Source organism: Pseudomonas arabinosi (assembly GCF_047758675.1).
GTDB classification, from domain to species: Bacteria; Pseudomonadota; Gammaproteobacteria; order Pseudomonadales; family Pseudomonadaceae; genus Aquipseudomonas; species Aquipseudomonas arabinosi.
Genome location: NZ_CP180480.1, coordinates 6,232,093 through 6,287,698 on the forward strand (window position 1 = coordinate 6,232,093; position 55,606 = coordinate 6,287,698).

Below are 55,606 nucleotides of genomic sequence, written 5' to 3' on the forward strand. Positions count from 1 at the left end.
GGTGCTGGAGGAAGGGCTGGATATCCTCGAGGCCTGCCTGGCGAAGCTTTCCTGAAAAGCAAACTACGATCAGGGACTGACATAGCGAATTATGTTCGCTTGTAGTCCCAGATTTTGCGTCGCAATACTGACCAAATACCCCTTTTACCCAGCGAGATCACTACCACCTACAAGCCTGAGGCATTCATGTATCACGACAATATAATTTATAAAAAAAAGTCCAATGATCCTCAATTCCTGCTTGGCGTAGCCGTGGTGCTGTTTCTCGGCTCCTACCTGATGAACCTGGGTAACAGCGCCCTCAGTCATTTCCTGCATCCACTGTTGGGCAATGCCCCGGACAGCCTGACCGCTCGCAACATCGCCATCGGCCTGGCGATTGCCGCACTGGGCACGCTGAACTTTCACGTGCTCGGACGCTTGAAATTCAAGGTGCAGACCACCGTGGTCTGGATCGAACTGCTGATCCTGTTCCTGGCGTTCTTTGACACATTCGACCTTTCCTACAGCTTCATCCTCGACAAGATCGGCTTCCTGATCATCCAGGGCGCGGCGACCACGCTGTACATCTCCGCCATCGCGATTGTGATTGCTTTCGTGCTGGCGCTGATCGGGGCCGTGGCCAAGTTGTCGAACAACGGCCTGGCCAACGCTATCGCCTCGTTCTACACCTCGTTTTTTCGCGGTGTTCCGCTGCTGATCCAGATCTACCTGATTTACCTCGGACTGCCGCAACTGGGTTATGTGGTGGACGCAGTGCCGGCCGGCATCCTCGCGTTGTCGCTGTGCTACGGCGCTTACATGACCGAGATTTTTCGTGCAGGCATCCAGAGCATTCCGGTCGGTCAGTGGGAAGCCTCACGAGCCCTGGGCATCAGCCCGCTCAAGACCCTGAGCCGGGTGATCATGCCGCAAGCCTTGCGGGTGATCATCCCGCCCACCGGCAACCAGTTCATCGCCATGCTCAAGGACAGTTCGCTGGTGTCGGTGATCGGCGTCTGGGAATTGATGTACCTGGCCAAGACTCAGGGCCGCGCGGACTTCCGCCACCTGGAAATGCTGATCACCGCCGCGATGATTTACTGGGCCCTGTCGTTCATCCTCGAACGGGTGCAGGCGCGGATCGAAAAACGGGTCAACCGATCCATTGCCAGGGGTTGATGCGTGATAACTCGAACCAATACCGCTGAACAACTCAACCTTGCACCTGCTGCGCAACCCTGCCCTTCTATGATTTCCATCACCGACCTGAACAAGTGGTACGGCGATTTTCACGCGTTGCGCGATGTCGACCTGAACGTCGCCACGGGCGAAATCCTGGTGGTGTGCGGGCCGTCAGGCTCGGGCAAGTCGACGATGATTCGTTGCATCAACCATCTGGAGAATTTCCAGAAAGGCCATATCCAGGTCAACGGCATCACCCTCACCAGTGAGGCAGAAAGTGTCAGCGCGGTGCGCCGGGAAATAGGCATGGTGTTCCAGAGCTTCAATCTGTTCCCACATTTAAGCGTGATGGACAACCTGACCCTCGCTCCGCAACTGGTGCAAGGCGTGTCATCTGCCGAGGCGAAAAAGCGCGCTCAGGTCTACCTGGAGCGGGTGCGAATAGCCGAACACGCCGACAAGTACCCTTCGCAACTGTCCGGTGGCCAGCAGCAACGCGTAGCGATTGCCCGGGCGCTGTGCATGAACCCCAAAGTGATGTTGTTCGACGAACCCACCTCGGCCCTCGATCCGGAAATGGTCCACGAAGTGCTGGACGTGATGGGCGAGTTGGCCACCGACGGCATGACCATGATCTGCGTAACCCACGAAATGGGTTTTGCCAGCAAGGTCGCCGACCGCGTGCTGTTCATGGACCAGGGCCAGGTCATCGAACAAGCCACCCCTTCCGAATTTTTCAACAACCCGCAAACCGAACGCGCACAGAAATTCCTGTCACAGATCATTGGTCACTGAGCACCGCTTTGCCCCTTCATAACAATAACGATAAGTGGAGATGGACATGGTCAGCAAAAAACACGTAATCGCAGCCGCAATGTCGCTGGTGTTCGTCGGCGCTGCCAACGCCGGTGCCGTCTTGGACAAAATCCAGAGCAGCAAAACAATGACCGTCGCCACGTCGGCGACCTGGCCACCCCAAGGGTTTATCAACGACAAGAATGAAATCGACGGGTTTGATATCGACGTTTCCAAGGAGATCGCCAAGCGTCTCGGCGTCGAGGTCAAGTTCATTACCCCCGATTGGGACGTGATCACAGCGGGCAAATGGAACGGGCGCTGGGACATGTCCGTGGGCTCGATGACCGCCACCAAAAGTCGTGCGCGAATTCTCGACTTCCCCGCGACCTATTACTACGTGCCCTACGTGTTTGCGGTTCACAACAAATCCACACTCACCGACCACAAAGCCCTCAATGGCAAAACGATCGGCGTCGAAGGCGGCACCACGTCCGAGGATTACCTGAACCAGGCGCTGGCCATCGAAGCGACTGACATGCCGCCCGTGGCCTACGACGTACAGACCAAGAAGATGAAGACCTATGCCGGTTCCCTCGGGCCGTTGGATGACTTGCGACTGGGCGACGGCGTTCGTCTCGACGGCATCCTCACTCAGCGCAGCACGCTGGAAGCGGCCATCAAGAAAAACTACCCGCTGCGGGCCGTCGACAATGGCGTAGTGTTCTACGAACCCCTGGCCATTGCCACCGACAAGGGTGACGCGGAATTGAAGGCCAAGCTCGGTGAAATCATCGGCGCAATGCACAAGGACGGCACACTGACCAAGCTGTCGACCAAGTGGTACGGCGTGGATTACTCAACCGTCAAATAACCACATCGCCCACCTGTGGGAGCGAGCCTGCTCGCGATGAGGCCATAACATTCAGCATCGATGTTGTGTGTTCGACCGTCATCGCGAGCAAGCTCGCTCCCACAAAAAGCAATTTTTCAAGGATTGACCATGTCCTTTCCTATCACCTGGTATTCCCAAACCTCGCTCCCCCGCGCAGCCAGGCCCGAACTGCGCACCGACGAAAGCTGCGACGTCTGCATCATCGGCGCCGGGATCGCGGGCCTTACCGCCGCCCTGGAGCTGACCCGGCGCGGCAAACGCGTGATCATCCTCGAAGCCCAGCAAGTCGCCTGGGGCGCGTCCGGTCGAAATGGCGGCGTGGTTTCGCCGGGCTGGGCTGAAGGGTCGGGAGCGATCCGCAAGAAACTGGGACTGGAACAGGCCAAGGCGCTGTTTCAAATGTCGGTCGAGGGCGTGGAGATTGTCCGCCGCAACATCGCCGAACTGGCACTGACTGGCTGCGATCCATCCGCCGGCACGATTCAGGTCAAGCGTTACGACGACAGTGCGGGCGTGAAAAACCATATCGACACGATGCGCCGGGACTTCGGCTATGAACTCAACTTCCTCGATACCTCTCAAGTCCGCGAGCGGGCTCACACCCTGCGCTATTTCCAGGGCATCGAGGATCCGAAGGCGCTGCACTTTCACCCGCTGAATTATTGCCTGGGGCTGGCCCTCGCCATCGAAGCGGCGGGAGGCCGGATTTTCGAACAATCAAAAATGCTGGCCTGGCGTCGCGAAGGCGCCGATAAAATTGTCCAGACCGCTCACGGCACCGTGTGCTGCCAGGACCTGGTGTTCTGCGCTGGCGGTTACGGCGGCCCGGAGTTGCAAAAACTCAGCCGCGCCTACCTGCCCATCGCAACCTATGTGGTGCTGACCGAGCACCTGGGCGACTCGATCAGAAACGTCCTCGACTCCGGCGCCGCGTTCTCCGACGACCGCCGCGCCTCGGACTATTACCGCGTGGTCGAAGGCGATCGCCTGCTCTGGGGCGGACGCATCACCACCCGCAACGAACAGAACGAAAAAGCCCTCGCCACCATGCTCAAGGCCGACATGGTCTCGGTCTATCCACAACTGGCCCCGGTCAAAATCGAATTGGCCTGGTCCGGCCTGATGGGTTACTCCACCAACAAGATGCCCAACCTGGGATTGCTGGAACCGGGCGTCTGGGCCTGCACCTCGTTTGGTGGCCATGGCTTGAATACCGGCTCGATTGGCGGCAGGGTCATCGCCGAAGCGGTGTGCGGGGAAAGTGCGCGTTATCAGCTGTTCAAACCGTACTTGCTGGACTGGAACGGCGGACCGTTCGGGCGGATTGCCGCCAATGCCATCTATCAATCGTTGAAGGTCATGGACTTTGTCCAGGAGCGGTTTCGTGGTTGACCACAATCCCCTGTGGGAGCGAGCTTGCTCGCGATAGCCATTTATCATTCAACATTGATGTCGACTGATACACCGCTATCGCGAGCAAGCTCGCTCCCACAGGTTTTTTGATCGGCTACTGAATCGTGGGCACAAAAAAACCGGCCGAGGCCGGTTTTTTAGTTTCTACAGAATCAGAATCAAGCGTTCTTCAGATCGTCGAGGTAACGCTCGGCGTCCAGTGCCGCCATGCAGCCGGCGCCGGCCGAGGTGATGGCCTGACGGTAAACGTGGTCAGCCACGTCACCGGCAGCAAAGATGCCTTCGAGGCTGGTGGCAGTGGCGTTGCCGTCACGGCCGCCCTGCACAACCAGGTAGCCGTCTTTCAACGTCAGCTGACCTTCGAACAGCGAAGTGTTCGGGGTGTGGCCGATGGCGATGAACACACCGTCGACTGTCAGCTCGTCGAAGCTGCCGTCGTTGTTCTTCAGGCGGGCACCGGTCACGCCCATGTTGTCGCCCAGGACTTCGTCCAGAGTCGAGTTCAGCTTCAAGACGATCTTGCCTTCGGCAACCCGGGCATTCAGCTTGTCGATCAGGATCTTCTCGGCGCGGAAGGTTTCGCGACGGTGGATCAAGGTCACTTTGCTGGCGATGTTGGCCAGGTACAGCGCCTCTTCAACAGCGGTGTTGCCGCCACCGACCACAGCCACTGGCTTGTTGCGGTAGAAGAAACCGTCGCAGGTCGCGCAGGCCGAAACGCCTTTGCCCATGAACGCTTCTTCCGACGGCAGGCCCAGGTAACGAGCGCTGGCGCCGGTGGCGATGATCAAGGCGTCGCAAGTGTAGGTCGCGCTGTCGCCGGTCAGGGTGTACGGCTTGGCAGCGAAGTCCACGGCATTGATGTGATCGAAGACGATTTCGGTTTCAAAGCGCTCGGCGTGCTCTTTCATGCGGTCCATCAACGCCGGGCCGGTCAGGCCGTGGACGTCGCCAGGCCAGTTGTCGACTTCGGTGGTGGTGGTCAGTTGACCGCCGGCTTGCATGCCGGTGATCAGCAGTGGCTTGAGGTTGGCACGGGCGGCATAGACCGCGGCGCTGTAACCGGCAGGGCCGGAACCGAGAATAATCACTCGCGAATGACGGACTTCAGACATGACCTGCTCCTGTTGACCGGCCCGAAACTTCTGGCGCGGAACGCCGGGTTGCCGGCGGGAATAAAAAAGGACCGTTGAAAGCGCTTGGGGAAGGCTTGAGCTCGACAGTCCTGTAAAAAGTATGGGGTGCAGCGTATCGAGGGGGCGAAGATTAAGGAAATACGGTTTAACAATCCAGCTCATAGGCGGTCTCTATCCCATCACGATGGATACATAGGCGCCTTTGTTACAGTTAATGTCGATGCTGCTACCGCGCTTTCGCCCGTCAGGCAAAGCCGGTAAGGTCGGCGCGTTTCCCCTTTGCTCGGAGCACGTTATGCCCGCCCCCGTTCTGTCCGGCCCGCAATACCTGCGCGAAGGCCTCAAGCTGGTCCTGAGCCCAAGCCTGCGTTTGTTCGTGCTGTTGCCGCTGGTGATCAACCTGGTGCTGTTCGTCGGATTGATCTACCTGGCCAGCCATCAATTCAGCCTGTGGGTCGATACGTTGATGCCGTCCCTGCCCGACTGGCTGAGTTTTCTCAGTTATGTGCTCTGGCCGTTGTTCGTGGTGCTGGTGGTGTTGATGGTGTTCTTCACCTTCACCATGCTGGCCAACATCATCGCCGCGCCCTTTAACGGCTTCCTCGCGGAAAAAGTCGAAGTCGTGGTGCGTGGCACCGACGACTTCCCGTCCTTCAGCTGGGGCGAGCTGATCGAAATGATCCCCCGCACCCTGGCCCGGGAGATGCGCAAACTCGGCTACTTCCTGCCGCGCGCCATCGGGTTGTTCATCCTCTCGTTCATCCCGGTGGTGAACATCATCGCAGCGCCGCTGTGGCTACTGTTCGGGGTGTGGATGATGGCGATCCAGTACATCGACTACCCGGCGGACAACCACAAACTCGGCTGGAACGAGATGCTCGCCTGGCTGCGCGAGAAGCGCTGGCAGAGCATGAGTTTCGGCGGCAGTGTTTATCTGGTGCTGCTGATTCCGGTGGTCAACATCCTGATGATGCCGGCCGCCGTGGCGGGTGCGACCTTGTTCTGGGTGCGCGAACGCGGCGCGGAAAACCTGGTGGTCCAGCGCTGAATCAGTCACAAATTCATCATCCCACCGTCACACTGACGACATGGCCTCAGTCGACACTGAGGTCATGACGACAGCTCTGCATATCACCCTGATCACCGAAACCTTCCCTCCCGAAATCAACGGAGTGGCCAATACCCTCGGCCGCTTGTACGACGGCTTGCGCGCGCGCGGGCATCAAGTGGAGTTGGTGCGACCGCGTCAGGGTTGCGATCAGCAGCTGGGCAGCGACGATGCGTTGTTGCTATGTCGGGGCTGGCCGCTACCGGGATATCCCGGCTTGCAATGGGGTCAGTCGTCGATGCACAAGCTGTTGCGGCGCTGGAAGCGTCATCGGCCGGACGTGTTGTATATCGCCACGGAAGGACCGCTGGGATTGTCCGCGTTACGCGCGGCGCGGCGCTTGGGGATTTCGGTGGTCAGCGGCTTTCACACCAATTTCCAGCAGTACTCCAGTCAGTATGGGCTTGGACTGCTGACGCGATTGCTGACCCACTACCTGCGCTGGTTTCACAATCGCTCGACCTTGACCCTGGTGCCGAGCGTGAGCCAAAGAATGGAATTGGAGCGCCGGCATTTCGAGCGCCTGGCGTTGCTGTCGCGTGGGGTCGACAGCCAGTTGTTTCACCCGACCAAGCGGCTGACGTCGCTACGCGAACAGTGGGGGTTGGCCGAGAGTGACATTGCCGTCATCCATGTAGGTCGCCTGGCACCGGAGAAAAATCTCGGCTTGCTCAAGCGCAGTTTCGAAAGGCTGCGTACGACTTATCCACAGAAAAACCTGAAGTTGATCGTGATCGGCGACGGCCCGCAACGAGCGGTCCTGGAGAAAGAACTGCCCGAGGCGATTTTCTGTGGTTCACAACGCGGCGAAGCCTTGGCCAGTCACTACGCGTCGGGGGATGTGTTTCTGTTTCCAAGCCTGACCGAAACCTTCGGCAATGTCGTGCTTGAGGCACTGGCTTCGGGTTTGGGTGTGGTGGCCTACGATCAAGCGGCGGCGGCTCAGCACATCCGCCATGGCTACAACGGCGTACTGGCGATGCCGGGGGACGAAGAGGCGTTCTGCGATGCGGCGTGTTGGCTGTTGGAGAAGCGCGAAACCTTGCGCTGCGTGCGGCTTAATGCGCGTCAGCATGCGAGTCGCCAGGGGTGGGCAGCGATTATCGAGCAGTTTGAAGGGCAGTTGCGCGGGGCCTGTCAGGCCCCGCTTGCCTCAAGCATTGATCCTCGGCTTAAACCAGGGTCATCAACGCCTCACGGCTGAACGGCAGGATGTCTTCTTCACGGCCGTCACGCACTTTCTGCGCCCAGTCCGGGTCCACCAGCAACGCACGACCGACGGCCACCAGGTCGAACTCATCATTGTTCAAACGCTCCAGCAGTTTTTCCAGGCTGGCCGGCTGCGCGATCTTGTCGGTGTTGACCATGAACTGCAGGAACTCGCCGTCCAGGCCAACGCTGCCCACGGTGATGGTCGGCTTGCCAGTGAGTTTGCGGGTCCAGCCGGCCAGGTTCAGCTCGGAACCGTCGAACTCCGGCTCCCAGAAACGGCGCGTCGAGCAGTGGAAAATATCCACGCCGGCGTCGGACAACGGCTTGAGGAATTCGCCCAACGCTTCCGGGGTTTGCACCAGACGCGCGGTGTAATCCTGCTGCTTCCACTGAGAGAAACGGAAGATGATCGGGAAACCCTCGCCGACTGCTGCACGCACCGCTTGAATCAGCTCGATGGCGAAACGCGAACGGTTAGCCAGGTTGCCGCCATATTCGTCGGTGCGCTGGTTGCTGCCGTCCCAGAAGAACTGGTCCACGAGGTAGCCGTGGGCACCGTGAATTTCCACGCCGTCCATGCCGATGCTCTGGGCATCTTTGGCGGCCTGGGCAAACGCGGCGATCACGTCCTGGATATCTTGTTTGGTCATGCCGTGAACCACGACCTGACCGTCCTTCAATTTCTCCGACGGACCGTAACCCGGCACGCTGGCGTCCGGCTCGGTGCCGATGCGACGCACGCTGCCGACATGCCACAGCTGCGGAACGATCTTGCCGCCTTCAGCGTGAACTGCGTCGACCACTTTTTTCCAGCCGGCCAATGCAGCTTCGCCGTAGAAATGCGGCACGTTCGGGTAACCGTTGGAAGCCTTGTGGCCGACGGTGGTGCCTTCAGTGATGATCAGGCCGACACCTGCGGCAGCGCGACGACGGTAGTACTCGATCACTTTGGAATTGGGAACGCCACCCGGTGAAAACGAACGGGTCATCGGCGCCATGACGACGCGGGTCGGCAATTCAAGGGTGCCGAGGTGGAACGGTTTGAACAGGGCTTTGACGGGCATGGGACGCTCCACGGAAACGGTATCGACGGGACATAGATTTTATGACGGCGATAATATGCTGGGCGACAAGCAATGCACAGCACTATTGATTGTGGTGATAAAGGTTCAAAAGGCAGGCATAAAAAATCGCAGCTCGGTGGCTGCGATTTTTTTGGTTCAGCTCAAGGCTTTTTCAATCGCATTAACGACCGTCGGATCATCCGGCGCCGTTCGCGGCGAGAACCGCGCCAGCACGCGACCATCCTTGCCTAGCAGGAATTTTTCGAAGTTCCAGGTAATGTCACCGGGAAATTCAGCACCCTCACCCGCCAGCAGACGGTACAGCTGATGACGATCGTGACCGTTGACTTCCAGCTTGCTGGACAACGGAAAGGTCACGCCATAGTTGAGGCTGCAGAAATCCTGGATCTCTTGCTCGGAGCCCGGTTCCTGCCCGGCAAACTGGTTGCACGGCAGGCCCAACACGCTGAAGCCCTGGCCCTTGTATTTCTGGTAGAGGTTTTCCAGCGCCGCGTATTGTGGGGTCAAGCCACATTTGGAGGCGACGTTGACCACAAGCACGACATGCCCCTTGAGGGGTGCCAGCGGTAGCTCCTGACCATCCAGGGCTGTCAATTTAAGGTCGTGAAAAGCACTCATGACGAACTCCAGATTCCCGTGTTCTTCTCGAAACAGCCACTTGGCGGTGTCACCAGGGACAGCCGCGGACTAAAAAGGCGCCCCTCGGGCGCCTCTCCAGTACTCGAAAGCTTAGCGCAGAAAATCAGTGGTGATGGCCACCTTCGCCATGGACGTGACCATGAGCGATTTCTTCCTGGCTGGCATCACGGATGTCGATGATCTTGACCTGGAAATTCAGGCGCTGACCGGCCAACGGGTGGTTGCCGTCGACGGTAACATCGTCGCCGTCCAGATCGCGAATGGTGACGATCTGCATCTGGCCGTCCGGAGCGGATGCGTGGAACTGCATGCCCACTTCCAGTTCGTCGACGCCTTCGAACATGCTGCGGCTCAACGTGCTGACCAGTTCGGCAGCGTATTCGCCGTAGGCATCTTCAGGTTCTACGGCTACGGTCAGCTCGTCACCGACTGCTTTGCCTTCCAGAGCCTTTTCCAGGCCCGGAATGATGTTACCTGCGCCTTGCAGGTAGACCAGCGGCGCGCCGCCGGCGGAGCTGTCGATGACCTCACCGGCGTCGTTGGTCAGGGTATAGTCGATGGAGACAGCCTTATTGGCGGCGATCAGCATGGGGCGAGACCTTTTGCATAAGAATGAAGAATGGCCAAGTTTAGCGAAGCAATCGCCCGAAAGCGAACACAACCCGGACAGACGGGTGACGGCGAAAGGCTCGACGGTCACAGGCTTCCATCAGGATGAGGACGGGCATTGGGTGGCCGAGCTTTCCTGCGGTCACACCCAGCACCTGCGCCACCAGCCACCGTGGCAATCGCGCGCCTGGGTCCTGGACCCCGCGCAACGTATTGAAAAAATAGGCCAGCCCTTTGATTGCGGTTGGTGCGCACAAGGCTCGGTTAGCGATAACCTTGGCGACTGAATTTCGGTAAACGGCCAGACATAGGTCGTCACCATTGCCATGCACCTCCAGAGAATCCGCATGCAAACTTTTTTTATCGCGCCCACCGATTTTGGTGTGGGTCTGACCTCCATCAGCCTCGGGCTGGTGCGTACCCTTGAGCGGGCCGGCCTCAAGGTCGGCTTTTTCAAACCGATTGCCCAGCCGCATCCGGGTGACACCGGGCCTGAACGGTCTACCGAACTGGTGGCGCGCACTCACGGTTTGAAACCGCCTCAGCCGCTTGGTCTGGCGCACGTCGAACGCATGCTCGGCGACGGTCAGCTGGATGAGCTGCTCGAAGAAATCATCACCCTCTATCAGCAGGCGGCAGTCGGCAAGGATGTGCTGATCGTCGAAGGCATGGTCCCGACCCGCAGCGCCAGTTACGCCGCGCGGGTCAATCTGCATTTGGCGAAAAGCCTCGACGCTGAAGTGATCCTGGTCTCGGCGCCGGAAAACGAAGTGCTGACCGAACTGTCCGGCCGAGTGGAATTGCAGGCGCAATTGTTCGGCGGTCCGAAAGACCCGAAAGTCCTCGGCGTGATCCTCAACAAGGTCAAAACCGACGAGAGCATGGAGGCTTTCGCTTCGCGTTTGAAGGAACACTCACCGTTGCTGCGCAGTGGCGATTTCCGTCTGCTGGGTTGCATCCCGTTCCAGCCGGAATTGAACGCCCCGCGCACCCGCGACGTCGCCGATCTGATGGGCGCGCAGATTCTCAATGCCGGTGATTACGAAACCCGGCGCATGACCAAAATCATCATCTGCGCCCGCACCATGCGCAACACCGTGGAGCTGCTCAAGCCCGGCGTGCTGGTGGTGACGCCCGGCGATCGCGACGACATCATCCTTGCCGTCAGCCTCGCGGCCATGAACGGCGTGCCGCTGGCCGGCCTGTTGCTGACCAGCGACACCCTGCCCGACCCGCGCATCATGGACCTCTGTCGTGGCGCGCTGCAGGCTGGCCTGCCGGTGTTGTCGGTGAGCACCGGCTCCTACGAAACCGCCAACCAGTTGAACGGTTTGAACAAGGAAATCCCGATCGACGACCGCGAGCGCGCGGAGATCATCACCGATTTCGTCGCCAGCCACCTCGACGCCAAGTGGCTGCACCAACGCTGCGGCACGCCACGGGAAATGCGCCTGTCGCCCGCCGTGTTCCGTTATCAATTGATCCAGCGCGCCCAGGCTGCCAACAAACGCATCGTCCTGCCCGAAGGCAGCGAGCCGTTGACCGTGCAAGCCGCAGCGATCTGTCAGGCGCGCGGCATTGCCCGTTGTGTCTTGCTGGCGAAACCGGCAGACGTCGAAGCCGTCGCCCGCGCCCAAGGTATCGAGTTGCCGCCGGGGCTGGAGATTCTCGACCCGGACTTGATCCGCGAGCGCTACGTCGAGCCGATGGTTGCCCTGCGCAAAACCAAAAGCCTCAACGCGCCGATGGCCGAGCAGCAACTGGAAGACACCGTGGTGATCGGCACCATGATGCTGGCGCTGGATGAGGTCGACGGATTGGTGTCCGGGGTCATTCACTCCACCGCCAACACCATCCGCCCGGCCCTGCAGCTGATTAAAACAGCGCCGGGTTGCACGCTGGTGTCGTCAGTGTTCTTCATGCTGTTTCCCGAAGAGGTTCTGGTCTACGGCGACTGCGTGATGAACCCGCACCCGAGCGCCAGCGAACTGGCCGAAATCGCGCTGCAAAGCGCCGACTCGGCAGCCGCCTTCGGCATCACCCCGCGCGTGGCGATGATCAGCTACTCCAGCGGTGAATCGGCCACCGGTGAAGAAGTCGAGAAGGTCCGCGAAGCGACGTTGCTCGCCCATGAACAACAGAACTCGCTGCTGATCGACGGCCCATTGCAGTACGACGCCGCTGCCAACGAAACCGTTGCCCGGCAACTGGCGCCGAACAGCCAGGTCGCCGGTCGCGCCACAGTGTTCGTGTTCCCCGACCTGAACACCGGCAACACCACCCACAAAGCCGTGCAGCGCAGCGCCGACTGCGTCAGCCTCGGGCCAATGCTGCAAGGCCTGCGCAAACCAGTGAACGACCTGCCGCGCGGCGCGCAAGTTGACGACATCGTCTACACCATCGCGTTGACCGCGATTCAAGCTGCCAACCGACCTTTGGATCTTTAAATGCTGGATTCCCTACCTGCACCGCTGCGAGGCATCATTGCCTCGCTGCTGTTGGCGCTGAACACGATTGCCTGCTGCACACCGCTGTTCATCGTGGCGATCTTCAAACTGCTGCTACCCTTCCCCGCCGCCCAGCGTTTTACCGATTGGCTGATGAGCCACATCCACGAAGCCTGGATCAGCAACAACAAGGCCTGGATGGACCTGCTGGGGCACACGCGCTGGACGCTCAGCGGCCTGGAAGGTCTGGACTATCAGCACTCGTATTTGATCACCAGCAACCACCAGAGCTGGGTCGACATCATGGTGTTGCAGTACGTGCTGAACCGGAAGATTCGCCCGCTGAAGTTCTTCCTCAAACAGGAACTGATCTGGGTCCCGGTAATTGGTCTGGCGTGGTGGGCGCTCGGCTTTCCGTTCATGAAGCGCTACTCCAAGGCCTACCTGGAAAAGCACCCGGAGAAGAAAGGCAAAGACCTGGAAACCACTCGCAAGACCTGCGACAAGTTCCGCCATAACCCGGTGGGGATTTTCAACTTCGTCGAAGGCACGCGTTTCACCGACGGCAAGCATGCCCAGCAGAAATCGCCGTTCAAGCATCTGCTCAAGCCCAAGGCGGGCGGCATTGCGTTTGTGCTGGATGCCATGGGTGAGCAGCTGGAAGCCATCGTCAACGTGACCATTCACTACCCGGCCGGGCGTCCCGGTTACTGGGATTTGCTCTGTGGGAACGTGAAGGATGTGGTGGTGCATTTTCAGGAGCTGAAGATTCCACCGCAGTTCATCGGCAAGAACTACGACCAGGACGGGGAGTATCGATTGCAGTTTCAGGGCTGGATCAACCAGTTGTGGCAGGACAAGGATGCGTTGCTGGGGCAGATGCATCGCGAGTATCCGGGCAAGTCTTGATGTGTCTGGACTGGCCTCATCGCGAGCAAGCTCGCTCCCACACTGGATTTGTGTACGACGCAGAACCACTGTGGGAGCGAGCTTGCTCGCGATGGCGGTTTCAGAGGCACAAAAAAACCCGCCGATGATCACTCATCGACGGGTTTTTTATTAACGGCTAACGCTTAGATCGCGCCACGCTGGCGCAGCAGATCCAGCACTTGCTTGACGCTTTCTTCCAGCGACAGCGACTGTGTGTCGACCACGAGGTCGGCGTCCAGCGGCACGTCGTACGGGAAGGAATCGCCCGGGATGTTATCCCCGGCCGCCGCGTACAGGCCTTGTGGGTCACGCTCGGCACAGACTGTTGGCGAGGCCTGGACGTAGACCGTCAGCAGACGTTCCTTGCCGATCAGCTCCCGGGCCTGTTCACGACCTTCGGCACTCGGCGCAACGAAGGCTGCCAGTGTCAGCAAACCGGCTTCGTTGAACTGACGCGCAACGTGCGCCGCACGACGCCAGTTCTCGGTACGCCCGGCACGATCCTGTGGCAGACCTTTGTTCAGGTCATGACGCAGGTTCTGGCCATCGAGCACAAACACCGCACGGCCCATGTCGAACAGCTTGCGTTCAACGGCGTAAGCCAGGGTGCTTTTGCCGGCGCCCGACAAACCGCTGAACAACACGGTGGCCGGTTGCTGGCCGAAGCGCTGGGCGCGTTCTTCAGTGGCCACATGGGCCAGTTTGCCGTGATGCGTGCTGGTGCCATGGCTCAACGGCTGAGCGATGATCATGCCGGCGGCGACGGTGCCATTGGTCAAACGATCAATGACGATGAACGAACCCGTGGTGCGGTTGCTCGCGTAACCGTCCAGCGCGATGGCCGCGTCGAGGCTGACCTTGACCCGACCGATCTCGTTCAGGTTGAGCGAACTGGCCGGACCTTCTTCCAGGGTGTTCACGTCAACGCGGTTGACGATGCTGGTGATCGAACCCGGCACGTAACTCGTGGCGCGCTTGATGTCGTATTTCTTGCCGGGCAGCATCGGCTCTTCAGCCATCCACACCAGCATGGCGTCGAAGGCGTCAGTCACTTGCGGCTGGTTGTCGGCGTGCACCAGCAAGTCGCCGCGCGAGATGTCGATCTCGTCTTCCATGGTCAGCGTCACCGCTTGACCAGGACCGGCGTGCTCCAGCTCACCTTCGAAGGTGACGATGGATTTCACACGGCTGCTCTTGCCCGACGGCAGCACAACGACTTCGTCGCCCTTGTGCACGACGCCGCTGGCCAGGGTGCCGGCGAAACCACGGAAGTTCAGGTTCGGACGGTTGACGTACTGCACCGGGAAACGCAGGTCGGTGTAGTTGCGGTCGTTGGCGATCTCGACGGTCTCGAGAATTTCCATCAGCGACTGGCCGGTGTACCACGGCGAGCGCTCGGACTTGTTCACCACGTTGTCGCCCTTGAGGGCAGACATCGGTACGAACGCCATGGTGGTCGGCTTGAACGCGATGCCTTCGGCGAACTTCAGGTAATCGGCCTTGATCGACTCGAAGACTGTTTCGTCGAAGCCGTTGAGGTCCATCTTGTTGATGGCGACAACGATGTGTTTGATGCCTAGCAACGAGGCGATGAAGCTGTGGCGACGGGTCTGGGTCTGCACGCCGTAACGGGCGTCGACCAGGATGATCGCCAGGTCACAGGTGGACGCACCGGTGGCCATGTTGCGGGTGTACTGCTCATGGCCAGGGGTGTCGGCGATGATGAATTTACGCTTGGCGGTGGAGAAGTAACGGTAAGCGACATCGATGGTGATGCCCTGCTCACGCTCGGCCTGCAGGCCGTCGACCAGCAATGCCAGGTCGATGTCATCGCCGGTGGTGCCGACTTTTTTCGAGTCGCGGGTAATGGCTTCCAGATGATCTTCGTAGATCATTTTGGAGTCGTGCAGCAGGCGCCCGATCAGGGTGCTCTTGCCGTCGTCGACGTTGCCACAGGTCAGAAAGCGCAGCATTTCCTTGCGTTCGTGCTGGCCCAGGTAGGCGAGGATGTCCTCGCTGATCAAATCAGATGCGTGCGACATGACAACCCCTTAGAAATAACCCTGACGTTTCTTTTCTTCCATCGAGCCTGCGCCATCGTGATCGATGACCCGGCCCTGGCGTTCGGAAGTTCGCGTCAGGAGCATTTCCTGAATGATGTCGGTCAGGCTGGTAGCCTCGGACTCGACCGCACCGGTCAACGGGTAGTCGCCGAGTGTACGGAAGCGGACCTTCTTCTTGACGATGCGCGCCTTGTCTTCATCGCTCAGGTGATTGAGCAGGCGTTCGTCGTCGATCATGATCCAGGTGCCATTCATCTCGATAACGTCGCGCTCGGCGGCGAAATACAGCGGCACGATCGGGATGCCTTCGAGGTAGATGTACTGCCAGATGTCCAGTTCGGTCCAGTTCGACAACGGGAAAACACGGATCGATTCGCCCTTGTTGACCTTGCCGTTGTAGACGTTCCACAACTCGGGACGCTGGTTTTTCGGGTCCCAGCGGTGCTTGGTATCGCGGAAGGAATACACGCGCTCTTTGGCACGGGATTTCTCTTCGTCACGACGGGCACCACCGAAAGCGGCGTCGAAGCCGTACTTGTCGAGGGCTTGTTTCAAGCCTTCGGTTTTCATGATGTCGGTGTGCTTGGCACTGCCGTGGGTCAGCGGGTTGATGCCCTGCGCGACGCCATCGGGATTCACGTGTACCAGCAGGTCAAGGCCGAGTTCTTCGACCATGCGGTCGCGGAACGCGTACATCTCCTTGAACTTCCACCGGGTGTCGACGTGCATCACCGGGAACGGCAGTTTGCCCGGGAAGAATGCCTTACGCGCAAGGTGCAGCATCACGGCGGAGTCTTTACCGACGGAGTACAGCATCACCGGGTTATCGAACTCGGCGGCGACCTCGCGGATGATGTGGATGCTTTCGGCCTCCAGCTGTTTCAGATGCGTCAGTTTGTCGACCATGGCTACTCACGAAAACGATCTTATGGACGGCCAGCGGGCCGTGTTCGAGCGAGGAATCCTAGCACAGCGACCTCTTCTAATCAGGACGTGAGCTAGATCGAAAGGGTATATGAATATACCTGCCCGTTCGGGTGTACTGGGTCCTGTGGGAGTGAGCCTGCTCGCGATAGCGGTGTGCCAGTCACCTCAATGTCGAATGTGACGCAGCCATCGCGAGCAGGCTCACTCCCACAGTGGATAGGGGGTGATTCAGATGGGATTGGGGCAATCGATGAAGATATGTTCGAGGGCAAAGCGCCGTGCCAGATAATCCCCGAGTGCCTGCACGCCATAGCGCTCGGTCGCGTGATGGCCAGCGGCGATGAAGCTGATGTCGTTTTCCCGGGCGCTGTGGAAGGTCTGCTCGGACGCCTCACCGCTGAGGTACAAGTCGACGCCAGCCAGTACGGCCTGATCGATGTAACCCTGACCGCCACCGGTGCACCAGCCAACGCGGCGAATCATCTCGCTGCCTTCGATCAGCAACGGCTCGCGGCCCATGACTTCTTGTACGCGACGGGCAAAATCGCGGGCCGTTACCGGCTCGTTCAATGAACCGACCAGGCCGACCACTTTGAGATTGTCTGGATCCAATGGGCCTTCGACGGTGATATCGAGCTGACGTGCCAGCTGAACGTTATTGCCGACTTCCGGGTGCAGATCCAGCGGCAGATGGTAGGACAACAGGCTGATATCGTGCTTGAGCAGGGTTTTCAACCGACGCTGCTTCATGCCGGTGATGCACGGATTTTCGCCCTTCCAGAAATAGCCGTGATGCACCAGCACCAGGTCGGCGCGGGCTTCCACAGCGGCGTCGAGCAACGCCTGGCTGGCGGTGACGCCACTGACGATGCGCATGACCTGCGGCCGGCCTTCGACCTGCAACCCGTTGGGGCAGTAATCGGCAATCTTTGCACTGTTAAGGTAACGGTCGGCTTCTTCGACCAGGGTGCTCAGGGCGACGGCCATAAAAGACTCCTAAATATCCCGTTCAGAGGCACGCTTCGCCTCGTATAATGCGCGACATTATGGGCGGTCTCATACCGCCTGCAACCTCTCAGGACGTGCTTAATGCTCAAGGCGCTGCGTTTTTCCGGCTGGCCGCTGTTGGCCGGCGTGCTTATTGCTCTGTTAATCATCCAGCGTTACCCGCAGTGGGTCGGGCTCCCGAGCCTCGACGTCAACATGCAGCAAGCCCCGCAAACCACCACCATGCAACAAGGCCCTGTGTCCTATGCTGACGCGGTGACCACGGCCGCGCCGTCGGTGGTCAACCTGTACACCACCAAAGTCATCAACAAACCGAACCATCCGCTGTTCGAGGATCCGCAGTTCCGCCGCTTCTTCGGCGATAACTCGCCCAAACAGAAGCGCATGGAGTCGAGCCTCGGCTCCGGCGTGATCATGAGCCCGGAAGGTTACCTGCTGACCAACAACCATGTGACCAGCGGCGCCGACCAGATCGTGGTGGCGCTCAAGGACGGTCGTGAAACCCTGGCCCGAGTGATCGGCAGCGACCCGGAAACCGACCTCGCGGTCCTGAAGATCGACCTGAAGAATCTTCCATCGATCACTGTCGGGCGTTCCGACAACATCCGCATCGGCGACGTAGCTCTGGCTATCGGCAACCCGTTCGGTGTCGGCCAGACCGTGACCATGGGCATCATCAGCGCCACCGGGCGTAATCAGCTGGGCTTGAACAACTACGAAGACTTCATTCAGACCGACGCGGCGATCAACCCCGGCAACTCCGGCGGCGCGCTGGTGGATGCCAACGGCAACCTGACCGGCATCAACACGGCGATCTTCTCCAAGTCCGGCGGTTCGCAGGGCATCGGTTTCGCAATCCCCGTGAAACTGGCCATGGAAGTGATGAAGTCGATTATCGAACACGGCCAGGTGATTCGCGGCTGGCTCGGCATCGAAGTACAGCCGTTGAGCCAGGAACTGGCGGAATCGTTTGGTCTGTCGGGGCGCCCGGGCATTGTGGTCGCGGGGATTTTCCGTGACGGCCCTGCACAGAAGGCCGGCCTGCAATTGGGTGACGTGATCCTCAGCATCGACGGCGAACCGGCCGGCGATGGTCGTCGTTCGATGAACCAGGTCGCGCGGATCAAACCGACCGACAAGGTCACGATCCAGGTGATGCGCAACGGCAAAGAGCTGAAGCTCACGGCTGAGATCGGTCTGCGTCCACCACCGGCGCCGGTTAAAGAGAAAGAAGAAAACTGACGCCAGCCCGAGGATCTCGGGCTAACAGCAGACATTCTCATTAGACATGTTATATTGTTTCAATAACTCTATTGGAACAACATAACATGTCGTCTCGAACAATGGCTTCCGTGGCAAGTCTTGCCCTCGGCCTGCTGGGGGATCCGGTCTTCGCCGAAGAGCCCGGCCCCCTCGAACTGGACGCCATCAGCGTCACCTCCGACTACGAATCGCCCACCGGCCCGGTCCAGGGCTACCGCGCCACGCGGTCTTCCAGCGCGACCAAAACCGATACCGCGATCCGCGACATCCCGCAATCAATCAGCGTGATTCCCGTCAGTGTGCTCAATGACCTGGGCAGCACCAGCGTCGAACGCGCGCTGGATTTTGCCGGTGGCGTGTCGAAGCAGAACAACTTCGGCGGCCTGACGCTTTACGAATACAGCGTGCGCGGCTTCACCACCTCGGAGTTTTACAAGGACGGTTTCAGCGCCAACCGTGGCTATCCGAGCACGCCGGACGTGGCCAATATCGAACGTATCGAAGTGCTCAAAGGACCGGCCGCCAGCCTCTATGGTCGTGGCGATCCGGGCGGTACGGTGAACATCGTCACCAAGAAACCCCAGCCCGAAGCCTTCACCACACTGCAAACCAGCGCCGGCAGTTGGGATCGCTATCGCACCGCCGTGGACGTCAATACGCCGCTGGATGATGACGGCAACGTTCTGTCCCGGGTCAACCTGGCCGTCGAGGACAACCACAGCTTCCGCGATCATGTCGACAGCCAGCGTGTGTTCGTTGCGCCTTCCTTCAGTTGGCAACTGAACCCGGACACCAGCCTGTTGGTGGAGAGCGAATTCGTTCGCCACAGCTCGACATTCGATCGAGGTATCGTCGCGCCGAACAATAAATGGAGCGGCGTCTCCCGTTCGACCTTCCTTGGCGAACCCAACGACGGCAACATCGACAACCACAACAATCTGCTGCAAGCCGCCCTCGAACATCAGCTTAACGACCGCTGGAAACTGCGCCTCGCCAGCCATTACAAGGAAGGCAAACTCTGGGGCTTCGCCTCAGAAAACCGTCCCTTGAACGCCGACGGCCACACCGTCAACCGTCGCTATCGCGAGCGCGATACCAACTGGCATGACAGCATCACCCAACTCGAATTGCGCGGTTTATTCTACATTGGCAGTTGGCAACACGAACTGCTGATCGGCAGCGAATACGAGAATTTCCGCAAGAACGAACGGGTCACGACCGTTGCCGGTGGCCCGTACGCCATCGATATCTATCGGCCGATATACGGCCAGCCGAAACCCAATGGCGCACGCTCCGGGACCGATCTCTTCGAGCATGTCGAAAGCCAGGCACTGAACCTTCAGGACCAGATCGTTTTCACCGACAAACTGCGCGGCATGATCGGTGCGCGCTTCGAACACTTTGAACAAAGCATCGACGATCACAGCCGCAACGCGACCAGCCGCCAGCGCCACGATGCCCTGACCCAGCGAGCTGGCCTGCTCTACCAATTGACGCCCGAAGTGGGGTTATTCGCCAACGCCTCCACCTCGTTCAAGCCGAACAACGGCCTGGATGCCGCCGGCAAATCCTTCGATCCGGAAGAAGGTGTCGGTTATGAAGTCGGGATCAAGAGCGAGCTGTTCGACGACCGCTTGAGCACCACCCTCGCCGCCTTCCATATCGAAAAGGAAAACGTCCTGGCGCTCGATCCGAGCACCGATTCCAGCCGCGCCATGGGCAAGGCCCGCAGCCAGGGTGTCGACCTGCAAGTCACTGGGCAAGTGACCGACGCCGTGCGAGTGATCGGTGCTTTCGCTTACATCGACGCCGAAGTCACCCAAGGCGACAAAGTCATTCCCGCCGGCAGCCGAATTCTCGGCGTGGCCAAACGCAGCGGCAGTCTGTTGGGCGTTTATGAATTCCAGGACGGCCACTTGCGCGGTTCGGACCTTGGTGCAGCGTTCACCTACGTCGGTGATCGCTCGGGTGAAGCCGGCAGCGATTTCGAACTGCCGGCCTACCACACCGTCGACCTGCTGGCCCATTACAAGGCCAGTGAAAACGTCACTGTCGGCCTGAACCTGAACAACCTTTTCGACGAGAAATACTTCGAGCGCTCCTACAGCAACTACTGGGTCAACCCCGGCGAGCCACGCAATTTCACCGTCAGCCTCACACTCAATCTGTAAAAGGACGTCCACCATGCAACACCTGAAATCCCTGGCGCTACTCAGTCTGCTGTGTGCCAGCCAAGTTTCGGCCCACGGTCTCTGGACCGAAGAGCGTCGCGGCAACATCGAAGTCATCTACGGCCACGGCGCCGAAGATAACGCCTTCAAGGCGCAGAAAATCAGTGGCGCGTGGGCTTATGACGTCGGCGGCAAAATGATCCCGGTGAATGTGCAACGGCTGGCCGACCACGCCCGCCTGCAGCCGTTGAAACCGCCGGCGGTGATGGCCGTGGCGCTGAACAATGGCATGTGGTCACAGACGCCGGATAAAAAATGGATCAACGAAGGACGAAGCAAAGTACCGGGGGCCATTGAGTCGACCCAGACCTTCAAGTACAGCCTGGCGATATACCAGCCGGGGGCGAAACTGCCGAAGCTTGATCAGATGAAATTGCTGATTTTGCCGGAGGTTGATCCGCTGACTGTCGGGCCGGGTAAATCGTTACCGGTTCGAGTGCTATTGGACGGTAAGCCGGCGGCGGGTGTGAAACTGGTGGGCGACTATCGCAGCGCGCCGAATACGTTAAGCACCGAGACGGATGCAGAGGGTCGGGCGCAAGTATTGGTGCGTAATGAAGGGTTGAATGTGATTGCGGCGCAGATGGAGATTTCGCTGAAGGACAACCCGGATGTGGCAACGCGCGGGGTATTCAGCTCACTGACGTTCCTTGGTGAACCGCATCACGAATAACCACAGAACCCTGTGGGAGTGAGCCTGCTCGCGATGAGGCCATAACATTCAGTATCTATGTTGAATGTAAGATCGCCATCGCGAGCAAGCTCGCTCCCACAGGATCGAGTGGTTTAGAGGTCGCCCAGGCCGTCGATCAACGCCTGATTCTGCTCCGGTGTGCCAATCGAGATCCGCAGGAACTGGGCAATCCGCTCCTGCTTGAAGTGCCGAACGATCACGCCTTGTTCACGCAACTTCGCCGCCAGCCCTGCCGCATCGTGTTTCGGATGACGGGCGAAGATGAAGTTCGCCGCCGACGGCAACACTTCAAAGCCCTTCACTTCCAATTGCGTAACGACCCATTCACGATTCTCGATGACCAACCGGCAGGTCTTGTCGAAGTACTCACGATCTTCGAACGCTGCGGCTGCACCGACATTCGCCAGACGATCCAGCGGATAGGAGTTGAAGCTGTTCTTGATCCGCTCCAGCGCCTCGATCAGGTCCGGATGCCCCACCGCCAGCCCCACCCTCAGGCCGGCCAGCGAACGGGACTTGGACAGGGTCTGGGTCACCAGCAGGTTCGGATAACGGTCCACCAGGCTGATCGCCGTCTCACCGCCGAAGTCGATGTAAGCCTCATCCACCACGACCACCGAATCCGGGCTGGCCTTGAGGATTTGCTCCACGGCATCCAGCGCCAACAGGCAGCCAGTCGGTGCGTTCGGATTCGGAAAGATGATCCCGCCGTTCGGTTTGGCGTAGTCCGCCGGGTTGATCTGGAACTGCTCGTCCAGCGGCACCGCGTCGAAGGCGATGCCGTACAACCCGCAGTAAACCGGATAGAAGCTGTAGCTGATGTCCGGGAACAGGACCGGATTATCATGTTGCAGCAAACCGTGAAAGATGTGCGCCAGGACTTCATCGGAACCGTTGCCGAGGAACACTTGGTTGCTTTGCACGCCGTAATACGTGGCCACGGCGTTCTTCAGCAGATCGCTGTTGGGGTCCGGGTACAGACGCAGATTGTCGTTCAGTTCGGTCTGCATCGCCGCCAAGGCTTTTGGCGACGGACCGTACGGGTTTTCGTTGGTGTTGAGCTTCACCAGTTTCGCCAGTTTCGGCTGCTCGCCCGGCACGTAAGGCACCAGATTCTTGACGAAGGGACTCCAGAATTTACTCATGTCAGTTGCCCTTCTTGTCGTCAACGATGCGGTATTCGGCGCTGCGGGCGTGAGCGGTCAGCGACTCGCCACGGGCCAGCACGGAAGCGGTTTTGCCCAGTTCCGACGCCCCCTGCTCGGAGCAGAAGATGATCGACGAGCGCTTCTGGAAGTCGTACACGCCCAGCGGCGAGGAGAAACGCGCGGTGCCGGAGGTTGGCAACACGTGGTTTGGACCGGCGCAGTAGTCGCCCAAGGCTTCGGAGGTGTGACGGCCCATGAAGATCGCGCCAGCGTGGCGAATCTTCGGCAGCCAGGCCTGCGGATCAGCAACGGACAACTCAAGGTGTTCCGGCGCGATGCGGTTGGCCACTTCCATGGCTTGGTCCATGTCGCGGACCTTGATCAACGCACCACGGCCATTGATTGAGGTTTCGATGATCTCGGCGCGTTCCATGGTCGGCAGCAACTTGGCGATGCTGGCGGCGACCTTGTCGAGGAACTCGGCGTCCGGGCTGACCAGAATCGCCTGGGCGTCTTCGTCGTGCTCAGCCTGGGAGAACAGGTCCATGGCGATCCAGTCCGGATCAGTCTGGCCGTCGCAGACCACGAGGATTTCGGATGGGCCGGCGATCATGTCGATGCCGACCTGGCCGAACACGTGGCGCTTGGCGGTGGCAACGTAGATGTTGCCCGGACCGACCACCTTGTCGACCTTCGGCACGCTTTCGGTGCCATAGGCCAGCGCGGCGACCGCTTGAGCGCCGCCGATGGTGAACACGCGGTCGACGCCGGCGATGCAGGCTGCGGCCAGCACCAACTCGTTGATTTCGCCACGCGGCGTTGGCACCACCATGACCACTTCGGTCACACCGGCCACCTTGGCCGGAATCGCGTTCATCAGTACCGAGGACGGGTACGACGCCTTGCCACCCGGCACGTACAGACCGGCGCGATCCAGCGGCGTGACCTTCTGGCCCAGCACGGTGCCGTCGGCTTCGGTGTAGCTCCAGGAATCCTGCTTCTGTTTCTCGTGGTAGCTGCGGACTCGGGTCGCGGCTTTTTCCAGCGCTTCACGCTGAGGCACGGTGATTCGGGTCAGGGCCAGTTCCAGGCGCTCACGAGGCAGGATCAGGTCCGCCATGGACGCGACCTGCAGGCCGTCGAACTTCTGGGTGAATTCCACCAGCGCCGCATCGCCACGCTCGCGCACGGCCTTGATGATGTCCAGCACCCGCTGATTGACCGAGTCGTCAGACACACTTTCCCAGCTCAGCAGATGATCCAGATGATGTGCGAAATCCGGGTCAGCAGCGTTGAGTCGGCGAATTGCAGTCGGTGCGGTCATAGCGAGAGCCTCATAGGAATGGCAAAAAACTCAGGTGCCGTAAACTAGCAGCCGATCCGCTTGGGCACCTGAGAATTCTGGCTATGAGGCGGATAGACGGCGCGACTCAAGGTCGCGCAGGTAAATCAGCCGCGGTGTCGAGACTCCACTGCCTTGCGCAGGGTGTCGATCAACGCCTGGATACGGGCGTGCTGCATTTTCATCGAAGCTTTGTTCACGATCAGCCGGGAGCTGATGTCGGCAATGAAATCCTGGGGTTCCAGGCCATTGGCGCGCAGGGTGTTGCCGGTGTCGACCACGTCGATGATCTTGTCTGCCAGACCGATCAGCGGCGCCAGTTCCATCGAGCCATAGAGCTTGATGATGTCGACCTGACGGCCCTGTTCGGCGTAGTAGCGCTTGGCAACGTTGACGAATTTGGTCGCCACACGCAGGCGGCCCTTGGGCTCGACATCGCCGACACGGCCAGCGGTCATCAGCTTGCAGAGGGCAATTCGCAGGTCCAACGGCTCGTACAAGCCCTGGCCGCCATATTCCATCAGCACATCTTTACCGGCGACGCCCAGGTCAGCGGCACCATGCTCGACGTAAGTCGGCACATCGGTGGCGCGCACGATCAGCAGACGTACATCGGCCTGGGTCGTGGGGATGATCAGCTTGCGGCTCTTGTCCGGATTCTCGGTCGGCACGATGCCCGCTTCAGCCAGAAGCGGCAGGGTGTCGTCAAGGATGCGGCCCTTGGACAGTGCGATGGTCAACATGGGAAACGTCAGTCCTTATCAAGGTACTCATGCCCGGTCGCAAATGGCGCCGGACACACATCGAGCCGGAAACCGGCTCGACTTGAAACGAATTCAACGGGCGCGTCCCTGCGCCCATGCAGCAGAAACTAGCCCGGTACGCGGCGGATCTTGGCGCCGAGCATCTGCAGTTTCTCTTCGATGCACTCGTAACCACGGTCGATGTGGTAGATGCGGTCGATCAGGGTGTCACCTTCAGCGATCAACGCCGAGATCACCAGGCTGGCCGAAGCACGCAGGTCGGTGGCCATGACTGGCGCGCCCTTGAGCTTTTCGATGCCGGTAACGATGGCGGTGTTGCCTTCGACCTGGATGTGAGCGCCCATGCGGTGCAGTTCGTAAACGTGCATGAAGCGGTTTTCGAAGATCGTCTCGATCACCGCACCAGTGCCTTCGGCAATGGCGTTGAGGGAGATGAACTGTGCCTGCATGTCGGTCGGGAAGGCCGGGTACGGAGCGGTGCGCACGTTAACGGCTTTTGGCCGCTTGCCGTGCATGTTCAGCTCGATCCAGTCTTCGCCGCAGGTGATTTCGGCGCCCGATTCCTTGAGTTTCTCAAGAACGGCTTCGAGGATGGTCGGATCGGTGTCCTTGACCTTCACACGACCGCCGGTCACGGCAGCAGCGACCAGGTAAGTGCCGGTCTCGATACGGTCAGGCATCACTTTGTAAGTAGTCGGGTGCAGACGCTCGACGCCATCGATGGTGATGGTGTCGGTGCCGGCGCCAGTGATCTTGGCGCCCATGGCGATCAGGAAGTTCGCCAGGTCGATGACTTCAGGTTCGCGAGCGGCGTTTGCCAGAACGCTGCGACCCTTGGCCAGAGCGGCCGCCATCATGATGTTTTCGGTACCGGTCACACTGACGGTGTCGAAGAAGAAGTGCGCACCGCGCAGGCCACCTTCAGGCGCCTTGGCCTTGATGTAGCCGCCTTCGACGTCGATGACCGCGCCCATGGCTTCAAGACCACGGATGTGCAGGTCAACCGGACGCGAACCGATGGCGCAACCGCCAGGCAGTGCGACTTCGGCTTCACCGAAACGGGCAACCATCGGGCCCAGCACCAGGATCGACGCACGCATGGTTTTCACCAGTTCGTACGGAGCGATCAGGGTCTTGATGGTGCGCGGGTCGATTTCGACGCTGAGTTTCTCGTCGATCACCGGCTCGATGCCCATACGACCGAACAGCTCGATCATGGTGGTGATGTCGTGCAGGTGCGGCAGGTTGGCAACAGTCACCGGGCCATCGCACAGCAAGGTTGCAGCCAGGATCGGCAGGGCAGAGTTCTTTGCCCCGGAGATGCGGATTTCGCCATCAAGACGAACGCCACCGGTAATTATCAATTTATCCATAAGAATCTCGACGCCCTTGGGCTCAGGTGCGCTCGGCCCAGGCCGCGCTGCTGAAAAATTTCATAGTGACCGCATGGATGCTGCCATCGGTGATCCATGGGTTCAAATGGGCATAGATCTGCTGCTGACGCTTCACCGGGCTCAACGCCGCCAGTTCATCGCTAATCACGTTCAGCTGAAAGTTGCAGCCTTCGCCCTCGACTTCTACTAGGGTTCCTGGCAGCTTTCCTTCAAGGAAGCTCTTCACTTCTACGGCCTGCATGCTCAACCTCAATCGGCGCCCTGTGCGCGCGGGTCGGACATCATACAAAAAAGCCCCGCGCCTGCGAACCCCGCGAAGCAGGACTCTGACGGGGGGCTTCTTTATAGATGCGGTTAGGGATGCGCCAACAGCTCGGTCAATTCGCTGACCTGAGCAATTTCGCGCATGTCTTCTGGCATCCCGCGGATGCTCAGCGCCTTGCCGGCCGCCTCTGCATCACGCATGAAGCACAGCAGCAGCGACAAGCCCACACTGCTGGACTTCAACACTGCCGAGCAATCGACCACCAGTGCAGCGGCCTTGCTGGATTTGATCAGCGCCTGCCCCTGCTTGCGCAAACCGGGGCCAGTGCGGTAATCCAGCATGCCGCTAAGCGCCAGCTCGCCGGATTCGCTCATGCGAATGGCCGACACACTCATTGAGCTTGCGTCTCGGGTGTTTGCTTCTGGCTGGCTTCCTTGGCTTTGGCGACTTCCCCGGCCCAACCATTGATGGTCTTGTCCAGGTCGTTGCCATTGCGCTGCATCGCATCAGCGAACTGATCACGGAACAGCTTGCCAATGTTAATGCCGTTAATGATTACGTTGCGCAGCTTCCACTCGCCATTGATCTTTTCGAGTGTGTAAGACACAGGATAGATCGCGCCGTTGGTGCCTTTGACCGTCATGGCAACGCTTGTACGGTCTCCCGACTCATCCTTGGCAGGATCGACGACGATCCCCTGATTGTTGTACTCGAGCAAAGCATTGCCATAGAACTGGAACAGACCCTTTTTGAAGTTTTCTTCAAAGGTCTTCATTTGCGCAGGCGTGGCTTTGCGCGAGTATTTGACCGTCATGATGCTCTTGGAAATGCCCTCGGCATCTACAACGGGTCCGACGATGCTGTCCAGCGCGGCATAAAAGTCTTTCGGATCCTGCTTGTACTTCTCTTTATTGGTCGCCAGATCGGCAAGTAACCGATTGGTGGTGTCCTGCACGATATCGTGCGCGGAAGGCGCCGCCACGGCGTTAGCCATCAACGGCAGGGCCGCGAGCAATACCAACAGGCCACGTCGCAAGTTAGAGATCATTCAAAAGCTCCTCATTTGGCGTCTTTACTAACGGTATTGAGCAGAAATTTACCGATCAGGTCTTCGAGTACCAGCGACGACTGTGTGTCGTGGATGGTTGAGCCATCCTTGAGCAAGCCTTCTTCGCCGCCCACGCTGAGACCGATGTACTTCTCGCCCAACAGGCCAGCGGTCAGGATAGATGCAGTGGAGTCGGTCGGCAGGTTATCTACGCGTTTTTCCAGCTGCATGGTCACTCGACCGGTGAAACTGTCGCGATCCAGATCGATTGCCGTGACCTTGCCGATGGTCACACCGGCCATGGTCACTTTAGCTCTGACAGTCAAACCGGCGATATTGTCGAAATACGCATAAAGTTTATAAGTGTCGGTGGTTGCGCTCGGGGACAGGCCACTCACCCGCAACGCCAACAACAGCAAAGCCAGGATGCCAGCCAGCAAGAAAAGGCCGACACCGATTTCCAGGGTGCGGTTTTGCATCAGAAATCTCCAAACATCAAGGCGGTCAGAATAAAGTCCAGGCCGAGTACTGCCAAAGAGGCATACACCACGGTCTTGGTAGTGGCACGACTGATCCCCTCGGAAGTGGGCTCGCAGTCATAGCCTTGGAATACGGCAATCCAGGTCACGACAAAGGCGAAAACGATGCTTTTGATGATGCCGTTAAGCACATCGTCTGCAAAGGTCACGCTGTTCTGCATGTTGGACCAGTAGGATCCTTCATAGACACCCAGCCAGTCGACGGCCACCCACGAACCACCCCAGATGCCCACCACGCTGAAGATCATCGCCAGCACCGGAAGGGAAATGAAGCCGGCCCACAGGCGCGGGGCAATGATGTACTTGAGCGGGTCGACACCAATCATTTCCAGACTGGACAACTGCTCGGTGGACTTCATGTTGCCGATTTCGGCAGTCAAGGCCGAACCGGCGCGCCCGGCGAACAGCAATGCCGTGACCACGGGCCCCAGTTCGCGCAACAGCGTCAGCGCAACCATCTGGCCGACCGCCTGCTCCGAACCGTAGCTGGATAGAATGTTGAAGCCTTGCAGCGCCAGCACCATGCCGATGAATACCCCGGAGACCACGATGATCACCAGGGACATTACGCCCACCGAATGCAGTTGCTTGATCAGCAAGCCAAAACCGCCGCCAATGCCGCCGCGGCCAAGCAAAGCATGAAACAGGAATATCGCCGAACGGCCGAACACCCCCAGCACGTCAATGCCAGCGTGGCCGAACCGGCGAACCCGTTCTATTAGTGACATCTTGCGCATCAACGCTGCCCCAGAAGATCTGCGCGGTAATCCGTCGCTGGAAAGTGATAGGCGACCGGACCGTCAGGCTCGCCTGTCATGAATTGACGGATGCGTGGCTCCTGCGAGTTCATCAGCTCCTCGGGAGTACCCTGCCCCAACACCTGGCCTTCACCGACGACATAGATGTAATCGGCGATGCTCGCGGTCTCGGCCAGGTCGTGGGAGACCACGATACTGGTGATGCCCAGCGCATCGTTGAGCAGGCGGATCAAGCGCACCAGCACACCCATGGCGATGGGGTCCTGGCCGACAAAGGGCTCGTCATACATGAGGATTTGCGGATCAAGGGCAATCGCCCGGGCCAGAGCGACACGACGCTTCATGCCGCCGGACAACTCGTCAGGCATCAGGTCGATGGCGCCACGCAATCCCACTGCCTGCAATTTGAGCAGGACAATGTCCCGGATCATTTCTTCCGGCAGTTCGGTATGAACGCGTAGCGGAAAGGCGACGTTCTCGAACACATCGAGATCGGTGAACAGTGCGCCACTCTGAAACAGCACGCCCATGTGCTTGCGCGCATCGAACAGATCACTGCGCGACAGCTTCGGCAGATTCTGCCCGTTGACCCAGACTTCGCCTTTGGTGGGCCGCAACTGCGCGCCCATCAGTCGCAACAGCGTAGTCTTGCCACACCCGGAAGGCCCCATGATGCCGGTGACCTTGCCGCGCGGGATGCGTATATCGACGTTATTGAAAATGCTGCGCGTTCCGCGCTTGAAGGTCAGTCCCTTCAGCTCGACCGCGTAGGCTTTATCGGCACTCATCTAAACTCCTTGCGATGCAGCCTCTCACTCGGACGCCTGACTTTCTGGCGAAAGCACATACCTCCCGGGCAGGCCGAACTGGCGGCGAACTATATCACTGCAAAGGCCAAGCGCCCAAGGCCCAAGCAGGGCCATGTTCAGCAACATGACGGGGTAAAAGCTTCTATTTAGGGGTATTCGGTAACACGGAATGACAAAGCGCGACGAACTTGCGTGAGGGTTTCGATCATTACCGTTATAATCGCCGCCTTTTCATCAGACCATACGATTTCTGACATGAGCCAATCCAGCGACCTGATTCAATCTGGCCAACGCACCATCCGCCTCGAACTGGAAGCCGTACAAGGCTTGTTGCCCCGTATCGACGCAGATTTCGTACGCGCTTGCGGAATGATTCTGGCCAGCAAAGGGCGCGTGGTCGTGGTCGGCATGGGCAAATCCGGGCATATCGGCAACAAGATCGCCGCCACCCTGGCCAGCACCGGCACCACGGCCTTTTTCGTGCACCCGGCCGAAGCCAGCCACGGCGACATGGGCATGATCACCCGCGACGACATCATCCTGGCGCTGTCGAACTCCGGCTCCACCAATGAAATCGTCACCCTGCTGCCGCTGATCAAGCGCCTGGGCATTCAATTGATCAGCATGACCGGCAACCCTGCTTCACCGCTGGCGAAGGCTGCCGAGGTCAACCTTAACGTGCACGTCGAGCACGAAGCCTGTCCGCTCAACCTGGCACCGACCTCGTCGACCACTGCCGCGCTGGTCATGGGCGACGCCCTGGCCGTTGCGCTGCTGGAGGCCCGCGGTTTTACCGCTGAAGATTTCGCCTTTTCCCACCCCGGCGGCGCGCTTGGCCGACGCCTGCTGCTGAAAGTGGAAACCGTCATGCACTCCGGCGCAGAACTGCCCCAGGTGCAACGTGGCACGCTACTCAAGGACGCCTTGATGGAAATGACCCGCAAGGGCCTGGGCATGACCGCGATCGTGGAGCCCGATGGCAAACTGGCCGGGATCTTCACCGACGGCGACTTGCGCCGCACCCTTGACCGGACCATCGACATCCACCATACGACCATCGATGAGGTCATGACTGTTCATGGCAAGACCGCCCGGGCCGATATGCTGGCAGCCGAAGCCCTGAAAATCATGGAAGACCATCGAATCAACGCGCTGGTAGTGGTGGACAAGGAGGACCGTCCGATCGGCGCCTTCAACCTGTCCGACCTGCTGCGTGCAGGAGTAATGTAATGAGCACCGACCTGCTGCAACGCGGCAAGAACATCAAACTGGCGGTTTTTGACGTCGATGGCGTACTGACTGACGGACGCCTGTACTTCCTCGAAGACGGCAGCGAATTCAAGACGTTCAACACCCTCGACGGCCAAGGCATCAAGATGTTGATGGCAGCCGGCGTGCAGACCGCTATCATCAGCGGCCGCAAGACCCCGGTGGTCGAACGACGAGCGAAGAACCTCGGCATTCCACACGTGTACCAGGGGCGCGAAGACAAACTGGTGGTGCTCGATGAGCTTCTTGCCCAACTCAACCTAAGCTATGAACAAGTCGCCTATCTCGGCGACGACCTGCCGGACCTGCCGGTGATTCGCCGCGTCGGCCTGGGCATGGCGGTGGCAAACGCTGCCAGTTTCGTCCGTGAACACGCCCACGGCATCACCAAGGCCAGTGGTGGCGAGGGTGCCGCTCGCGAATTCTGCGAATTGATCCTGCGCGCGCAGGGCCGCCTTGATGCGGCAAATGCCGCGTACCTGTGAGCCAACTATGCTGAGCAAAAAGATTCGCAAATTCCTGGTGTTCGGTTGCATCGCAGCGATATTCGCGGCGGTCGGCTACTGGAACATCAGCCCGGAACGCTTCCTCGATCAGCCGGTGGCAAAGATCGATGAAACCGCGATCGACTATTACGCGATCAACGCCCACAGCGTGCAATACCTGTCGGACGGCAAACTGCAATACGAAATGACGTCCGACAAGGTTGAACACCTGAAAGCCACCGAAGTGACGCTGTTGACCAATCCAGACCTGAACATGTTCCGCGGCACCGAGTTTCCGTGGCATGTCCAGAGCGAGCACGGCGAAGTGAATCCCGACGGCACTCAGGTCGAGCTGATTGACTCGGTGCGCATCACGCGCTTCGACGAGAAAAACCGCAAGACACTGATTACCACCACCCGCATGACAGTGTTCCCGCAGCAGCAATATGCGCAGACCGAGCAACCCGTTAGAATCGACGGCGCTGGTGGTGTGTCGACTGGCAAGGGAATGAAAGCGTATTTGAAAGAAAGCAGGATACACCTGCTATCGAACGTAAGAGGACAGTATGAGGCTCGTTAAAACCCTCCCTATTTTGCTCGGTCTGAGCGCAGCACTGGGAAGCGTGAGCGCCTGGGCTCTGCCGAACGATCAAGAGCAGCCTATCCGCATCCAGGCCGACGATGCCCAACTGGACGACAAGAATGGTGTTGCCACCTATAAAGGTGACGTGATCATTACCCAGGGCTCGATGATTGTTAAAGGCAATACTGTAACCATCACCCGCACCCCGGCCGGCGACATCGACGTGGTGACTTCGGTGGGCAATCTGGCCTACTTCGAGCAGATGCAGACGGCTGGCGACACCAAGCCTGTTCAAGGCTACGGAGTGACCATCCAGTACCACGCCTCGCAAAACCGCGTCGTATTGATCGATCGCGCCAAAGTCATCGACAAGGACAACAACGTCACCCAAGGCGAGAAAATCGTCTACGACACGGTCAAAAAGCTTGCGAGCGCCGGTCGCGCGACGGGCAACAAGGTCACCGAGTCGCGTCCGCGCATCGACATGGTGATCCAGCCCAAGCCGAAAACCGACGAGAAAAAGGCCCAGTAATGGCAACTCTGAAAGCTCAGCATCTGGCCAAGAGCTACAAGAGCCGCCAGGTTGTGCGCGACGTCAGCCTGTCGATCGACAGCGGTCAGATCGTCGGCCTGCTAGGTCCCAACGGCGCCGGCAAGACCACCTGCTTTTACATGATTGTCGGCCTGGTACAGGCCGATCAGGGCCGCGTACTGATTGACGACCTGGATGTCAGCCACCAGCCCATGCACGGGCGTGCGAAGGCCGGTATCGGCTATCTTCCGCAAGAAGCATCGATCTTCCGCAAACTCTCGGTAGCTGACAACATCATGGCGATCCTCGAGACCCGCAAGGAACTCGACAAGGCCGGTCGTCGCCAAGAGCTGGAAAGCCTGCTGCAGGAATTCCACATCAGCCACATCCGCGACAACCTCGGCATGAGCCTGTCCGGTGGTGAACGCCGTCGTGTGGAAATCGCCCGGGCACTGGCTACCAACCCGAAATTCATCCTGCTCGACGAACCGTTCGCCGGCGTGGACCCGATTTCGGTGGGCGACATCAAACAGATCATCTATCACCTCAAGGCCAAGGGCATTGGCGTGCTGATCACTGACCACAACGTCCGTGAAACCCTGGATATCTGCGAAACCGCCTACATCGTCAACGATGGCCAGCTGATCGCCGAAGGTGACTCTGCCACCATCCTGGCCAACGACCTGGTCAAGGAAGTGTATCTGGGCCATGAGTTCCGCCTGTAAGCACTGAGGTGTCTGGCTGGTTGCCCGGGCGCTTGTCTCGATAAAAAATCAACATTTTTTTATTGTTACAGCGCTCTAGGCAAACGCTGCAGTTTCGGGCATATAATTTGCTTATGTTTGGCGCTTCGGCGCCCTGTAGTGGATGGCGCATGTGCGCCGGCGAATAAGGTGTTAAGCCCCTGCCATGAAACCATCGCTAGTCTTGAGAATGGGCCAGCAGCTGACGATGACACCGCAGCTGCAACAGGCCATCCGCCTGCTCCAATTGTCGACCCTGGACCTGCAACAGGAAATCCAGGAGGCCCTGGAGTCCAATCCGATGCTCGAACGCCAGGAAGAAGGCGACGACTTCGATAACGCCGACCCCTTGGCCGACAAAGCCGAACAGCAACCCAACGCTGACATTCAGGAACCCTCCTACCAGGAAACCGCCCCGACGGTTGATAACCTCGAGGAAGGCGACTGGAACGAGCGCATCCCCAACGAACTGCCCGTCGATACCGCGTGGGAAGACGTCTACCAGACCAGCGCCAGCAGCCTGCCGAGCAACGATGACGACGAGTGGGACTTCACCACCCGGACATCGGCCGGCGAAAGCCTGCAAAGCCACCTGCTGTGGCAACTGAACCTGGCCCCGATGTCCGACACTGATCGCCTGATCGCCGTGACCCTGATCGACTGCATCAACAATCAGGGCTACCTGGACGAAACCCTTGAGGAGATTCTCGAAGCCTTCGACCCGGAACTGGACATCGAACTGGACGAAATCGAAGCCGTCCTGCACCGCATCCAGCAATTCGAACCCGCTGGCATCGGCGCCCGCAACCTGGGCGAATGCCTGCTGCTGCAATTGCGCCAGTTGCCCGCCAAGACGCCTTGGCTGGTCGAGGCCAAACGCCTGGTCACCGATTACATCGACCTGCTTGGCAGCCGCGACTACAGCCAGCTGATGCGTCGCATGAAGCTCAAGGAAGATGAACTGCGCCAGGTGATTGAACTGGTGCAGAGCCTCAACCCGCGCCCAGGCTCGCAAATCGAGTCCGGCGAAGCCGAATACGTCGTTCCCGACGTGATCGTACGCAAGGACAACGAACGCTGGCTGGTGGAGCTGAACCAGGAATCCGTGCCGCGACTGCGGGTCAACGCTCAATACGCCGGTTTCGTGCGCCGCGCCGACACCAGCGCCGACAACACCTTCATGCGCAATCAGTTGCAAGAGGCCCGCTGGTTCATCAAGAGCCTGCAAAGCCGCAACGAAACCCTGATGAAAGTAGCCACCCAGATCGTCGAACATCAGCGCGGCTTTCTTGAATACGGCGACGAAGCCATGAAACCGCTGGTCCTGCATGACATCGCCGAAGCGGTGGGCATGCACGAATCGACGATTTCACGGGTAACCACGCAGAAATTCATGCATACCCCACGGGGCATATATGAACTGAAATACTTTTTCTCCAGCCACGTCAGCACCTCCGAGGGCGGTGAATGCTCGTCCACGGCGATCCGCGCGATCATCAAAAAACTGGTTGCCGCGGAAAATCAGAAAAAGCCGTTGAGTGACAGCAAGATCGCTGGTTTACTGGAGGCACAAGGCATTCAGGTGGCTCGCCGCACCGTCGCCAAGTACCGCGAATCCCTCGGGATCGCGCCTTCGAGCGAACGCAAGCGGTTGATGTAGAGCCACGCCACAGCGTTCCAGTGGCAGGCATTTCTGCCTGCCGCTTTATGCACTGGCAACGAAGGAGAAGCTGTATGCAAGTCAACATCAGTGGACACCAACTGGAAGTGACCGAACCTCTTCGCACCTACATCGGCGAAAAACTCGAACGATTAGAGAGGCATTTCGACAAGATCACCAATGTGCAAGTCACGATGACGGTCGAAAAGCTCAAGCAGAAAATCGAAGCCACGCTGCATATTCCCGGCAATGAAGTGGTCGCAAACGCGGAGCATACCGATATGTACGCGGCGATCGACGCACTGACCGACAAGCTGGATAAACAACTCAAAAAGCATAAGGAAAAGACCCAAAGCCTCCTCCAGGGCGCGACCGGTCGTTAACACTCCCAACCCATGATCCGACTTGAAAGCATCCTGACCCCCGGCCGTTCCCTCGTGAACGTGCCGGGCGGCAGTAAAAAGAAAGCCCTCGAGCAAATTGCCAACCTTATCCACAAAGAAGTGCCGGATCTGGAGATGCAAGATGTCTTCGAGGCTTTGATTGCCCGTGAAAAACTCGGTTCAACCGGTTTTGGCAACGGCATCGCCATTCCCCACTGCCGCCTGAAGGGCTGCGCCTCGCCCATCAGCGCCCTGATGCACCTTGATGCACCCATTGATTTCGACGCCATCGACGGCGCCCCGGTTGACCTGCTGTTCGTTCTGCTGGTCCCGGAAGCTGCTACCGATGCGCACCTGGAGTTACTGCGCCAGATCGCCAGCATGCTCGACCGCAAGGAAGTGCGCGAAAAACTGCGCAGCGCCCCGAGCAATGAAGCCTTGTATCAGGTTGTCCTGGACGAGCAAAACGGTCATTAATCATGCGCTTGATCATCGTCAGTGGCCGCTCCGGCTCAGGTAAAAGTACCGCACTCGATGTTCTCGAGGACAACGGCTACTACTGCATCGACAACCTGCCCGCCGGTCTGTTGCCGGAACTGGCCGAACGCGCGTTGATTCACACCGAGCTGGCACAACCGCTGGTTGCCGTATCCATCGATGCGCGCAACTTGCCGAGTCACTTGTCGCGGTTTCCCGAACTGCTGGAAGAAGTGCGCAGCCGGCATATCCAGTGTGATGTGCTGTATCTGGACGCCGACGAAGAAACCTTGCTCAAACGTTTCTCGGAAACCCGCCGTCGTCACCCGCTGAGCAATGCCAGTCGCTCGCTGGCCGAGGCCATCAACGATGAGACCGCCCTGCTCGGGCCGATTGCCGACCTCGCCGATCTCAAAGTAAACACCACCAACCTGAACCTGTATCAGCTGCGAGATACCATCAAGCTGCGCCTGCTGAACCAGCCGGAACCCGGTACGGCGTTCCTGGTGGAGTCTTTCGGCTTCAAGCGTGGCATGCCGGTGGACGCTGATCTGGTGTTCGACGTGCGCTGCCTGCCGAACCCTTACTGGAAGCCAGAGTTGCGCGATCAGTCCGGGCTCGACCAACCGGTTGCCGAGTACCTGGCGGCACAGCCGGACGTCGAAGAGATGTTCCAGGACATCTCCACCTACTTGTTCAAGTGGCTACCACGCTTTGCCGCCAGCAACCGCGCTTATGTCACCATTGCCATTGGTTGCACCGGCGGCCATCACCGCTCCGTCTACCTGACCGAACGTCTGGGCCAGGCCCTGCAAAAAACCCTGAAGAACGTCCAGGTTCGCCACCGCGACCTCAGCTAAAGGATTCACACCGCGATGCCTGCTCTGGAAATTGAAATCATCAACAAGCTGGGCCTGCATGCCCGCGCTTCTGCAAAATTCGTTGGCGTGGCCGGTGAGTTCAAGGATTGCACGATCAGAGTAGGACGCACGCCGGAATCCACGGTCGACGGAAAAAGCATCATGGCAATGATGATGCTCGCCGCGGGCAAGGGCACCAAAATCCACCTGAGCACCGAAGGTGAGCAGGCTGATGAGGCGCTGCAGGCATTGGTGAATTTGATCAATGACTACTTCGGCGAAGGCGAATAACGCTCGCCTAGGCGAGCGCTGTATCCATCACCATCATCAAGCAAAACCCGATCAGCAACCCCAGACTTGCAAGCTTGTCGTGACCATTGCGGCGCGACTCGGGAATGACTTCATGGGTGACCACCAGCAACATGGCCCCGGCTGCCAGGGCCAATCCCAAGGGCAACAACAATTCGGCCAGGCTCACCAGCCAGGCACACAACAACGCGAAGACCGGCTCGACCAGACCTGACGCAGCACCAATCAGGAACGCCTTGACCCGCGACATCCCGGCCCCGGCCAGTACCAGCGCAATCACAAGACCTTCCGGCACATCCTGCAAGGCGATGCCCATGGCCAGGCTATCGGCGTCGGGCATGCCACCCCCCGCCGACACACCGACCGCCATGCCTTCGGGGATATTGTGGGCAATGATCGCAAACACAAATAACCAGATTCGCGGCGGGATGACCGGTCGCTCCAGCGTGCCTGCGAGCATTTCCGGCGACGCACCCGACACCTTGCGATCAACCAGGAACAATCCAAATGCACCCAGCATGATGCCGAAACTGATCAGCCCGCTGGCCGCCCAAGGCGTCAGCCCCAGGCTTTCAGCGGCAGAGAGCCCCGGAACGATCAACGAAAACGCTGTCGCCGCGAGCATTACTCCGGCCCCGAAGCCGAGCAGCGTATCGCTGACCGTCTGGGGCATCCGTCGAATCACCAGCACGGGCACCGCGCCCAAGGCAGTGCCCAAGGCGCAGATCGCCCCGCCTTGCAGCGCGCGCAGCAGTTTCGGCTCGAGGTCCAGCCACGCCAAGCCTTGGGCAACCAATAACGTCATGCCTGCCAGCAGTAACAGCGATCCGAATGCGTAACGAAACATTCGTCCACTACCGATCGCCAGTGTTTCAGTGCCCATAGCCAGCCTTGGATTGTTGTTGCAGAAGTCTTAAACCAGTGCAGCCTGATAGCGCGTAGCGACTTCAGGCCAATTGATCACGTTGTAGAACGCGTTGATGTATTCCGGGCGACGGTTCTGGTATTGCAGGTAATAAGCGTGCTCCCAGACATCCAGGCCAAGGATTGGCGTATTGCCATTCATCAATGGACTGTCCTGATTGCCGCTGCTCTCAACGACCAGCGTCTTTTGCGGCGTCACACTGAGCCACGCCCAGCCGCTGCCGAAACGAGTCAGCGCCGCTTTGGTGAAGGCTTCCTTGAAACTGCTCAGGCCGCCCAGTTGCTCATCGATCGCCTCAGCCAAGGAGCCTTCAGGATGGCCGCCGCCGTTGGGCGCCATCACTTCCCAGAACAGCGAATGGTTGGCATGCCCGCCGCCCTGATTGATCACCGCCGCGCGCAGTTTCTCCGGCAGTTGCTGGACAGCAGACACCAGTTTCTCCACCGGCCACTCGGCAAACTCGGTGCCTTCCACCGCAGCGTTGAGGTTGTTGATGTAAGTCTGGTGGTGCTTGGTGTAGTGGATTTCCATGGTCTGCGCATCGATGTGCGGTTCCAGGGCGTCGTAGGCGTAGGGCAAGGCAGGCAAGGTAAAAGCCATTTCAATGAACTCCATGATGTAGGGGCGCAGACGAGGCGGCATCGATGTGCAGCAAACGATGGGTGCGCGGATATTCGCCGTGTTCGCTGATGAAATTCAGCAGCTCGACGTAGGTTTTGCTGCTCTGGCGCAACGCCGCTTCACGCAGGGCCGGCGCCAGCCGTGGGTCCTGCATGGTCTGCAACAATCGCTGATGGATGGCGCACAGGTACTCGGCGCTCTCCTCCGGCTGGTTCAGACGCAAATGCAGATCCGCCAGGTTGTGGTGGGAAATCACACAGGCCGCCACCGCTTCGTCGGCATCCGCCCAGCGCTCGAACAACACCTGGGCCAAGGCCAATGCCTGCAAGTAAGCCTCGCGGGCATCGACGTATTCACCCAGCATGAAACAACGATTTGCCCGTTCGATCGTGCGTTTCCAGTGTTCCATGGTGAGCCTCCAAAGCGGTTGCGGCGGTTACACGCCGCCTGCGGTGAGTTTTTCCGGGTCCAGCAAAACCTCGAGCTGGCTGCGGGTCAGGTCGGTGTACTCCTGAGCGACATCGATCACCGGACGGCCCTGTTGATAGGCCTTCTTGGCGATCTCCGCGGCTTTTTGGTAACCAATGATCGGGTTGAGTGCGGTGACCAGGATCGGGTTACGCGACAGCGCTTCCTTGAGCCTGGTTTCGTTGACCTTGAAGCTGGCGATGGCCTTTTCACCCAGCAGCTGGCTGGAGTTGGCCAGCAACTCGATACTGCTCAGCAGGTTCTGGGCGATGATCGGCAGCATCACGTTCAGCTCGAAGTTGCCCGACTGACCGGCGATGGTGATGACCGTGTCATTGCCGATGACCTGAGCGGCGACCATGGCGGTCGCTTCCGGGATCACCGGGTTGACCTTGCCAGGCATGATCGAAGAACCCGGCTGCAAGGCTTCGAGCTCGATTTCACCCAGACCGGCCAGCGGACCGGAGTTCATCCAGCGCAGGTCGTTGGCGATTTTCATCAGCGAAACGGCCGTGGCCTTGAGCTGACCGGAAACACTGACTGCCGTGTCCTGGGAGCCGATCAGCGCAAACAGGTCCTCGCCCGGTTTGAATTGCACGTGGGTCAGCTTGCTCAGTTGCTCACTGAAGCGCGCAGCGAACTCTGGATGAGCATTGATTCCGGTGCCCACCGCCGTGCCGCCCTGAGCCAGGGATTGCAGACTCGGCAGCAGATCCTGCAGATGACCGATGTTGGCCTTGAGCTGCTGCGCCCAACCGTTGAGCACCTGGCTCATGCGTACCGGCATCGCGTCCATCAAGTGAGTTCGACCGGTTTTGACGTGGTGATGAACCTCTTCGGCCTTGCGCTCGATCACCTGAACCAGACGCACCAGCGCCGGCAACAATTGCTCGTGCAACGCCAACGCAGCACTGACGTGGATCGTGGTCGGGATTATGTCGTTGCTGCTTTGGCCGCAATTGACGTGATCGTTGGGATTCACCGGCTCGCCGAGCAGGCGACTGGCCAGGGTGGCGATCACTTCGTTGGCGTTCATGTTCGAACTGGTGCCGGAACCGGTCTGGAAGATATCCACCGGAAAATGCTGCATGAAGTCGCTTTGGAGCAGACCCAGCGCCGCATCGACAATGGCTGTGCCCTGGGATTCGCTGATTTGCTTGAGTCCGACGTTGGCTCGGGCAGCGGCGGCCTTGGCCAGGATCAGCGCGCGGATGAACTGCACGGGCATCGGCTTGCCGCTGATGGGGAAGTTATCCACCGCACGCTGCGTCTGCGCGCCATAGAGCGCATCCACTGGGACCTGAAGTTCGCCCATGCTGTCGCGCTCAATACGAGTCTTGTTCATCAGAAAATCCTTGCACCAGTTCTATGAGAGGAATCGAGGGCTGTAACTCGCAGGTCGCCAGTTGCCAGGTGTAGCTCTGCCAGCGCTTGAGGCGGCATTTGCACAGAGAGAGGCGTTCCAGATCGCGCAGCGGCCGCCAAGCCTGGTCCAGACAAAAGGTGCGCCAGTGCCAGGGCAGCGCGACATCGGCGGCGGTGTCGAGCAACAGACGGAAAGAAGTTTCGGCGATGGTCCAGGGAGACGTTGCCGTACAGCAGGAGAGATACCGACCTTCGGCCAGGTAATGTTCGATCAGGCGAGGCTCGTCAGGGTCCATCGCGCAACGGATCTGGCGACTCATCCAGCGCCAGCTTTCGAGGTAAGGCTGCTCGTGCAAGGCAGAACTCATGATCCGGGCTCATTCGGTAATGAGATTTATTATTAGATGATAATGAGAACCAAAACAACCCCGAGAAAATCGGCACATAAAAAAGGCGCGTCACCCCACGATGGGTGACGCGCCTTTTTTGCGTAACGGGTAAGCGTTAGCTGCCGGCTACCGTCATCCGCTCGATCAGCACCGAACCTGTACGAATGTTGCTGCGCAGCTCCAGGTCATTACCGACGGCAACGATCTGTTTGAACATGTCACGCATGTTGCCGGCGATGGTCACTTCCTGAACCGCAAACTGGATTTCGCCATTCTCGACCCAGTAACCCGCCGCGCCACGGGAGTAATCGCCAGTGACCATGTTCAGGCCCTGGCCCATCAATTCAGTCACCAGCAGACCGCGGCCCATGCGGCGCAGCAAGGCCGCCTGGTCTTCGTCGCCATGGGTGACGAACAGGTTGTGCACGCCGCCAGCGTTGGCAGTGCTCGGCATCCCGAGCTTACGGCCGGAATACGTGCCGAGAATGTACGAGACCAACTCGCCTTTTTCGACGAACGGTTTGGCGTAAGTGGCCAGACCATCGCCATCGAACGCCGAGCTGCCCATGGCGCGCATGAGGTGCGGACGCTCATCGATGGTCAGCCATTCCGGGAACAGTTTCTGCCCCAGCGTGCCTTCAAGGAACGAGGATTTGCGATACAGACTGCCGCCGGAAATCGCCGACAGAAAACTCCCGAACAAACCCCCGGCCAGCTCTGCGGAAAACAACACCGGCACTTCGCAGGTCGGCACTGGACGCGCGCCCAGACGGCTCGCCGCCCGTTGCGCAGCACGTTGGCCGATGCTCTCCGGAGAGGCCAGCAAATTGCCCTGACGGTTCACGTCGTACCAGTAATCGCGCTGCATCTGGCCGTCGGCCTCGGCGATCATCACGCAGCTCAGGCTGTGCCGGGTCGACGCGTAACCACCGATAAAACCGTGGCTGTTGCCGTAGACACGGCAGCCCTGATGGGTGCTGAGGGTAGTGCCGTCGGCGTTCTTGATCCGGCTGTCGGTGGCAAATGCCGCCGCTTCACAGGCCAGGGCCTGCTCGATGGCTTGCTCCGGGGTGATGTCCCATTCGTGGAACAGGTCGAAATCCTGCAGATCCTTCGCCATCAGCGCAGCATCCGCCAAGCCCGAAGCTTCGTCTTCCGACGTGTGCTTGGCGATGGCCAGTGCGGCGGCGACGGTTTCGCGAATCGCTTCCGGACCGCTGGCGGACGTGCTGGCCGAGCCTTTGCGCTGACCGACGTACAAGGTGATGCCGAAGCCCTGATCGCGGTTGAATTCGACGGTTTCGACTTCACGCTGACGCACCGACGTCGACAGGCCCTGCTCCAGGGATACCGCCACTTCACAGGCACTTGCACCCTGGCGTTTGGCTTCAGCGATGATCTGCTCGACTTGTTCTTGCAGTGCCGGCAACGCTTGTGGGCCGACGCTTTCAACTGCACTCATGCTGTTCTCCACTCAAATTCTGCTTTCGGCTAGGGCCTTCGAGCGACCGGGCCGGACAAGCGGCCCCCGACTGGTTATCATGGCGGCGTTTCTTTGCGGACGGCCACCATGGTTGATTCTTACGACGACTCCCTCGATACGGGAGAAAAAAGCAAATCCCAGGTTAAACGCGAGCTTCATGCTCTGGTTGACCTTGGCGAGCGCCTTACAACGCTCAAGCCTGACTTGCTGGCAAAACTGCCGTTGACCGACGCTATGCGCCGGGCCCTGGCCGATGCGCCCAAGCACACCGCGAATATCGCGCGTAAACGGCACCTTATGTTCATCGGCAAACTGATGCGCGATCAGGACACTGACGCCATTCTGACTCTGCTCGATCAACTCGATGCCTCCACTCGGCAGTACAACGAACGTTTCCATGGCCTGGAACGCTGGCGCGATCGCTTGATCGCGGGCGACGATGCAGTCCTGGAGAAATTCGTGGTCGACTTCCCGGAGGCTGATCGTCAGCAATTGCGCTCCCTGATCCGTCAGGCCCAGCACGAACTGGCGACCAACAAGCCACCGGCATCGAGCCGTAAAATCTTCAAGTACATCCGTGAGCTGGACGAGACTCAACGCGGTCTGCGTTAAGTCCCTTCTCGGGTGAGCCGCCAAGCGGTTCACCCGAAGCTCCATCCCTTACGATCCTGTGCCACCCACAGTGATCGCATCGATTTTCAGCGTTGGCTGGCCGACACCCACCGGCACCGACTGCCCATCCTTGCCACACGTCCCCACGCCGCTGTCCAGCGCCAGATCGTTACCGACCATCGACACCTTGCTCATGGCTTCAGGGCCGTTGCCGATCAATGTCGCGCCTTTGACCGGGGCAGTGATTTTGCCGTCTTCGATCAGGTACGCCTCGCTGGTGGAGAACACGAATTTGCCGCTGGTGATGTCCACCTGACCGCCACCGAGGTTGGCGCAGTAGATGCCGCGTTTCACCGAGGCGATGATTTCTGCCGGGTCGCTTTCGCCCGCCAGCATGTAGGTGTTGGTCATGCGCGGCATCGGCAGGTGCGCGTAGGATTCACGGCGACCGTTACCGGTACGGGCTACGCCCATCAGACGGGCGTTGAGCTTGTCCTGCATGTAGCCTTTGAGTACGCCGTTTTCGATCAGTGTCGTGCACTCGGTCGGGGTGCCTTCATCATCGACGCTCAGGGAACCGCGACGACCGGCCAGCGTGCCGTCATCGACGATGGTGCAAAGCTTGGACGCAACCATCTCGCCCATGCGCCCGCTATAGGCCGAACTGCCTTTGCGGTTGAAGTCGCCTTCCAGACCGTGGCCGACCGCTTCGTGCAGCAACACACCGGACCAGCCCGAGCCCAATACCACCGGCAACGTACCGGCCGGCGCAGGGATGGCTTCCAGATTCACCAATGCCTGACGCAGCGCTTCACGGGCGTAGCCCATGGCGCGGTCATCGCTGAGGAAATAACGGTAATCGGTACGACCGCCACCGCCATGACCGCCACGCTCACGGCGACCGTTCTGCTCGACGATCACGCTGACGTTAAAGCGCACCAACGGCCGTACATCGGCGGCCAGGCTGCCGTCGGTGGAAGCGACGAGGATTCGCTCCCAGACGCCAGCCATGCTCACGGTCACTTGCTGGATACGCGGGTCGAGGGCGCGAGTCGCGACGTCGATACGCTTGAGCAGTTCGACCTTCTCGGCTCGGGTCATCACTTCCAACGGGTTGTCCGGCCCATACAACTGGGCGACATCCTGAGTCGTGAAGGCTTGCACCGTGCCGTTCTGCCCGGCGCGGGAGATCGAACGTGCCGCTCGGGCTGCGGCGCCGAGGGCTTCGAGGGTAATGGCATTGCTGTAGGCAAAACCGGTTTTCTCACCCGATTGCGCTCGCACACCAACACCTTGGTCGAGATTGAAGCTGCCTTCCTTGACGATCCCGTCTTCCAGCGCCCAGGACTCGGAAATCTGCCCCTGGAAATACAGGTCGGCAGCATCGATGCCGGGGCCGGCCAGATCGCCGAGCACACCTTGCAGGCTCTCGATTGTTACGCCGCCGGGCGCCAGGAGGTGTTCACTGACTGAGGACAACAACTCGCTCATATGCTTTACGCCTTAAATTCATCGTTCTGAGGCAGGTCGCCGGGCGCCCTGCGAGAAAAAGCGCCGGTGACTGGACACCGGCATCCGCGCCCTGATGGACGCCTGTTCGCTGCTATCGCGTTCGGCCAGCAGCACGGCCTCGCCTTGATCCTGTTGCGCCAGCACACGTCCCCACGGGTCGATAATCGCAGCATGGCCAAAGGTTTCTCGTGGCCCCGGATGCGTCCCACCCTGGGCAGCCGCAAGCACATAACATTGAGTTTCGATGGCCCGCGCGCGAATCAATACATCCCAATGTGCCGCGCCGGTCACCGCGGTAAAGGCCGACGGCGCGGTAATCAACTCCGCACCGGCAGCACGTAATTCGCTGTACAGCTCCGGGAAGCGCAGGTCGTAACACACGGTCAGCCCAACTCGACCGACGGGCGTGTCCGCCACAACAACCCCACTGCCATAAGCATAGTCATCGGATTCGCGATAACGCCCGCGATTGTCCGCCACATCGACGTCGAAGAGGTGCAACTTGTCATACCGTGCAACGGTTTCGCCGTGGTCATCCACCAGCAGCGAGCAGGCATGCACCTTGGCCATCGGTTGATCGACCGGCGGCAACGGCAATGTGCCGGCCACTATCCATAACTTGAGGTCGCGGGCGGTCTGTTTCAACCATGGCAGGATCGGTCCTTCGCCCAACGCCTCGGCGCGGCCGATGTCGGCAATGTCGCGACGGCCCATGGCGGCGAAGTTTTCCGGCAGTACGGCAAGCTGCGCACCACTGGTCGCCGCTTGCTCGAGCAGCCGACGGGCCTGGGCCAGATTGGCCAGCACATCGCTCTGGCTGACCATTTGAATCACCGCTACAGACATGGCCTTTCCCTAATCTGGAATCAACACATAAAGGGGACTTACGGTCATGCTACTCCATCGGCCCGAGACGTGGCTTTTCAAAAAGAAAGTCAAAAAGGCTTGTCGAAGGTGATTTTCGGCTCTTTCCACGGTCCCTTGACGGTGTATTGGACGCTGGCGAAACGCGCCACGCGGTCACCGATCAGCTTATCGATCAGGAACAGCGCGCCACCGATAGCCGGTGCACCGACGATCAGCGCGGCAATCGGCAGGTTGTTGGTTACAGGCAACGTCACCAGCAACTTGGCATCGACCTTATCGCCCACCAGGTCCAGCGTCCCGTTGAGTTCGATATTGCTCGACGGACCGGTCAGCCGGATCGGCTCACGCGTCACATATACGCCGTTGGTCCCGACCAGCAGGCCTTTGACCCGGTCGTAACTCAAGCCTTTGCCGAACAGGTCGGAGAAGTCCAGACGCAGCCGGCGGCCGATGGAGTTGAAGTTCAGCAAGCCAAACACTCGCAATGCCTGGGCGCTGCCCTCAACTTCAACAAATTGGCCTTTATTCAGCGAAGCATCGAGGGTGCCAGAGAAGCGCTTGGTGGCCAGCCAGGCCGGCGAACCGGGCCATCGACCGTCGACATCCATATGAAAATCTTCACTGGTGACACTCGGCGCGAAACCCCAGCCCTTCAGCACATCGGCGAGATTCTTGCCGCTGATCCGGCCCTTGTACCAACTGCTGCTGGAACCGGGCACACCTTCCCAACCGCCGCTGCCCTGCAAGAGGATGCCCTTGAGGCCCAGGTCCAGCGTATTAAACGCAACGCCCTTGGCGGTCGGACGGACCTTCAGATACCAGGCCCCGACGAGGTCCTTGCCCTGGAACAGCTGATTGATGGTGATATCCAGTGCCGGGATCTTCGTGGGATCCACCGAGGCCAGCGGATCCGGCGAGTTTTCGTCGGCCAGGACCGTCGGGTCTGGCGCCGGCAAACGCACGTATTGCAGATTGATCGCAATCGGCGCGGCTTTCGCATCGGGAATGCTGGCACTGCCCTTGACCTGCTGACTGTCGAGCTGCAAGGCCCATGCGGCAGGTTTGCGGTTCAACTGTATGGAAGCCTGATCGAGCGTAGTGCCGACACCGCTGAGCTTGCCAATCTTGAAATCCGCACCGCTGAGCAACTGTTTGGCGTTGCCGCCCGGATCCTGGCCGGCGTACTTGTCTACCAGGTCCTTCCAGGGGCGGACATCCAGTTCCGACAGCACACCGCGCACCCGTAGGCCTTTGGCGCCGGGTAGCACGGCATTACCGCCACCCAGGAACAACTCGCCACGACCGTCGGCAAAATTGCCGGGCGGTGCCGCAAACGTGAAGTTAGCCAGCTCTCCGTAATTGACCCAGTAGCGCCGCTCGGCCCCCTGCAGGGTCATGCGGAACGTGGTGTCGCGGCCGACGTCGGCCGCCATGCCGAACGGCGCCGGTAAATCAATTGCTACGCCTTTGAGGTTGGAGCTGACCATCAATTGACTGTCGGCCCCATCAAGGTTCAGTTGCAGCTGATAAGGGATCACACCGGACGCTGGCAACGGCTGAGTCACACTCAGCCAGTCAGTCAGTTTCTTGACCTCGACCTGGCCCGAGGCGGTAACGCGAGTCTTGAGGTTGCCGGGGCTGCCATCGGCGAAAATCTGTGCGGTAACCGGTTTATCGAAGGCGCGCGCGCTGATGTTTTGCCCGCTCAAACCCTTGGTGCTGTCGAAACGGAAATCACCCTTGAGCTGAGTCAGCTCCAGGGTTGGCTCGGCCAGCTTCAAACGGGCCTTGGCGGTCTTGAAGTCGACGAGGATCTTCGGCTGCTCGCCTTTGACCAGCGGAATATCCAGTTTCAGTTTGCCTTGCAGATCGCCTTCGCCTTCCCAACCGGCAAAGGTCGCTGCGGTGCCGATCGGCGCTTCCTGGAGAATTTTCAGGCCATCGCCCAACCCGCCAGCGAATCCACCGTCGAGGAACAGATGGACGTTTTGCCCCGCTGGCACATGAGGAATATTGACGTAAATGTCGCTGACCTGGGTATTGAGCAACTGCCCCTTGCTGGCCAGGATCCGCACACCGCTGTCTTCAACAAACACGTCACCCGTGACGTTGCTGACATGTGGCCAGCCTGGCTGGAAGGCCAGTTCGGCATCGTGAACCTTGAAGAACAGGCTGATGCTGCGGGCCGTCTCGGCGGCACCGTGATTCAGCGAGCCCTGGTACTGGAAGAAGCCTTCGTCCACCGCACCCTTGATAATCGCCGTACGCAGCCATTCGTCCAGCCCCGGACTGAGCATTGTCGGCAAGTACTTGGCGGTGTAACGACCATCACCGTCCACCAGACCGACCCGCAGGTCCATGTAGTCTTCCTGGGTGTGGTCGAAATGCAGGCGGATCAGGAAGTCGCCAGCAATCTTGCCCTCCTCGCCCAGCACTTTCAGGTACGGCGCGATCAAGGTGAAGGCTTCTTTATCGAGTTTCCAGGTCAGTCGGGCGTTGGCCTGAATGTACTGCCATGGCTTGGCGAAGATCGGGTCCAGGTGCAGGGAAAAATCCTTGCTGTCCATGCGCAGCTCGCCACCGCCCAGATCTCCGCTGATGCTGCCACTGACATTTCGCGCCGCCGGAGCGCCGTGATAGGCATCGAAGCCGACCCGATCCAGGTTGGCGGCAAAGCTGAATTTGCTGTCGTCGGTAGCATTGGGCCGGAAGTCGATCAGCACGTTGCGCAGGCCGCCGGTCACTTTGAGTCGCTCGACGGCCGTAGCAACGCCTTCGGGCAGCGGCCCCAAGGCATTCAGAATCGGGGTGATCGGGGTGAGGTCGAGACGGTCGGCTTGCAGATGCCAAAGCTCTTCAGTCTTGTCGGTCGCCGCGTTTTGTTTGAGTTGCAGATGCGATTCCCAACGGGTCTCGCCAAGGTTCATGGCCAGCGAATCCAGGGTCACCAGCACGCCTTCGGAGCTGCGCTGGAAATAGCCGTTGAGCGCCAGATTGTTGATCTGGATCGGCTTGCGCTCGGCGTATGCGCCCTTGAGTTGCGCCGCGTTCAAGCGAATCGCAGCACTTTGCAGGGCGCCCTTGTTCCAGTTCACCCAAAGCTCGCCGCCGGCCTTGAACTCGGAAAAATTCCATTGTTGGGTCAGGCGCTCAGGCAACCATTTCGACCAGTCGCTTTGCGGCAGGCTCAAATACGCGTCGGCCTCGCCGTCTTTCCATTCGCTGGCGCGCAGACGGGTACGCAGACTGATGGCCACCGGTTGTCCGTCGGGCAGGGTCAAACGGGCATCGAGTCGCTGGCGGGAGACGCCGGTTTTCAGATTCAGTCCGACGTAAGTCAGGGTCAGCGGTTGCTCTTGCAGTGGCTGCAAAGTGACCTGGCTATCGAGTACCGACAGTTGCTGAACCATCTGCATGCGATTGAGCAATTGCTCAGGATCCAGCGGCTGATCCTGCTGCACCGGCAAACCTTCCAGCGCCCAATGGCCGTCCTCGCCTTCCTTGAGGCTGATCTTCAGGCCGCTGAGTTCCAGGTGAGCGATGCGCACTTCGCGAGCCATCAGACTGGCCCAAAGATCCGGCACCGCACGCACCTGATCCAGACGCAGGGCATTGGCGTCCTCGCCGATCATCACGTCGTGAGCCAGCATAATCGGAGCGAAGCCGCTCCAGTTACCTTCCAGTTCGCCGATGTTCAGCGGCATGCCCAAGGCAGCGCTGGCTTTGGCTTCGACTTCGGCACGGTATTCGGCCACCAGCGGGGTCAGCTCTCGGCCGAGGCTGACGTACAACGCCAACAACACCAACACCAACGCACACAGCCCCAGACCCCAGCGGGTCAGTGCGGCCAAAATGCGTGTCAGACGTTCCATGTCAGTTGGCTCCCATGGCAAAAATGCTGCAAAAAGCTGAGGCCAGCCGTTCTAACAGGGTTGAAATACAGCGATTCAGAGCAGCACCACGTCGTATTGTTCCTGGGAATACATGGTTTCCACCTGGAACCGGATGGTGCGTCCGATAAAACCTTCGAGCTCGGCGACATTGCCCGATTCTTCATCGAGCAAACGGTCGACCACTTTCTGGTTTGCCAATACACGATAGCCTTCCGCCTGATAGGCGCGAGCTTCTCGGAGGATTTCGCGGAAAATCTCGTAGCAAACGGTTTCCGGCGTCTTGAGCTTGCCGCGGCCCTGACAGCTGCCGCACGGTTCACACAGTACTTGTTCAAGGCTTTCGCGGGTGCGCTTGCGAGTCATCTGCACCAGGCCCAACTCGGTGATGCCGATGATGTTGGTCTTGGCGTGATCGCGTTCCAGCTGCTTCTCGAGCGTGCGCAGCACCTGACGCTGGTGCTCTTCATCTTCCATGTCGATGAAGTCGATGATGATGATCCCGCCCAGATTGCGCAGGCGCAGCTGGCGAGCAATGGCGGTCGCGGCTTCGAGGTTGGTCTTGAAAATGGTTTCTTCGAGGTTGCGATGACCGACGAACGCCCCGGTGTTGACGTCGATGGTGCTCATGGCTTCCGCCGGATCGACCACCAGGTAACCGCCGGATTTCAGCGGGACTTTGCGCTCCAGTGCTTTCTGGATTTCATCTTCGACGCCGTACAGGTCGAAGATCGGCCGCTCACCCGGGTAATGCTCAAGACGATCGGCGATTTCCGGCATCAACTCGGCGACGAACTGCGTGGTTTTCTGGAAGGTTTCCCGGGAGTCGATCCGGATCTTCTCGATCTTCGGGCTCACCAGGTCACGCAAGGTGCGCAGCGCCAGGCCGAGGTCTTCGTAGATCACACTCGGCGCGCTGATGGTTTTGATCTGCTCGTTGATCTGATCCCAGAGACGACGCAGGTAGCGAATGTCCATGAGGATTTCATCGGCACCGGCACCTTCGGCAGCGGTACGCAGGATGAAGCCACCGGCCTCTTGAATGCCTTCTTTGGCCACACAATCGGTGACCACTTGTTTGAGTCGTTCGCGCTCGGCTTCGTCTTCGATCTTCAACGAAATGCCAACGTGCGCCGTGCGCGGCATGTACACCAGATAACGCGATGGAATCGACAACTGAGTCGTCAGGCGTGCGCCTTTGGAGCCGATCGGGTCCTTGGTGACTTGCACCACCAGGCTCTGACCCTCGTGAACCAGAGCGCTGATGCTCTCGACCGCCGGGCCTTCGCGCAGGGAGATTTCCGAGGCGTGAATGAACGCGGCGCGGTCCAGTCCGATGTCGACGAATGCCGCCTGCATGCCGGGCAATACCCGCACGACCTTGCCTTTATAGATGTTGCCGACGATCCCGCGCTTTTGCGTGCGCTCGACGTGGACCTCTTGCAGAACACCGTTTTCAACCACCGCCACGCGCGATTCCATCGGCGTGATGTTGATCAGGATCTCTTCACTCATGGCAGGGTCTCGTTCAGGCATGTTCACGATAATGGCCGCATCTTGTCAGTACGACGCTCAACGCGCGTTAAGGGTTTGCCAACAGGGTATGCCGAAATGGCCCAGCAGCTCAGCGGTTTCGCACAGCGGTAACCCGACCACCGCCGAGTAACTGCCATTGAGCCCGGCGACAAACACCGCGCCGAGTCCTTGAATGCCGTAGCCGCCGGCCTTGTCTTGCGGCTCGCCGCTGGCCCAGTAAGCCATCGCTTCATCGCGATTGATGTTGCGAAAACGCACCAGACTGCGCACCACCCGAGACTCGCAACGCTCGCCCTCTCGCACCGCAATCGCCGTCAGGACTTCATGTTCGCACCCGGACAACATCATAAGCATGGCGCACGCCTGGGCTTCATCAACCGGCTTGCCAAGAATTTTTCCGTCCAGCACCACGGCGGTGTCGGCGCCCAGCACGCAAAAATCTGCGTCGGACACGACAGTCCCACGCCCGGCCTCGGCTTTGCCGCACGCCAGGCGCTCGACATAAGCCGTCGGGGATTCATTGTCTAAAGGGGTTTCATCGATGTCCGCGCTGATGGCGGAGAACGGCACGCCGATCTGCGCGAGCAGTTCACGTCGACGCGGCGAGCCTGAGGCGAGGTACAGCTGTTTCATCAAGACATCTCCCTTGTTTAGTGCCCCGCCTCACAAATACTGTTCCTTTTTGGCGGCGTCTGTTGTTGCCATACTGCGTTGCCGCTCCTCGCCATAGCCAGCTATGACTTGTCGCGGCGCCTTGCCTGGCAACAACAGCCACTCGCCAAAAAAGAAACGTATTTGCGAGACAGGGCACCGGTGCGGGCAAATGCCTGACCGAATTAATTGATTTTGTAGCGTCGACGCAAACCGCGCAAACCGTAGCTGACCCATGGCCAGAGCAATGCACTGACCAGTGCAGGCAAGACCAGCGCCAGCGTCGGCTGACGATTGCCGGTCAGGGCGCTGAGCCATAGTTGAACAAGCTGCGCGAGGCCGAAGATCACCAGGATCACCAGGCTCTGTTGCCACATCGGGAACATGCGCAGGCGTTGTTGCAGCGCCAGCACCAGGTATGTGATCAGCGTCAGGATCAACGCGTTCTGGCCCAGCAGCGTGCCATAAAGCACGTCTTCGGCCAGGCCGAGGCACCACGCGGTGGTCATCCCGACTTTCTGCGGCATGGCTAACGCCCAGAATGCCAGCAGCAAGGCCAGCCACAGTGGACGGAGGATTTCCATGAATTGCGGCAGCGGCGAAACGCTGAGCAGCATGCCTATGGCGAACGTCAGCCAGACCATCCAGCCGTTTCGGGAGGCAGTAGCACCAACCATTATTCTCGTCCCCCAGTGGTGGCCGGCGCAGAGACAGGCGGTTTGGCAGCAGGCTTCACGGCAGCGGGTGGCGTGGCCGGCGGTTTAGCGGCCGCAGGTTGCGTCGCGGGCGGCTTGCTGGCGGCAGGTTTCGCAGCAGCAGGATGAGTTGCCGCAGGTTTGGGCGGGGTTGTAGCAGCAGGGGCAGTCGGCGGCGCAACCGGCGTCACGGGCGCAGCAACAGCAGCCGGGACGATGGCAGGTTTCGGCACGGTCGCTGGAATGATCGGTCCACCACCGTGCTGGTCCAAAGCTTCTTGAGCCTGGGCAGCCTCGTTGGCGCGCTCTTCGGCTGTGCGGCCGTCGGTGAATACCAGCAACAGGTAGCGGCTGCGGTTCAGAGCGGCGGTCGGCACGGCACGCACAATAGCGAACGGTTGACCGGAATCGTGAATCACTTCCTTGACCGTCGCCACCGGGTAACCCGCCGGGAACCGCTGCCCCAGACCGGAACTGACCAGCAGATCGCCTTCTTTAATATCGGCGGTATCGGCCACATGTCGCAGTTCCAGGCGTTCCGGGTTACCGGTGCCGCTGGCAATCGCCCGCAGACCGTTGCGGTTCACCTGCACCGGAATGCTGTGAGTGGTGTCGGTCAGCAACAGCACGCGAGAGGTGTACGGCATCAACTCGACCACCTGGCCCATCAGGCCGCGGGCATCGAGCACCGGCTGACCGAGGACCACACCGTCACGCTCACCTTTATTGATGATGATGCGGTGGGTGAAGGGGTTGGGGTCCATGCCGATCAACTCGGCCACTTCGACCTTTTCGTTGACCAGCGCAGAGGAATTGAGCAACTCGCGCAGCCGAACGTTCTGCTCAGTGAGGGCGGCAAGCTTTTGCATGCGCCCCTGCAACAGCAGGTTTTCGGTTTTGAGTTTTTCGTTTTCGGCGACGAGCTCGGTACGGCTGCCAAATTGGCTGGCCACACCCTGCCATAGCCGCTGTGGCAGGTCGGTGATCCAGTAAGACTGCATCAGCACCAGCGACATTTGGCTACGCACTGGCTTGAACAGTGTGAAGCGGGCATCGACCACCATCAGCGCGACCGATAGCACGACCAGCACCAACAAGCGCACGCCCAGTGAAGGCCCTTTGGTGAAAAGCGGTTTAATAAGCCGCTCCTCCCAGGCAAATGTTCTCTTTATTCATACGGCATCAAACCGGCCTGGATGCAGACTGACAGAAGATAAACGCCAACAGGCAGCACTGCAAAGTGCTGCCTGCGCGCCAACAGCATAGATGCGTCGGGCGAGATCACTCGCTCGACAGCAGGTCCATGGTGTGTTTATCCATCATTTCCAATGCACGGCCACCGCCGCGAGCAACACAGGTCAGCGGGTCTTCGGCAACAATTACCGGCAGACCGGTTTCCTGGGCCAGCAACTTGTCGAGGTCACGCAGCAAGGCGCCACCACCGGTCAGCACCAGACCACGCTCAGCGATATCGGAAGCCAGTTCCGGAGGCGATTGCTCCAGCGCACTTTTCACAGCCTGAACGATGGTGGCCAGGGACTCTTGCAGAGCTTCCAGCACTTCATTGGAGTTCAGGGTGAATGCGCGTGGAACGCCTTCGGCCAGGTTACGGCCACGAACGTCGACTTCACGAACTTCGCCGCCCGGGTAGGCAGTACCGATTTCCTGCTTGATGCGCTCGGCAGTGGATTCGCCGATCAGGCTGCCGTAGTTGCGACGCACGTAAGTGATGATCGCTTCGTCGAAGCGGTCGCCGCCAACCCGTACGGATTCGGCATAAACCACACCGTTCAGGGAGATCAGCGCGATTTCAGTGGTACCGCCACCGATATCGACAACCATCGAGCCGCGAGCTTCTTCAACCGGCAAGCCGGCACCGATCGCAGCAGCCATTGGCTCTTCGATCAGGAACACTTCACGGGCACCGGCACCGAGGGCCGACTCACGGATGGCACGACGCTCAACCTGGGTGGATTTGCACGGAACGCAGATCAACACACGAGGGCTAGGCTGCAGGAAGCTGTTTTCGTGAACCTTGTTGATAAAGTACTGCAGCATCTTTTCGCAAACGCTGAAGTCGGCGATCACGCCATCCTTCATCGGACGAATGGCAGCAATGTTGCCCGGCGTACGGCCGAGCATGCGCTTGGCCTCGGTGCCGACAGCAACGACACTTTTCTGGTTACCGTGTGTCCGAATAGCCACAACCGAGGGCTCATTCAGGACGATACCGCGCTCGCGCACGTAAATAAGGGTGTTGGCAGTGCCCAGGTCAATGGAAAGATCGCTGGAAAACATGCCACGCAGTTTCTTGAACATGGGGAAAGGACCCTAGGCAACGCGTGGGTAAAAAAGTGCGGCAAACTCTAACAACGACAGGGATTTTGGGCAAGGCGCCAATATGTTAAATTGGCCGCTTTTCTGTGCACCAACCCCCACAATCGCGGCCTTATGACCGTAGAAATGCGGTAGTGTTCCGACAATCTAACACACGGATAGCATCCGTTCTGTTTTCCTTCCACTGGAGAATCCCATGACGCTTGAACGCTCCGACGTGGAAAAAATCGCTCATCTGGCCTGTCTTGGCCTTAATGATGCCGATCTTCCACACATCACTTCGGCCCTGAACAGCATTCTGGGGCTGGTCGACGAAATGCAGGCGGTCAATACCGACGGTATCGAGCCGCTCGCCCATCCACTGGAAGCCAGCCAGCGCCTGCGTGCAGACGTCGTGACCGAGACCAATCATCGCGAGGCCTATCAGTCCATCGCACCAGCGGTCGAAAACGGCCTGTACCTGGTTCCGAAAGTCATCGACTAAAGGGAAAGAGCCTGCAATGCATCAATTGACTCTGGCCGAGATCGCCCGCGGTCTCGCCGATAAAAAGTTTTCTTCCGAAGAGCTGACCAAAACCCTGCTGGCGCGTATCGCCCTGCTCGACCCTCAGCTCAACAGTTTCATCAGCCTCACCGAAGACCTGGCGCTCCAGCAGGCGAAAGCCGCTGACGCACGCCGGGCCAATGGTGAGAGCGGCGCCCTGCTCGGCGCGCCGATCGCCCACAAAGACCTGTTCTGCACCCAGGGCATTCGCACCAGTTGCGGCTCGAAGATGCTCGACAACTTTAAAGCACCGTACGACGCCACCGTGGTCGCCAAGCTGGCCGCCGCGGGTGCCGTGACCCTGGGCAAGACCAACATGGACGAATTCGCCATGGGTTCGGCCAACGAGTCGAGCTACTACGGCGCAGTGAAAAACCCGTGGAACCTGGAACACGTGCCCGGCGGTTCGTCCGGTGGTTCGGCCGCGGCCGTTGCCGCTCGCCTGTTACCGGCCGCCACTGCGACCGACACCGGCGGCTCGATCCGCCAACCGGCCGCGTTCACCAACCTGACCGGTCTGAAACCGACGTACGGTCGCGTTTCGCGCTGGGGCATGATCGCCTACGCCTCCAGCCTCGATCAGGGCGGCCCTCTGGCCCGCACCGCCGAAGACTGCGCGATCCTGCTGCAAGGCATGGCCGGTTTCGACCCGCAGGACTCCACCAGCATCGACGAGCCCGTGCCTGATTACAGCGCCGGCCTCAACGGTTCGCTGCAAGGCCTG

At 59.5% G+C, this 55,606-nt stretch carries 57 protein-coding genes (2 of these 57 running past the window's edge); 26 read left to right on the top strand and 31 right to left on the bottom strand.

What is annotated here, in order from left to right; genetic code table 11:
* The 5 genes from ACMXYJ_RS28980 to ACMXYJ_RS29000 all read left to right on the top strand — a co-directional run.
* On the top strand, positions 1-55 hold the 3' portion of the coding sequence (locus ACMXYJ_RS28980; protein ID WP_415757905.1) for a 2-aminoadipate transaminase. Its footprint begins 1,196 nt before the window's first position; the window shows 55 of its 1,251 coding nt (coding positions 1,197-1,251); the start codon falls outside the window, past its left edge; the stop codon is at positions 53-55.
* Between the two features lie 131 nt (positions 56-186).
* Positions 187-1,161, top strand: coding sequence for an amino acid ABC transporter permease (locus ACMXYJ_RS28985; protein ID WP_415757906.1), 975 nt, complete (start codon positions 187-189; stop codon positions 1,159-1,161).
* A gap of 69 nt (positions 1,162-1,230) precedes the next feature.
* Positions 1,231-1,959, top strand: coding sequence for an amino acid ABC transporter ATP-binding protein (locus tag ACMXYJ_RS28990; RefSeq protein ID WP_415760822.1), 729 nt, complete (start codon positions 1,231-1,233; stop codon positions 1,957-1,959).
* A 46-nt stretch (positions 1,960-2,005) separates the two neighbouring features.
* Positions 2,006-2,833, top strand: a complete 828-nt coding sequence (locus ACMXYJ_RS28995; protein WP_415757907.1) for a transporter substrate-binding domain-containing protein — start codon at positions 2,006-2,008, stop codon at positions 2,831-2,833.
* A gap of 129 nt (positions 2,834-2,962) precedes the next feature.
* Complete coding sequence (locus tag ACMXYJ_RS29000) at positions 2,963-4,246, top strand: NAD(P)/FAD-dependent oxidoreductase (RefSeq protein ID WP_415757908.1); 1,284 nt, start codon at positions 2,963-2,965, stop codon at positions 4,244-4,246.
* A 179-nt stretch (positions 4,247-4,425) separates the two neighbouring features.
* Here ACMXYJ_RS29000 and trxB read toward each other — a convergent pair whose 3' ends face one another.
* Positions 4,426-5,382: a thioredoxin-disulfide reductase gene (gene trxB, locus ACMXYJ_RS29005; RefSeq protein WP_415757909.1), complete on the bottom strand. Its 957-nt coding sequence runs from the start codon at positions 5,380-5,382 to the stop codon at positions 4,426-4,428.
* A 316-nt stretch (positions 5,383-5,698) separates the two neighbouring features.
* Between trxB and cysZ the strand changes: the two genes are divergently transcribed.
* Positions 5,699-6,451 carry a sulfate transporter CysZ gene (cysZ, locus tag ACMXYJ_RS29010; protein WP_415757910.1) on the top strand — a complete coding sequence of 251 codons (753 nt, stop codon included), beginning with the start codon at positions 5,699-5,701 and terminating at the stop codon, positions 6,449-6,451.
* Positions 6,452-6,491: 40 nt separating this feature from the next.
* Entirely contained in the window at positions 6,492-7,715 is a 1,224-nt protein-coding gene (locus tag ACMXYJ_RS29015) for a glycosyltransferase family 4 protein (RefSeq protein WP_415757911.1), read from the top strand.
* On the opposite strand, the gene ACMXYJ_RS29020 is transcribed toward ACMXYJ_RS29015, so the two are convergent.
* The 3 genes from ACMXYJ_RS29020 to ACMXYJ_RS29030 all read right to left on the bottom strand — a co-directional run bounded on the left by ACMXYJ_RS29020 (position 7,684) and on the right by ACMXYJ_RS29030 (position 10,036).
* Positions 7,684-8,787: an NADH:flavin oxidoreductase gene (locus tag ACMXYJ_RS29020; protein ID WP_415757912.1), complete on the bottom strand. Its 1,104-nt coding sequence runs from the start codon at positions 8,785-8,787 to the stop codon at positions 7,684-7,686. The two genes, ACMXYJ_RS29015 and ACMXYJ_RS29020, sit on opposite strands and share 32 nt — an antisense overlap.
* Before the next feature lie 156 nt (positions 8,788-8,943).
* Complete coding sequence (locus ACMXYJ_RS29025; RefSeq protein ID WP_415757913.1) at positions 8,944-9,426, bottom strand: glutathione peroxidase; 483 nt, start codon at positions 9,424-9,426, stop codon at positions 8,944-8,946.
* A gap of 124 nt (positions 9,427-9,550) precedes the next feature.
* On the bottom strand, positions 9,551-10,036 hold the full coding sequence (locus ACMXYJ_RS29030; protein WP_007901600.1) for an FKBP-type peptidyl-prolyl cis-trans isomerase: 486 nt from the start codon (positions 10,034-10,036) through the stop codon (positions 9,551-9,553).
* Between ACMXYJ_RS29030 and ACMXYJ_RS29035 the strand changes: the two genes are divergently transcribed.
* Genes ACMXYJ_RS29035 through ACMXYJ_RS29045 form a run of 3 tightly spaced genes read left to right on the top strand, consistent with a single transcriptional unit; the run spans position 10,005 to position 13,412 of the window.
* Complete coding sequence (locus ACMXYJ_RS29035) at positions 10,005-10,343, top strand: DUF3565 domain-containing protein (RefSeq protein ID WP_033058229.1); 339 nt, start codon at positions 10,005-10,007, stop codon at positions 10,341-10,343. The two genes, ACMXYJ_RS29030 and ACMXYJ_RS29035, sit on opposite strands and share 32 nt — an antisense overlap.
* 60 nt (positions 10,344-10,403) lie before the next feature.
* Positions 10,404-12,503 carry a phosphate acetyltransferase gene (gene pta / locus ACMXYJ_RS29040; RefSeq protein WP_415757914.1) on the top strand — a complete coding sequence of 700 codons (2,100 nt, stop codon included), beginning with the start codon at positions 10,404-10,406 and terminating at the stop codon, positions 12,501-12,503.
* Positions 12,504-13,412, top strand: a complete 909-nt coding sequence (locus tag ACMXYJ_RS29045) for an acyltransferase (protein ID WP_415757915.1) — start codon at positions 12,504-12,506, stop codon at positions 13,410-13,412.
* 164 nt (positions 13,413-13,576) lie between these two features.
* Here the strand turns inward: ACMXYJ_RS29045 and cysN are convergent, their stop codons facing one another.
* The 3 genes from cysN to ACMXYJ_RS29060 form a co-directional block, all read right to left on the bottom strand.
* Positions 13,577-15,475: a sulfate adenylyltransferase subunit CysN gene (gene cysN, locus ACMXYJ_RS29050; RefSeq protein WP_415757916.1), complete on the bottom strand. Its 1,899-nt coding sequence runs from the start codon at positions 15,473-15,475 to the stop codon at positions 13,577-13,579.
* Between the two features lie 9 nt (positions 15,476-15,484).
* Complete coding sequence (gene cysD, locus ACMXYJ_RS29055) at positions 15,485-16,402, bottom strand: sulfate adenylyltransferase subunit CysD (protein ID WP_305504569.1); 918 nt, start codon at positions 16,400-16,402, stop codon at positions 15,485-15,487.
* 249 nt (positions 16,403-16,651) lie between these two features.
* On the bottom strand, positions 16,652-17,410 hold the full coding sequence (locus ACMXYJ_RS29060) for a Nif3-like dinuclear metal center hexameric protein (protein WP_415757917.1): 759 nt from the start codon (positions 17,408-17,410) through the stop codon (positions 16,652-16,654).
* Between the two features lie 102 nt (positions 17,411-17,512).
* On the opposite strand from ACMXYJ_RS29060, the gene algW reads away from it, so the two are divergent.
* The 3 genes from algW (at position 17,513) to ACMXYJ_RS29075 (ending at position 21,598) form a co-directional block, all read left to right on the top strand.
* Entirely contained in the window at positions 17,513-18,673 is a 1,161-nt protein-coding gene (algW, locus tag ACMXYJ_RS29065; RefSeq protein WP_415757918.1) for a Do family serine endopeptidase AlgW, read from the top strand.
* 86 nt (positions 18,674-18,759) lie between these two features.
* The gene (locus ACMXYJ_RS29070) at positions 18,760-20,865 is read left to right on the top strand and encodes a TonB-dependent siderophore receptor (protein ID WP_415757919.1); all 2,106 of its coding nucleotides are present in this window, start codon (positions 18,760-18,762) and stop codon (positions 20,863-20,865) included.
* A gap of 13 nt (positions 20,866-20,878) precedes the next feature.
* Entirely contained in the window at positions 20,879-21,598 is a 720-nt protein-coding gene (locus ACMXYJ_RS29075; RefSeq protein ID WP_415757920.1) for a DUF4198 domain-containing protein, read from the top strand.
* A gap of 113 nt (positions 21,599-21,711) precedes the next feature.
* Here ACMXYJ_RS29075 and hisC read toward each other — a convergent pair whose 3' ends face one another.
* The 10 genes from hisC to ACMXYJ_RS29125 form a co-directional block, all read right to left on the bottom strand.
* Entirely contained in the window at positions 21,712-22,764 is a 1,053-nt protein-coding gene (gene hisC / locus ACMXYJ_RS29080; RefSeq protein ID WP_415757921.1) for a histidinol-phosphate transaminase, read from the bottom strand.
* A 1-nt stretch (position 22,765) separates the two neighbouring features.
* Positions 22,766-24,091, bottom strand: coding sequence for a histidinol dehydrogenase (hisD, locus tag ACMXYJ_RS29085; protein WP_415757922.1), 1,326 nt, complete (start codon positions 24,089-24,091; stop codon positions 22,766-22,768).
* 125 nt (positions 24,092-24,216) lie between these two features.
* On the bottom strand, positions 24,217-24,852 hold the full coding sequence (hisG, locus tag ACMXYJ_RS29090) for an ATP phosphoribosyltransferase (protein WP_007901570.1): 636 nt from the start codon (positions 24,850-24,852) through the stop codon (positions 24,217-24,219).
* A gap of 128 nt (positions 24,853-24,980) precedes the next feature.
* Positions 24,981-26,246: a UDP-N-acetylglucosamine 1-carboxyvinyltransferase gene (murA, locus tag ACMXYJ_RS29095; protein WP_046052892.1), complete on the bottom strand. Its 1,266-nt coding sequence runs from the start codon at positions 26,244-26,246 to the stop codon at positions 24,981-24,983.
* Positions 26,247-26,268: 22 nt separating this feature from the next.
* The gene (locus ACMXYJ_RS29100) at positions 26,269-26,508 is read right to left on the bottom strand and encodes a BolA family protein (protein ID WP_007912386.1); all 240 of its coding nucleotides are present in this window, start codon (positions 26,506-26,508) and stop codon (positions 26,269-26,271) included.
* A 113-nt stretch (positions 26,509-26,621) separates the two neighbouring features.
* The gene (locus tag ACMXYJ_RS29105) at positions 26,622-26,927 is read right to left on the bottom strand and encodes an STAS domain-containing protein (protein WP_076028637.1); all 306 of its coding nucleotides are present in this window, start codon (positions 26,925-26,927) and stop codon (positions 26,622-26,624) included.
* Entirely contained in the window at positions 26,924-27,580 is a 657-nt protein-coding gene (locus ACMXYJ_RS29110; RefSeq protein WP_415757923.1) for an MlaC/ttg2D family ABC transporter substrate-binding protein, read from the bottom strand. The genes ACMXYJ_RS29105 and ACMXYJ_RS29110 overlap by 4 nt, the downstream gene beginning before the upstream one ends.
* Positions 27,581-27,591: 11 nt before the next feature.
* Entirely contained in the window at positions 27,592-28,059 is a 468-nt protein-coding gene (gene mlaD, locus ACMXYJ_RS29115) for an outer membrane lipid asymmetry maintenance protein MlaD (protein WP_008150743.1), read from the bottom strand.
* Entirely contained in the window at positions 28,059-28,856 is a 798-nt protein-coding gene (mlaE, locus tag ACMXYJ_RS29120) for a lipid asymmetry maintenance ABC transporter permease subunit MlaE (RefSeq protein WP_415757924.1), read from the bottom strand. Before mlaE ends, mlaD begins: the two co-directional genes overlap by 1 nt.
* Positions 28,856-29,665 carry an ATP-binding cassette domain-containing protein gene (locus ACMXYJ_RS29125; protein ID WP_008150748.1) on the bottom strand — a complete coding sequence of 270 codons (810 nt, stop codon included), beginning with the start codon at positions 29,663-29,665 and terminating at the stop codon, positions 28,856-28,858. The genes mlaE and ACMXYJ_RS29125 overlap by 1 nt, the downstream gene beginning before the upstream one ends.
* A gap of 276 nt (positions 29,666-29,941) precedes the next feature.
* Here ACMXYJ_RS29125 and ACMXYJ_RS29130 point away from each other — a divergent pair, with 276 nt between their 5' ends.
* The 10 genes from ACMXYJ_RS29130 (at position 29,942) to ACMXYJ_RS29175 (ending at position 36,969) form a co-directional block, all read left to right on the top strand.
* Entirely contained in the window at positions 29,942-30,916 is a 975-nt protein-coding gene (locus ACMXYJ_RS29130; protein ID WP_415757925.1) for a KpsF/GutQ family sugar-phosphate isomerase, read from the top strand.
* Positions 30,916-31,440 (top strand): KdsC family phosphatase, encoded by a 525-nt coding sequence (locus tag ACMXYJ_RS29135; protein WP_415757926.1) that lies wholly within the window; start codon positions 30,916-30,918, stop codon positions 31,438-31,440. The genes ACMXYJ_RS29130 and ACMXYJ_RS29135 overlap by 1 nt, the downstream gene beginning before the upstream one ends.
* Before the next feature lie 7 nt (positions 31,441-31,447).
* Positions 31,448-32,020 (top strand): LPS export ABC transporter periplasmic protein LptC, encoded by a 573-nt coding sequence (lptC, locus tag ACMXYJ_RS29140; protein WP_415757927.1) that lies wholly within the window; start codon positions 31,448-31,450, stop codon positions 32,018-32,020.
* Complete coding sequence (gene lptA / locus ACMXYJ_RS29145) at positions 32,007-32,555, top strand: lipopolysaccharide transport periplasmic protein LptA (protein ID WP_095129445.1); 549 nt, start codon at positions 32,007-32,009, stop codon at positions 32,553-32,555. Before lptC ends, lptA begins: the two co-directional genes overlap by 14 nt.
* Positions 32,555-33,280, top strand: a complete 726-nt coding sequence (lptB, locus tag ACMXYJ_RS29150) for an LPS export ABC transporter ATP-binding protein (RefSeq protein ID WP_008150757.1) — start codon at positions 32,555-32,557, stop codon at positions 33,278-33,280. The genes lptA and lptB overlap by 1 nt, the downstream gene beginning before the upstream one ends.
* A 184-nt stretch (positions 33,281-33,464) precedes the next feature.
* Positions 33,465-34,958 (top strand): RNA polymerase factor sigma-54, encoded by a 1,494-nt coding sequence (locus ACMXYJ_RS29155; RefSeq protein ID WP_415757928.1) that lies wholly within the window; start codon positions 33,465-33,467, stop codon positions 34,956-34,958.
* 74 nt (positions 34,959-35,032) lie between these two features.
* On the top strand, positions 35,033-35,341 hold the full coding sequence (gene hpf / locus ACMXYJ_RS29160; RefSeq protein WP_007941242.1) for a ribosome hibernation-promoting factor, HPF/YfiA family: 309 nt from the start codon (positions 35,033-35,035) through the stop codon (positions 35,339-35,341).
* A 12-nt stretch (positions 35,342-35,353) separates the two neighbouring features.
* Positions 35,354-35,818 carry a PTS IIA-like nitrogen regulatory protein PtsN gene (gene ptsN / locus ACMXYJ_RS29165; protein WP_415757929.1) on the top strand — a complete coding sequence of 155 codons (465 nt, stop codon included), beginning with the start codon at positions 35,354-35,356 and terminating at the stop codon, positions 35,816-35,818.
* A gap of 2 nt (positions 35,819-35,820) precedes the next feature.
* Positions 35,821-36,678, top strand: a complete 858-nt coding sequence (gene rapZ, locus ACMXYJ_RS29170) for an RNase adapter RapZ (protein ID WP_415757930.1) — start codon at positions 35,821-35,823, stop codon at positions 36,676-36,678.
* Between the two features lie 15 nt (positions 36,679-36,693).
* Entirely contained in the window at positions 36,694-36,969 is a 276-nt protein-coding gene (locus tag ACMXYJ_RS29175) for an HPr family phosphocarrier protein (protein ID WP_033058002.1), read from the top strand.
* Between the two features lie 7 nt (positions 36,970-36,976).
* On the opposite strand, the gene ACMXYJ_RS29180 is transcribed toward ACMXYJ_RS29175, so the two are convergent.
* The 6 genes from ACMXYJ_RS29180 to pmbA all read right to left on the bottom strand — a co-directional run bounded on the left by ACMXYJ_RS29180 (position 36,977) and on the right by pmbA (position 42,217).
* Positions 36,977-37,870 (bottom strand): ZIP family metal transporter, encoded by an 894-nt coding sequence (locus ACMXYJ_RS29180; protein WP_415757931.1) that lies wholly within the window; start codon positions 37,868-37,870, stop codon positions 36,977-36,979.
* 30 nt (positions 37,871-37,900) lie between these two features.
* Complete coding sequence (locus tag ACMXYJ_RS29185) at positions 37,901-38,512, bottom strand: superoxide dismutase (protein ID WP_415757932.1); 612 nt, start codon at positions 38,510-38,512, stop codon at positions 37,901-37,903.
* Between the two features lies 1 nt (position 38,513).
* Positions 38,514-38,942 (bottom strand): hypothetical protein, encoded by a 429-nt coding sequence (locus tag ACMXYJ_RS29190; protein ID WP_415757933.1) that lies wholly within the window; start codon positions 38,940-38,942, stop codon positions 38,514-38,516.
* A gap of 27 nt (positions 38,943-38,969) precedes the next feature.
* Positions 38,970-40,346, bottom strand: coding sequence for a class II fumarate hydratase (locus ACMXYJ_RS29195; RefSeq protein WP_415757934.1), 1,377 nt, complete (start codon positions 40,344-40,346; stop codon positions 38,970-38,972).
* Positions 40,327-40,734, bottom strand: a complete 408-nt coding sequence (locus tag ACMXYJ_RS29200) for a FagA protein (protein ID WP_415757935.1) — start codon at positions 40,732-40,734, stop codon at positions 40,327-40,329. The genes ACMXYJ_RS29195 and ACMXYJ_RS29200 overlap by 20 nt, the downstream gene beginning before the upstream one ends.
* A 136-nt stretch (positions 40,735-40,870) precedes the next feature.
* Positions 40,871-42,217, bottom strand: a complete 1,347-nt coding sequence (gene pmbA, locus ACMXYJ_RS29205) for a metalloprotease PmbA (protein ID WP_123365273.1) — start codon at positions 42,215-42,217, stop codon at positions 40,871-40,873.
* Between the two features lie 108 nt (positions 42,218-42,325).
* Here pmbA and yjgA point away from each other — a divergent pair, with 108 nt between their 5' ends.
* Positions 42,326-42,850, top strand: a complete 525-nt coding sequence (yjgA, locus tag ACMXYJ_RS29210; RefSeq protein ID WP_074873785.1) for a ribosome biogenesis factor YjgA — start codon at positions 42,326-42,328, stop codon at positions 42,848-42,850.
* A 48-nt stretch (positions 42,851-42,898) separates the two neighbouring features.
* Here yjgA and tldD read toward each other — a convergent pair whose 3' ends face one another.
* The 8 genes from tldD to mreB form a co-directional block, all read right to left on the bottom strand.
* Entirely contained in the window at positions 42,899-44,341 is a 1,443-nt protein-coding gene (gene tldD, locus ACMXYJ_RS29215; protein ID WP_008037402.1) for a metalloprotease TldD, read from the bottom strand.
* Between the two features lie 18 nt (positions 44,342-44,359).
* Positions 44,360-45,208, bottom strand: coding sequence for a carbon-nitrogen hydrolase family protein (locus ACMXYJ_RS29220; protein ID WP_415757936.1), 849 nt, complete (start codon positions 45,206-45,208; stop codon positions 44,360-44,362).
* A gap of 89 nt (positions 45,209-45,297) precedes the next feature.
* Positions 45,298-49,101: a YhdP family protein gene (locus ACMXYJ_RS29225; protein ID WP_415757937.1), complete on the bottom strand. Its 3,804-nt coding sequence runs from the start codon at positions 49,099-49,101 to the stop codon at positions 45,298-45,300.
* Between the two features lie 75 nt (positions 49,102-49,176).
* Positions 49,177-50,634: a ribonuclease G gene (gene rng / locus ACMXYJ_RS29230; protein ID WP_415757938.1), complete on the bottom strand. Its 1,458-nt coding sequence runs from the start codon at positions 50,632-50,634 to the stop codon at positions 49,177-49,179.
* Positions 50,635-50,691: 57 nt separating this feature from the next.
* Positions 50,692-51,288: a Maf family protein gene (locus ACMXYJ_RS29235; protein ID WP_415757939.1), complete on the bottom strand. Its 597-nt coding sequence runs from the start codon at positions 51,286-51,288 to the stop codon at positions 50,692-50,694.
* A gap of 203 nt (positions 51,289-51,491) precedes the next feature.
* Positions 51,492-51,983, bottom strand: a complete 492-nt coding sequence (gene mreD / locus ACMXYJ_RS29240) for a rod shape-determining protein MreD (RefSeq protein WP_415757940.1) — start codon at positions 51,981-51,983, stop codon at positions 51,492-51,494.
* Positions 51,983-53,104 carry a rod shape-determining protein MreC gene (mreC, locus tag ACMXYJ_RS29245; protein WP_415757941.1) on the bottom strand — a complete coding sequence of 374 codons (1,122 nt, stop codon included), beginning with the start codon at positions 53,102-53,104 and terminating at the stop codon, positions 51,983-51,985. The genes mreD and mreC overlap by 1 nt, the downstream gene beginning before the upstream one ends.
* 178 nt (positions 53,105-53,282) lie before the next feature.
* Positions 53,283-54,320, bottom strand: a complete 1,038-nt coding sequence (mreB, locus tag ACMXYJ_RS29250) for a rod shape-determining protein MreB (RefSeq protein ID WP_002555108.1) — start codon at positions 54,318-54,320, stop codon at positions 53,283-53,285.
* 214 nt (positions 54,321-54,534) lie between these two features.
* Here mreB and gatC point away from each other — a divergent pair, with 214 nt between their 5' ends.
* Complete coding sequence (gene gatC / locus ACMXYJ_RS29255; RefSeq protein ID WP_008026876.1) at positions 54,535-54,822, top strand: Asp-tRNA(Asn)/Glu-tRNA(Gln) amidotransferase subunit GatC; 288 nt, start codon at positions 54,535-54,537, stop codon at positions 54,820-54,822.
* Positions 54,823-54,838: 16 nt separating this feature from the next.
* On the top strand, positions 54,839-55,606 hold the 5' portion of the coding sequence (gatA, locus tag ACMXYJ_RS29260) for an Asp-tRNA(Asn)/Glu-tRNA(Gln) amidotransferase subunit GatA (RefSeq protein ID WP_415757942.1). It continues 684 nt past the right edge of the window; only the first 768 of its 1,452 coding nucleotides appear in the window; the start codon lies at positions 54,839-54,841; its stop codon lies off the right edge, out of view.

What these genes read in the sequence shown, in the direction of transcription:
- ACMXYJ_RS28985 (WP_415757906.1), top strand. Translation starts at nt 187, where the DNA reads ATGTATCACGACAATATAATTTATAAAAAAAAGTCCAATGATCCTCAA.
- ACMXYJ_RS28990 (WP_415760822.1), top strand. Translation starts at nt 1,231, where the DNA reads ATGATTTCCATCACCGACCTGAACAAGTGGTACGGCGATTTTCACGCG.
- ACMXYJ_RS28995 (WP_415757907.1), top strand. Translation starts at nt 2,006, where the DNA reads ATGGTCAGCAAAAAACACGTAATCGCAGCCGCAATGTCGCTGGTGTTC.
- ACMXYJ_RS29000 (WP_415757908.1), top strand. Translation starts at nt 2,963, where the DNA reads ATGTCCTTTCCTATCACCTGGTATTCCCAAACCTCGCTCCCCCGCGCA.
- trxB (WP_415757909.1), bottom strand. Translation starts at nt 5,382, where the DNA reads ATGTCTGAAGTCCGTCATTCGCGAGTGATTATTCTCGGTTCCGGCCCT.
- cysZ (WP_415757910.1), top strand. Translation starts at nt 5,699, where the DNA reads ATGCCCGCCCCCGTTCTGTCCGGCCCGCAATACCTGCGCGAAGGCCTC.
- ACMXYJ_RS29015 (WP_415757911.1), top strand. Translation starts at nt 6,492, where the DNA reads ATGGCCTCAGTCGACACTGAGGTCATGACGACAGCTCTGCATATCACC.
- ACMXYJ_RS29020 (WP_415757912.1), bottom strand. Translation starts at nt 8,787, where the DNA reads ATGCCCGTCAAAGCCCTGTTCAAACCGTTCCACCTCGGCACCCTTGAA.
- ACMXYJ_RS29025 (WP_415757913.1), bottom strand. Translation starts at nt 9,426, where the DNA reads ATGAGTGCTTTTCACGACCTTAAATTGACAGCCCTGGATGGTCAGGAG.
- ACMXYJ_RS29035 (WP_033058229.1), top strand. Translation starts at nt 10,005, where the DNA reads ATGGAGACAGCCTTATTGGCGGCGATCAGCATGGGGCGAGACCTTTTG.
- ACMXYJ_RS29030 (WP_007901600.1), bottom strand. Translation starts at nt 10,036, where the DNA reads ATGCTGATCGCCGCCAATAAGGCTGTCTCCATCGACTATACCCTGACC.
- pta (WP_415757914.1), top strand. Translation starts at nt 10,404, where the DNA reads ATGCAAACTTTTTTTATCGCGCCCACCGATTTTGGTGTGGGTCTGACC.
- ACMXYJ_RS29045 (WP_415757915.1), top strand. Translation starts at nt 12,504, where the DNA reads ATGCTGGATTCCCTACCTGCACCGCTGCGAGGCATCATTGCCTCGCTG.
- cysN (WP_415757916.1), bottom strand. Translation starts at nt 15,475, where the DNA reads ATGTCGCACGCATCTGATTTGATCAGCGAGGACATCCTCGCCTACCTG.
- cysD (WP_305504569.1), bottom strand. Translation starts at nt 16,402, where the DNA reads ATGGTCGACAAACTGACGCATCTGAAACAGCTGGAGGCCGAAAGCATC.
- ACMXYJ_RS29060 (WP_415757917.1), bottom strand. Translation starts at nt 17,410, where the DNA reads ATGGCCGTCGCCCTGAGCACCCTGGTCGAAGAAGCCGACCGTTACCTT.
- algW (WP_415757918.1), top strand. Translation starts at nt 17,513, where the DNA reads ATGCTCAAGGCGCTGCGTTTTTCCGGCTGGCCGCTGTTGGCCGGCGTG.
- ACMXYJ_RS29070 (WP_415757919.1), top strand. Translation starts at nt 18,760, where the DNA reads ATGTCGTCTCGAACAATGGCTTCCGTGGCAAGTCTTGCCCTCGGCCTG.
- ACMXYJ_RS29075 (WP_415757920.1), top strand. Translation starts at nt 20,879, where the DNA reads ATGCAACACCTGAAATCCCTGGCGCTACTCAGTCTGCTGTGTGCCAGC.
- hisC (WP_415757921.1), bottom strand. Translation starts at nt 22,764, where the DNA reads ATGAGTAAATTCTGGAGTCCCTTCGTCAAGAATCTGGTGCCTTACGTG.
- hisD (WP_415757922.1), bottom strand. Translation starts at nt 24,091, where the DNA reads ATGACCGCACCGACTGCAATTCGCCGACTCAACGCTGCTGACCCGGAT.
- hisG (WP_007901570.1), bottom strand. Translation starts at nt 24,852, where the DNA reads ATGTTGACCATCGCACTGTCCAAGGGCCGCATCCTTGACGACACCCTG.
- murA (WP_046052892.1), bottom strand. Translation starts at nt 26,246, where the DNA reads ATGGATAAATTGATAATTACCGGTGGCGTTCGTCTTGATGGCGAAATC.
- ACMXYJ_RS29100 (WP_007912386.1), bottom strand. Translation starts at nt 26,508, where the DNA reads ATGCAGGCCGTAGAAGTGAAGAGCTTCCTTGAAGGAAAGCTGCCAGGA.
- ACMXYJ_RS29105 (WP_076028637.1), bottom strand. Translation starts at nt 26,927, where the DNA reads ATGAGTGTGTCGGCCATTCGCATGAGCGAATCCGGCGAGCTGGCGCTT.
- ACMXYJ_RS29110 (WP_415757923.1), bottom strand. Translation starts at nt 27,580, where the DNA reads ATGATCTCTAACTTGCGACGTGGCCTGTTGGTATTGCTCGCGGCCCTG.
- mlaD (WP_008150743.1), bottom strand. Translation starts at nt 28,059, where the DNA reads ATGCAAAACCGCACCCTGGAAATCGGTGTCGGCCTTTTCTTGCTGGCT.
- mlaE (WP_415757924.1), bottom strand. Translation starts at nt 28,856, where the DNA reads ATGCGCAAGATGTCACTAATAGAACGGGTTCGCCGGTTCGGCCACGCT.
- ACMXYJ_RS29125 (WP_008150748.1), bottom strand. Translation starts at nt 29,665, where the DNA reads ATGAGTGCCGATAAAGCCTACGCGGTCGAGCTGAAGGGACTGACCTTC.
- ACMXYJ_RS29130 (WP_415757925.1), top strand. Translation starts at nt 29,942, where the DNA reads ATGAGCCAATCCAGCGACCTGATTCAATCTGGCCAACGCACCATCCGC.
- ACMXYJ_RS29135 (WP_415757926.1), top strand. Translation starts at nt 30,916, where the DNA reads ATGAGCACCGACCTGCTGCAACGCGGCAAGAACATCAAACTGGCGGTT.
- lptC (WP_415757927.1), top strand. Translation starts at nt 31,448, where the DNA reads ATGCTGAGCAAAAAGATTCGCAAATTCCTGGTGTTCGGTTGCATCGCA.
- lptA (WP_095129445.1), top strand. Translation starts at nt 32,007, where the DNA reads ATGAGGCTCGTTAAAACCCTCCCTATTTTGCTCGGTCTGAGCGCAGCA.
- lptB (WP_008150757.1), top strand. Translation starts at nt 32,555, where the DNA reads ATGGCAACTCTGAAAGCTCAGCATCTGGCCAAGAGCTACAAGAGCCGC.
- ACMXYJ_RS29155 (WP_415757928.1), top strand. Translation starts at nt 33,465, where the DNA reads ATGAAACCATCGCTAGTCTTGAGAATGGGCCAGCAGCTGACGATGACA.
- hpf (WP_007941242.1), top strand. Translation starts at nt 35,033, where the DNA reads ATGCAAGTCAACATCAGTGGACACCAACTGGAAGTGACCGAACCTCTT.
- ptsN (WP_415757929.1), top strand. Translation starts at nt 35,354, where the DNA reads ATGATCCGACTTGAAAGCATCCTGACCCCCGGCCGTTCCCTCGTGAAC.
- rapZ (WP_415757930.1), top strand. Translation starts at nt 35,821, where the DNA reads ATGCGCTTGATCATCGTCAGTGGCCGCTCCGGCTCAGGTAAAAGTACC.
- ACMXYJ_RS29175 (WP_033058002.1), top strand. Translation starts at nt 36,694, where the DNA reads ATGCCTGCTCTGGAAATTGAAATCATCAACAAGCTGGGCCTGCATGCC.
- ACMXYJ_RS29180 (WP_415757931.1), bottom strand. Translation starts at nt 37,870, where the DNA reads ATGGGCACTGAAACACTGGCGATCGGTAGTGGACGAATGTTTCGTTAC.
- ACMXYJ_RS29185 (WP_415757932.1), bottom strand. Translation starts at nt 38,512, where the DNA reads ATGGCTTTTACCTTGCCTGCCTTGCCCTACGCCTACGACGCCCTGGAA.
- ACMXYJ_RS29190 (WP_415757933.1), bottom strand. Translation starts at nt 38,942, where the DNA reads ATGGAACACTGGAAACGCACGATCGAACGGGCAAATCGTTGTTTCATG.
- ACMXYJ_RS29195 (WP_415757934.1), bottom strand. Translation starts at nt 40,346, where the DNA reads ATGAACAAGACTCGTATTGAGCGCGACAGCATGGGCGAACTTCAGGTC.
- ACMXYJ_RS29200 (WP_415757935.1), bottom strand. Translation starts at nt 40,734, where the DNA reads ATGAGTTCTGCCTTGCACGAGCAGCCTTACCTCGAAAGCTGGCGCTGG.
- pmbA (WP_123365273.1), bottom strand. Translation starts at nt 42,217, where the DNA reads ATGAGTGCAGTTGAAAGCGTCGGCCCACAAGCGTTGCCGGCACTGCAA.
- yjgA (WP_074873785.1), top strand. Translation starts at nt 42,326, where the DNA reads ATGGTTGATTCTTACGACGACTCCCTCGATACGGGAGAAAAAAGCAAA.
- tldD (WP_008037402.1), bottom strand. Translation starts at nt 44,341, where the DNA reads ATGAGCGAGTTGTTGTCCTCAGTCAGTGAACACCTCCTGGCGCCCGGC.
- ACMXYJ_RS29220 (WP_415757936.1), bottom strand. Translation starts at nt 45,208, where the DNA reads ATGTCTGTAGCGGTGATTCAAATGGTCAGCCAGAGCGATGTGCTGGCC.
- ACMXYJ_RS29225 (WP_415757937.1), bottom strand. Translation starts at nt 49,101, where the DNA reads ATGGAACGTCTGACACGCATTTTGGCCGCACTGACCCGCTGGGGTCTG.
- rng (WP_415757938.1), bottom strand. Translation starts at nt 50,634, where the DNA reads ATGAGTGAAGAGATCCTGATCAACATCACGCCGATGGAATCGCGCGTG.
- ACMXYJ_RS29235 (WP_415757939.1), bottom strand. Translation starts at nt 51,288, where the DNA reads ATGAAACAGCTGTACCTCGCCTCAGGCTCGCCGCGTCGACGTGAACTG.
- mreD (WP_415757940.1), bottom strand. Translation starts at nt 51,983, where the DNA reads ATGGTTGGTGCTACTGCCTCCCGAAACGGCTGGATGGTCTGGCTGACG.
- mreB (WP_002555108.1), bottom strand. Translation starts at nt 54,320, where the DNA reads ATGTTCAAGAAACTGCGTGGCATGTTTTCCAGCGATCTTTCCATTGAC.
- gatC (WP_008026876.1), top strand. Translation starts at nt 54,535, where the DNA reads ATGACGCTTGAACGCTCCGACGTGGAAAAAATCGCTCATCTGGCCTGT.